The organism is Sulfitobacter undariae (assembly GCF_014196805.1).
Classification (GTDB): domain Bacteria; phylum Pseudomonadota; class Alphaproteobacteria; order Rhodobacterales; family Rhodobacteraceae; genus Sulfitobacter; species Sulfitobacter undariae.
This window is the reverse complement of record NZ_JACIEI010000015.1, coordinates 1-57,671: the sequence shown is the minus strand read 5'-3', so window position 1 is coordinate 57,671 and position 57,671 is coordinate 1. Positions and strand designations below refer to the sequence as shown.

Annotated in this window: 50 protein-coding genes, 1 tRNA gene and 2 pseudogenes (1 of these 53 running past the window's edge); 30 read left to right on the top strand and 23 right to left on the bottom strand. The window is 54.8% G+C overall.

Annotation, left to right across the window (positions count from 1 at the left end):
• The 5 genes from GGR95_RS15565 to GGR95_RS15545 form a co-directional block, all read right to left on the bottom strand.
• A protein-coding gene (locus GGR95_RS15565) for a TolC family protein (protein WP_184567501.1) crosses the window boundary here: on the bottom strand, positions 1 to 619 show its 5' portion. 845 nt of this gene lie to the left of the window's left edge; the window shows 619 of its 1,464 coding nt (coding positions 1-619); the start codon lies at positions 617 to 619; the stop codon falls past the left edge of the window.
• Entirely contained in the window at positions 619 to 861 is a 243-nt protein-coding gene (locus GGR95_RS15560) for a hypothetical protein (RefSeq protein ID WP_184567499.1), read from the bottom strand. Before GGR95_RS15560 ends, GGR95_RS15565 begins: the two co-directional genes overlap by 1 nt.
• Positions 862 to 940: 79 nt before the next feature.
• Positions 941 to 1,342, bottom strand: a complete 402-nt coding sequence (locus GGR95_RS15555) for a hypothetical protein (RefSeq protein ID WP_184567497.1) — start codon at positions 1,340 to 1,342, stop codon at positions 941 to 943.
• A 113-nt stretch (positions 1,343 to 1,455) separates the two neighbouring features.
• On the bottom strand, positions 1,456 to 2,214 hold the full coding sequence (locus tag GGR95_RS15550; RefSeq protein WP_246423415.1) for a glutaredoxin family protein: 759 nt from the start codon (positions 2,212 to 2,214) through the stop codon (positions 1,456 to 1,458).
• An 11-nt stretch (positions 2,215 to 2,225) separates the two neighbouring features.
• Complete coding sequence (locus GGR95_RS15545; protein WP_221384945.1) at positions 2,226 to 2,678, bottom strand: DUF305 domain-containing protein; 453 nt, start codon at positions 2,676 to 2,678, stop codon at positions 2,226 to 2,228.
• Positions 2,679 to 2,925: 247 nt separating this feature from the next.
• On the opposite strand from GGR95_RS15545, the gene GGR95_RS15540 reads away from it, so the two are divergent.
• Complete coding sequence (locus GGR95_RS15540; RefSeq protein WP_184567493.1) at positions 2,926 to 3,573, top strand: glutathione S-transferase family protein; 648 nt, start codon at positions 2,926 to 2,928, stop codon at positions 3,571 to 3,573.
• A 343-nt stretch (positions 3,574 to 3,916) separates the two neighbouring features.
• Here GGR95_RS15540 and GGR95_RS15535 read toward each other — a convergent pair whose 3' ends face one another.
• The 3 genes from GGR95_RS15535 to GGR95_RS15525 form a co-directional block, all read right to left on the bottom strand.
• Positions 3,917 to 5,341, bottom strand: a complete 1,425-nt coding sequence (locus GGR95_RS15535; protein WP_184567491.1) for a YbaY family lipoprotein — start codon at positions 5,339 to 5,341, stop codon at positions 3,917 to 3,919.
• Positions 5,342 to 5,418: 77 nt separating this feature from the next.
• A complete protein-coding gene (locus GGR95_RS15530) occupies positions 5,419 to 6,168 on the bottom strand; it encodes an ankyrin repeat domain-containing protein (protein ID WP_184567489.1) in 750 nt (249 codons plus the stop codon).
• Positions 6,168 to 6,770 (bottom strand): Pr6Pr family membrane protein, encoded by a 603-nt coding sequence (locus GGR95_RS15525; protein ID WP_184567487.1) that lies wholly within the window; start codon positions 6,768 to 6,770, stop codon positions 6,168 to 6,170. The genes GGR95_RS15530 and GGR95_RS15525 overlap by 1 nt, the downstream gene beginning before the upstream one ends.
• A gap of 330 nt (positions 6,771 to 7,100) precedes the next feature.
• On the opposite strand from GGR95_RS15525, the gene GGR95_RS15520 reads away from it, so the two are divergent.
• Entirely contained in the window at positions 7,101 to 7,754 is a 654-nt protein-coding gene (locus tag GGR95_RS15520) for a DUF2461 domain-containing protein (RefSeq protein WP_184567485.1), read from the top strand.
• 206 nt (positions 7,755 to 7,960) lie between these two features.
• Here the strand turns inward: GGR95_RS15520 and GGR95_RS15515 are convergent, their stop codons facing one another.
• Positions 7,961 to 8,332, bottom strand: a complete 372-nt coding sequence (locus tag GGR95_RS15515; protein ID WP_184567483.1) for an ion channel — start codon at positions 8,330 to 8,332, stop codon at positions 7,961 to 7,963.
• Between the two features lie 479 nt (positions 8,333 to 8,811).
• On the opposite strand from GGR95_RS15515, the gene GGR95_RS15510 reads away from it, so the two are divergent.
• The 4 genes and pseudogenes from GGR95_RS15510 to GGR95_RS15495 all read left to right on the top strand — a co-directional run bounded on the left by GGR95_RS15510 (position 8,812) and on the right by GGR95_RS15495 (position 13,187).
• Positions 8,812 to 10,497, top strand: coding sequence for a tetratricopeptide repeat protein (locus GGR95_RS15510; protein WP_184567481.1), 1,686 nt, complete (start codon positions 8,812 to 8,814; stop codon positions 10,495 to 10,497).
• Positions 10,498 to 10,513: 16 nt separating this feature from the next.
• A complete protein-coding gene (locus GGR95_RS15505) occupies positions 10,514 to 11,263 on the top strand; it encodes a phosphate/phosphite/phosphonate ABC transporter substrate-binding protein (RefSeq protein ID WP_184567480.1) in 750 nt (249 codons plus the stop codon).
• Between the two features lie 64 nt (positions 11,264 to 11,327).
• Positions 11,328 to 11,942: pseudogene (locus tag GGR95_RS15500) on the top strand (IS30 family transposase); the annotation flags it as partial.
• A 309-nt stretch (positions 11,943 to 12,251) separates the two neighbouring features.
• Positions 12,252 to 13,187, top strand: coding sequence for a YHYH protein (locus tag GGR95_RS15495; protein WP_184567478.1), 936 nt, complete (start codon positions 12,252 to 12,254; stop codon positions 13,185 to 13,187).
• A 220-nt stretch (positions 13,188 to 13,407) separates the two neighbouring features.
• On the opposite strand, the gene GGR95_RS19065 is transcribed toward GGR95_RS15495, so the two are convergent.
• The 3 genes from GGR95_RS19065 to GGR95_RS15485 all read right to left on the bottom strand — a co-directional run bounded on the left by GGR95_RS19065 (position 13,408) and on the right by GGR95_RS15485 (position 17,456).
• Entirely contained in the window at positions 13,408 to 13,539 is a 132-nt protein-coding gene (locus tag GGR95_RS19065; protein WP_281395962.1) for a hypothetical protein, read from the bottom strand.
• A gap of 413 nt (positions 13,540 to 13,952) precedes the next feature.
• Positions 13,953 to 14,831 (bottom strand): AAA family ATPase, encoded by an 879-nt coding sequence (locus GGR95_RS19125; RefSeq protein ID WP_184567476.1) that lies wholly within the window; start codon positions 14,829 to 14,831, stop codon positions 13,953 to 13,955.
• A gap of 336 nt (positions 14,832 to 15,167) precedes the next feature.
• The gene (locus tag GGR95_RS15485) at positions 15,168 to 17,456 is read right to left on the bottom strand and encodes an adenosylcobalamin-dependent ribonucleoside-diphosphate reductase (protein WP_184567474.1); all 2,289 of its coding nucleotides are present in this window, start codon (positions 17,454 to 17,456) and stop codon (positions 15,168 to 15,170) included.
• A gap of 186 nt (positions 17,457 to 17,642) precedes the next feature.
• On the opposite strand from GGR95_RS15485, the gene GGR95_RS15480 reads away from it, so the two are divergent.
• Complete coding sequence (locus tag GGR95_RS15480; protein WP_184567527.1) at positions 17,643 to 18,092, top strand: DUF1489 family protein; 450 nt, start codon at positions 17,643 to 17,645, stop codon at positions 18,090 to 18,092.
• Here the strand turns inward: GGR95_RS15480 and hisG are convergent, their stop codons facing one another.
• Genes hisG through hisS form a run of 3 tightly spaced genes read right to left on the bottom strand, consistent with a single transcriptional unit; the run spans position 18,093 to position 21,354 of the window.
• The gene (hisG, locus tag GGR95_RS15475) at positions 18,093 to 18,782 is read right to left on the bottom strand and encodes an ATP phosphoribosyltransferase (RefSeq protein WP_184567472.1); all 690 of its coding nucleotides are present in this window, start codon (positions 18,780 to 18,782) and stop codon (positions 18,093 to 18,095) included.
• Positions 18,779 to 19,858 carry an ATP phosphoribosyltransferase regulatory subunit gene (locus tag GGR95_RS15470; RefSeq protein ID WP_184567470.1) on the bottom strand — a complete coding sequence of 360 codons (1,080 nt, stop codon included), beginning with the start codon at positions 19,856 to 19,858 and terminating at the stop codon, positions 18,779 to 18,781. Before GGR95_RS15470 ends, hisG begins: the two co-directional genes overlap by 4 nt.
• Entirely contained in the window at positions 19,858 to 21,354 is a 1,497-nt protein-coding gene (gene hisS, locus GGR95_RS15465) for a histidine--tRNA ligase (protein ID WP_184567468.1), read from the bottom strand. The genes GGR95_RS15470 and hisS overlap by 1 nt, the downstream gene beginning before the upstream one ends.
• 118 nt (positions 21,355 to 21,472) lie before the next feature.
• Here hisS and GGR95_RS15460 point away from each other — a divergent pair, with 118 nt between their 5' ends.
• Positions 21,473 to 21,667, top strand: a complete 195-nt coding sequence (locus GGR95_RS15460; protein WP_184567466.1) for a SlyX family protein — start codon at positions 21,473 to 21,475, stop codon at positions 21,665 to 21,667.
• A gap of 2 nt (positions 21,668 to 21,669) precedes the next feature.
• Here the strand turns inward: GGR95_RS15460 and GGR95_RS15455 are convergent, their stop codons facing one another.
• From GGR95_RS15455 to GGR95_RS15445, 3 genes are all read right to left on the bottom strand, one after another.
• On the bottom strand, positions 21,670 to 22,617 hold the full coding sequence (locus GGR95_RS15455) for a hypothetical protein (protein WP_184567464.1): 948 nt from the start codon (positions 22,615 to 22,617) through the stop codon (positions 21,670 to 21,672).
• A 92-nt stretch (positions 22,618 to 22,709) separates the two neighbouring features.
• Positions 22,710 to 26,234 carry a DNA polymerase III subunit alpha gene (gene dnaE / locus GGR95_RS15450; RefSeq protein ID WP_184567462.1) on the bottom strand — a complete coding sequence of 1,175 codons (3,525 nt, stop codon included), beginning with the start codon at positions 26,232 to 26,234 and terminating at the stop codon, positions 22,710 to 22,712.
• 9 nt (positions 26,235 to 26,243) lie between these two features.
• A complete protein-coding gene (locus tag GGR95_RS15445) occupies positions 26,244 to 26,888 on the bottom strand; it encodes a hypothetical protein (RefSeq protein WP_184567460.1) in 645 nt (214 codons plus the stop codon).
• A 154-nt stretch (positions 26,889 to 27,042) separates the two neighbouring features.
• Between GGR95_RS15445 and xdhA the strand changes: the two genes are divergently transcribed.
• The 15 genes from xdhA (at position 27,043) to GGR95_RS15370 (ending at position 43,173) form a co-directional block, all read left to right on the top strand.
• On the top strand, positions 27,043 to 28,410 hold the full coding sequence (xdhA, locus tag GGR95_RS15440) for a xanthine dehydrogenase small subunit (RefSeq protein WP_184567458.1): 1,368 nt from the start codon (positions 27,043 to 27,045) through the stop codon (positions 28,408 to 28,410).
• Positions 28,407 to 30,734, top strand: coding sequence for a xanthine dehydrogenase molybdopterin binding subunit (gene xdhB / locus GGR95_RS15435; RefSeq protein WP_184567457.1), 2,328 nt, complete (start codon positions 28,407 to 28,409; stop codon positions 30,732 to 30,734). The genes xdhA and xdhB overlap by 4 nt, the downstream gene beginning before the upstream one ends.
• The gene (gene xdhC / locus GGR95_RS15430; RefSeq protein WP_184567454.1) at positions 30,731 to 31,498 is read left to right on the top strand and encodes a xanthine dehydrogenase accessory protein XdhC; all 768 of its coding nucleotides are present in this window, start codon (positions 30,731 to 30,733) and stop codon (positions 31,496 to 31,498) included. Before xdhB ends, xdhC begins: the two co-directional genes overlap by 4 nt.
• On the top strand, positions 31,495 to 33,012 hold the full coding sequence (locus tag GGR95_RS15425) for an ABC transporter ATP-binding protein (protein ID WP_184567452.1): 1,518 nt from the start codon (positions 31,495 to 31,497) through the stop codon (positions 33,010 to 33,012). The genes xdhC and GGR95_RS15425 overlap by 4 nt, the downstream gene beginning before the upstream one ends.
• Before the next feature lie 48 nt (positions 33,013 to 33,060).
• Positions 33,061 to 34,143 carry an ABC transporter permease gene (locus GGR95_RS15420; RefSeq protein ID WP_184567451.1) on the top strand — a complete coding sequence of 361 codons (1,083 nt, stop codon included), beginning with the start codon at positions 33,061 to 33,063 and terminating at the stop codon, positions 34,141 to 34,143.
• A complete protein-coding gene (locus tag GGR95_RS15415) occupies positions 34,143 to 35,063 on the top strand; it encodes an ABC transporter permease (RefSeq protein WP_184567449.1) in 921 nt (306 codons plus the stop codon). Before GGR95_RS15420 ends, GGR95_RS15415 begins: the two co-directional genes overlap by 1 nt.
• A gap of 53 nt (positions 35,064 to 35,116) precedes the next feature.
• The gene (locus GGR95_RS15410) at positions 35,117 to 36,190 is read left to right on the top strand and encodes a BMP family ABC transporter substrate-binding protein (RefSeq protein ID WP_184567447.1); all 1,074 of its coding nucleotides are present in this window, start codon (positions 35,117 to 35,119) and stop codon (positions 36,188 to 36,190) included.
• 435 nt (positions 36,191 to 36,625) lie between these two features.
• Positions 36,626 to 37,099, top strand: coding sequence for an ATP-dependent zinc protease family protein (locus GGR95_RS15405; RefSeq protein ID WP_184567445.1), 474 nt, complete (start codon positions 36,626 to 36,628; stop codon positions 37,097 to 37,099).
• Positions 37,099 to 38,004, top strand: coding sequence for a 30S ribosomal protein S6--L-glutamate ligase (gene rimK, locus GGR95_RS15400; protein ID WP_184567443.1), 906 nt, complete (start codon positions 37,099 to 37,101; stop codon positions 38,002 to 38,004). Before GGR95_RS15405 ends, rimK begins: the two co-directional genes overlap by 1 nt.
• Positions 38,001 to 39,044, top strand: a complete 1,044-nt coding sequence (locus GGR95_RS15395) for a succinylglutamate desuccinylase/aspartoacylase family protein (RefSeq protein ID WP_184567441.1) — start codon at positions 38,001 to 38,003, stop codon at positions 39,042 to 39,044. Before rimK ends, GGR95_RS15395 begins: the two co-directional genes overlap by 4 nt.
• A gap of 37 nt (positions 39,045 to 39,081) precedes the next feature.
• On the top strand, positions 39,082 to 39,690 hold the full coding sequence (locus tag GGR95_RS15390; RefSeq protein ID WP_184567439.1) for a glutathione S-transferase family protein: 609 nt from the start codon (positions 39,082 to 39,084) through the stop codon (positions 39,688 to 39,690).
• A 48-nt stretch (positions 39,691 to 39,738) separates the two neighbouring features.
• Positions 39,739 to 40,674, top strand: a complete 936-nt coding sequence (locus GGR95_RS15385) for an aldo/keto reductase (RefSeq protein WP_184567437.1) — start codon at positions 39,739 to 39,741, stop codon at positions 40,672 to 40,674.
• Positions 40,671 to 41,747 carry an NAD(P)/FAD-dependent oxidoreductase gene (locus tag GGR95_RS15380; protein ID WP_184567435.1) on the top strand — a complete coding sequence of 359 codons (1,077 nt, stop codon included), beginning with the start codon at positions 40,671 to 40,673 and terminating at the stop codon, positions 41,745 to 41,747. The genes GGR95_RS15385 and GGR95_RS15380 overlap by 4 nt, the downstream gene beginning before the upstream one ends.
• Positions 41,744 to 42,391: a DUF938 domain-containing protein gene (locus tag GGR95_RS15375; RefSeq protein ID WP_184567432.1), complete on the top strand. Its 648-nt coding sequence runs from the start codon at positions 41,744 to 41,746 to the stop codon at positions 42,389 to 42,391. Before GGR95_RS15380 ends, GGR95_RS15375 begins: the two co-directional genes overlap by 4 nt.
• Positions 42,388 to 43,173, top strand: coding sequence for a glycoside hydrolase family 25 protein (locus tag GGR95_RS15370; RefSeq protein ID WP_184567430.1), 786 nt, complete (start codon positions 42,388 to 42,390; stop codon positions 43,171 to 43,173). The genes GGR95_RS15375 and GGR95_RS15370 overlap by 4 nt, the downstream gene beginning before the upstream one ends.
• Positions 43,174 to 43,219: 46 nt before the next feature.
• On the opposite strand, the gene GGR95_RS15365 is transcribed toward GGR95_RS15370, so the two are convergent.
• From GGR95_RS15365 to GGR95_RS15350, 4 genes are all read right to left on the bottom strand, one after another.
• A complete protein-coding gene (locus tag GGR95_RS15365) occupies positions 43,220 to 45,712 on the bottom strand; it encodes a GcvT family protein (RefSeq protein ID WP_184567429.1) in 2,493 nt (830 codons plus the stop codon).
• A gap of 115 nt (positions 45,713 to 45,827) precedes the next feature.
• Complete coding sequence (locus GGR95_RS15360; protein WP_184567427.1) at positions 45,828 to 47,228, bottom strand: FAD-binding oxidoreductase; 1,401 nt, start codon at positions 47,226 to 47,228, stop codon at positions 45,828 to 45,830.
• 4 nt (positions 47,229 to 47,232) lie between these two features.
• Entirely contained in the window at positions 47,233 to 48,984 is a 1,752-nt protein-coding gene (gene ggt / locus GGR95_RS15355) for a gamma-glutamyltransferase (protein WP_184567425.1), read from the bottom strand.
• Positions 48,985 to 49,080: 96 nt separating this feature from the next.
• Complete coding sequence (locus GGR95_RS15350) at positions 49,081 to 50,067, bottom strand: 2-hydroxyacid dehydrogenase (protein ID WP_184567423.1); 987 nt, start codon at positions 50,065 to 50,067, stop codon at positions 49,081 to 49,083.
• Positions 50,068 to 50,197: 130 nt separating this feature from the next.
• On the opposite strand from GGR95_RS15350, the gene GGR95_RS15345 reads away from it, so the two are divergent.
• From GGR95_RS15345 to GGR95_RS15320, 6 genes are all read left to right on the top strand, one after another.
• Entirely contained in the window at positions 50,198 to 50,749 is a 552-nt protein-coding gene (locus GGR95_RS15345) for an SH3 domain-containing protein (RefSeq protein WP_184567421.1), read from the top strand.
• A gap of 64 nt (positions 50,750 to 50,813) precedes the next feature.
• Positions 50,814 to 51,803 carry an NADPH:quinone reductase gene (locus tag GGR95_RS15340; protein WP_184567419.1) on the top strand — a complete coding sequence of 330 codons (990 nt, stop codon included), beginning with the start codon at positions 50,814 to 50,816 and terminating at the stop codon, positions 51,801 to 51,803.
• A 97-nt stretch (positions 51,804 to 51,900) separates the two neighbouring features.
• Entirely contained in the window at positions 51,901 to 53,226 is a 1,326-nt protein-coding gene (locus GGR95_RS15335) for a mechanosensitive ion channel family protein (protein ID WP_184567417.1), read from the top strand.
• Positions 53,227 to 53,299: 73 nt separating this feature from the next.
• Positions 53,300 to 53,374, top strand: a tRNA-Gln gene (locus GGR95_RS15330).
• Positions 53,375 to 53,699: 325 nt separating this feature from the next.
• Positions 53,700 to 55,181 (top strand): site-specific integrase, encoded by a 1,482-nt coding sequence (locus tag GGR95_RS15325; protein WP_184567415.1) that lies wholly within the window; start codon positions 53,700 to 53,702, stop codon positions 55,179 to 55,181.
• 78 nt (positions 55,182 to 55,259) lie between these two features.
• Positions 55,260 to 55,583 carry a hypothetical protein gene (locus GGR95_RS15320; RefSeq protein ID WP_184567413.1) on the top strand — a complete coding sequence of 108 codons (324 nt, stop codon included), beginning with the start codon at positions 55,260 to 55,262 and terminating at the stop codon, positions 55,581 to 55,583.
• A gap of 134 nt (positions 55,584 to 55,717) precedes the next feature.
• Here GGR95_RS15320 and GGR95_RS15315 read toward each other — a convergent pair.
• Positions 55,718 to 56,672 (bottom strand): annotated as a pseudogene (locus GGR95_RS15315) (IS5 family transposase).
• Positions 56,673 to 57,078: 406 nt separating this feature from the next.
• On the opposite strand from GGR95_RS15315, the gene GGR95_RS15310 reads away from it, so the two are divergent.
• A complete protein-coding gene (locus GGR95_RS15310; RefSeq protein WP_184567411.1) occupies positions 57,079 to 57,609 on the top strand; it encodes a hypothetical protein in 531 nt (176 codons plus the stop codon).
• Positions 57,610 to 57,671 lie beyond the last annotated feature (62 nt).

The window sequence follows — 57,671 nt, the reverse complement described above, 5'->3', positions numbered from 1 at the left end:
CCAGTTCAGATCCCGCATCAGATGTGGCTTTGGCCCGCTTAAGATAGCTGACCGTTTCAAACGCCGCGACGGCGTTAATCCACGCCTGACGTGTCTGGTTTGCCAAGGTCAGTGTATCATTCACCGCCTCTAATTGCGCTGCACGAAAGTTCACATCCGCCAAGGCGCGGCGTTGTTTACGGGTTTGCGCGTCTAAAATATTAACCGCGATCATGCTCTCGATGGCACGATAAAGCCCCAGTTCAGCCGCCCCAATCCCGAGAACACCAACAGAGACAACGGGGTTCTCGGGAGTTGATTGCTGCCATGCCTCAGCTGCGGACAAACCTACATTTGCGTAGGAGGCCTGTAATCCCTTGTTATTGAGCAGGGCCACCTGAACGGCCGTGTCCGCCGATATTGTCTTGCCTTGAACCATGCCCTGAACTTCACGTTTCAACGCTTCGTTTTCAGCTTGGGTTTGTGCAAAGACTGTCCGCTTGCCAATGGCAGGCGTGACCTGACTGGCAACATTGGCAAAGCCAGCTTTTGGCTCAGTATAAGCGCTGGGGATTACAGTGGCGCAGGCCCCCAATGCCAATGGAAGCCCTACGATAAGGGACAATTTTGAGAGGCGCATCAATTTCCCTCCGACTGTTCTTGATTAACAGTGCGCCAGTCACGTGGACCGGTCGGGCTGCGATAGCTGTAGCCAGCCAGCGGGTCTTGGTGCTGAACTGGTGTGACAATCGTCTTATTTGCAATCTCTTGCTGCGCTGTGACGACAGGCAAAGGAGTTGGCGTATATTTCAAAGGTCTGAAATCTTGGGCACATGCGCCAAGAGTGAGAGCGGAAGCCCCCAAAAGAAGATAAATTTTCATGAGTAGTACCTGATTGAAGGTCTTCGGGTTTACACACGACAAGCGTACGCAAAACGAAGGCTCAGCTATGAGCCTTAGATCAAATCAGGAATTGGGGAGGGCGTAAAAATCCAGATGCAATAACCGACCGGGATTGAGCAGTGGGCATCAAATATTTCCCCGACAAAGCAGGCATAAAGCCGTCTACACTATTGTCAGTCAACACCACCGAGGTGCAAATCCCGTTGCAGCATTTTCCTGCAACCTGTTCATCGGTATCCGTGTCTGATGCGGCTGTATCACCGTGCTGTTGGGTCATATCCGAATGGGCGACATGCGGATTTACATCGGAAATCTTAACGTCAACCGAAGCACCGTGGGTGCTGCCATGCATACCAGACGCCGCATGAGTGGCTGACGGCGGCGCAAGCACCAAAGCAAAAGCAACCGCGAAGCACGCGATTGATTTCAGCCAAGAAGAGAGGGTTTTGCTCATGTTCATACCCGACACTTGATTGACAGCACAGCCGCTGTCAATCGGTCCAGCGCTGGAAGGTTGCCAAGTTTTTTTCAAAGAAATCCAAAGCGCCCCAAATGCATTCTGCATTTCATCAATCACAGCATGCCAAACAGCATCCAAAGCCCCATAACCAACATCATCAAGTTTTCAGTGAGCGAAATAAACCCCAAAGGTACGTTGCTATCGCCGCCAACGCAGGCACATTTCAGCTCGCGTTTATCGAAATACACTGCCTTGATCACAGAGATCGCCCCGACGCTACCAATGACAATGGCCACAGGGGCCGCGATCCAGATCAGCGCACCCGCTGTCATCAAAACGCCTGCCAAAGCCTCCCCGAACGGGTAAACTTTGCCATAAGGCACCCACCGCTTTGCCAGCAAATCGTAATTCAGGAACATTGTGGAGAAACTCTCGATGTCTTGAAGCTTTTGGACCGCCAGAATGCACATCGACAGGGATATGAACCATTCGAAAGCGCGCATCGTGAAGAAGTTGCCAAAACTATACCACGAAAGGCCAAGCGCCATAAAAAGCGCCATCGCAAAAATGGCAATAACAGGCTGGTAAGAGACGCCTGACTGCTCTGCCTCGGGTTTATCGAGACCGAAATAGATTCTCAGATCATCATATCCACCGACCCGCTCATCCCCAATAAAGGTCTGAGGCGTGGTTTCGACACCGTGGCTTTCCTTAAACGCATCCGTCTGCGCCCGTGTCGTGAGGGGGTTGTCGTCTACCTCAAACCCCTGACGTTTTAGGAGATCCAGAGTTTTCAGGCCATATGGGCAAGTGTGATCCGGCATCACCATCCGGTAGACTGTCGCTCTTTTGGCTTTGTGATCATGTTGCATATAAGTTTTCCTCATTTACCATCAAGTTCCGCGGTGGCGGCTGGTCCGCCCTCAAGATCAATGATCAGCGCTTTCATCTCATCAATCTCCAGACGCTGAGCCTTAATGATATCATCAGCCAGCTTGCGAACCCGTGGGTCAGTGATGTTGGCGCGTTCACTGGTCAAAATCGCAATCGAATGGTGCGGGATCATAGCCCGCATCCACGAAGTGTCATCAACCGTGGTCTGACTACGCACCAGAAAGAGCGAGCCTGCAAAAATGACGGCACTGCCTACAAAAATTGCGAAATTAGCCGTTCGGTTTGTGTACATGCCAAACATGAATGCCAACATGATAACAGCCATCACAGCCCCCATATAGATCGCCATATAGGTCCGTGTTTCGCTGAAAAAGATGTGATCAAGCGCATAGGTATTCAGATACATCAATCCCAGCATGACAACTGTGGACGTAATGATCATTGCAAAAAATCGCCAATAGGACACGGGGATACCTCCTGTATTTATGCTCTATAGGGGTAAAACAAGTATCCAGCGCTGGAGGGTTCCGAGATTTCACGAAGATTCTATATCGCTTAAGTCCCCATTTAACTTTCACGAGGGCTGTTGATCGCCAAACCTGCCATTCGTCCATCGTGCCGCATCTTCAATGGTCGGGAAGACGGTAATCCGGTACAAAGCGCCAATTCAATGCGGAGGGTAATGCCACATGAGCTACAAACTGTACTACGCGCCAGCAAGTGCATCATTGGGTGTCAGGGTCATTCTTGAAGAGATTGGAGCCGATTATGAGCTCCTTCCAACCAGCACAGAAACGGGCAAACCCCGGCCGCAAGCTCATCTGGCATTAAATCCGAACGGCTGGGTACCGGTTCTCATTTGGGATGAGAACGCGATGTACGAATGCGCAGCGATAGCGATTTTTCTTTGCGATCGTCATCCTGAAGCCAAACTTGCACCTACGGTTAATGAACCCGAGCGCGGATTATTTCTTCAAACGTTGGTTTATTTTTCCAATGCTGTGCAAAATGCGTTCCAGCTTGATTACTACCCAGATCGTTTTGCTGACACGCCTGCGACAGAACCGAGTGCGCAACGCCGTGGACTTCGACGATTACGCGAGACTTGGAAGGTCATTGACGATCAGATTGGGAACAATAAATGGGTGATTGGTGATCGTTTCAGCGCTGCGGACATCTATTTATTCATGTTGACTACTTGGCTCAAGCCATCGCGGGGGCAGCCATCGACACAGGAGTTTCCAAACGTAAAGCGTATCTCCGACGCTGTGGCGCAAAGACCTAGCGTACAGATTGTGTATGAAAAATGGATATCGGAGCAGCCAATTCCCAGTTGAGTTTAAAATGAGGACCGAACGGCCCAGACCAGACCTTGACCGGCCATCGCATGCCGCGCTGCAGCTTCCCGGAAGCAGACATTAATTGATCTTCAAATTTTTCCATCCACAGGCGGCTCTCTATGCGCAGTTGCACGACCCGCACACTGCATGTTAGTCGGGCCATAGCCATTCTTGGGTATGCTGCTCAGGTGTCGGTTAGGGCTGGCTCGGTGATTGCACACCTTGCCAGCCTGAATAGGTACGGCCCAAAGCTGCCGTTTACGTATTGCGTAACAAACGGCAGCTTTGAGACGGTAAAGTCAGATGCTGTAATCTACACGACCCAACGAGCTTCGGGCGGTTAATACAAATAGACGGCTGTCAAAAGTGCAACAATGTCATTGGCCTCATTGTAGAGCGCCAACGTTTCACCATTGATGCGGTAGCTTTGAGTGGCTTCAAGGGCCAGTGCGAGTCTTTGCTCCATTGCACCCAATGGTGGCGGGCATGCCATGAGTGTCGCGGCTGAGCGGCCAAAGCTCAATGTTCCGTCTTGCTGCGCGAAGTCGCCCATCATCCCATTGCACCCCACTGTTGCTGAAAAGCGACCCTCATTTTCGCGTAGGATCACGTGTGCTTCGTGGCCGCCTGATGGCAGGCCCACAACATCCTCACCTGCCAGAGTATCAATCTTCCAGTAGATATTTGTCAGTGAAGCATCTGCGCGCTGGCGTTCACAGATAACGTCGGGGCGGGTGCGAACAAACCGATCCACAACAAGACTACGCTGCTCTGGCCCCTCCATCGCGGGGCGCATCAGCAAGGAACCTTCGACATTCACGTAAAGCGGAGCGCCAGCGGCCGATTGATCGGCAAGATATGCCTGCTCCATCGCAAGGTAATCACCGTCCATGACCACGGGATAGCTGCGCCCTGTGCGACACTCCTGAAACACCGCAGCATCCGCCATATAGGTCATCATGCCGCCGAGAAAGACATCCTCGACATCGGATTCATCCAGCGTGCCGTTTCCGGTCAGTTCATAGGGAAGGTCGGACATGATTACATTCCCGTTCACGTCTAACTGCCTGATTTTGTTTGGTGCCTTAACTTCCCACTGGTTGGGTGTGTCGGTCAGACCGGGCAGGACAATCGTCTTGCTTTGTGCATCCGAATACCAAAATCCGATATCGTCTTGAATGTTGTCGCCAGTATCACTAGCGCGGCCCAACCATTCCCGGCGCAGATGATAGCCTTGGTCAGCCCACAGATCGAGGTGATACTTAATGCCCTCACAGTCCGCGCAAGGAAGCGTGCCTGTGAACGTTGCAGGCAGTTGTAGACCGTGCGCGCCGATTTGTGGTTGGTCGGTAATTGCATTGCTCCGCGCCTCTGAGGCAACCCGCACCATGATAAGATTAACCTCATCCGGTGCTCCGCGCGTGATAACGGGCGCAACCGTGTCGGTCGTAAACATCATACGATCACCGGTCCAGAGCGTCGCGCGAACCGCATAGCTGTGGTTTTGCTCAATCTCGCTCGCGTCATACTCGATCTCAAACGCGTAAGGTGGGCCACCTGCATTTTCGATTTCGATGCGCCCCAGCTCATCCGCTTGAGCGTCTGCACGAGAAACATCGGCGAGGGTCACAACAAGGCGTGCATCTGCTGGCGGCATGATCCGCTCACGGAAGGTCGCCGTGCCTGTAACTGTATCAGCCGACGCAACTCCTCCGAAGGAGAATACAATCGCCAGAACCATGGTCGTAAAGCGGGAGTAAAACATTGGAATTTCTTTCTATGTCGAAAAGTTCGTTCAAAAATATAGAGTTATAGCTTTGATATTAAAGCATTACAAAACTCTCACTCGGGGCGCAAAGGCTTCCTGTTCCAGTCGATATCACCACCTGCCAAGCTTGGATTACCTGCCGCCAAGTCCGAAGGCGTTTCTCCGCTATCATTCAGCACGGCCCCATCTGCGCCAACCTTGAGCAGCATCTCAACATTCTCTGGCGTCCCAAACTGAGCTGCGACGTGAAGTGGCGTCCCGCCGTTGTTGTCGCGCGCTTCAATTTCAGCGCCGACATCAACCAGTGCGGCAATGCCTTCAGGCCGTCCATATCGCGCGGAGGCATGCAAGGGCGTTCCGCCCTCTTCATCACGGGCGTCCAGTTCAGCACCCGCATTGGCCAGAACAACAATGTTTTCTGAAGGGCCAAATGAGGCCGCAATATGAAGCGCACCTCCAGCACCTTCCCTGATCGGGCCAAGATCCCCCCCGAGATTTACCAACGTGGCGACATTCTCGGGTGGTCCGAACATTGTTGCGATACTCAACGGCATGAAGCCGATATTATTCTGCGCATTGATGTCATACCCGGCTGCAACCAGCGCGGCGATAGCATCGGGAGTCCCAGCAATTGCCGCGATGTGTAGTGCCGTTGCCCCACTCTCATCGCGTGCGTCGATATCTGCAGCCTCAATCGCGTTCATAACACCAACAGTTGTTGCTGTTTCCCACCAGGCGCCGTCACAAAGCTCCTTACAATCTTCGGCAAAGGCGTTTGAGGCCATCAAAAAGCCAGCAGTTATTATAATTACAGGTATTTTCATCAGCTTTCCTTAAAGGTTCTCGCAATGGCAATGATGGCCAGCCCGCCGACCCAGAACGCAAAGAAAAACACGAGCGCATTTTTGAAGAGTTGGCCATAGCTCAGAGCGTTCAAGTCAATGAACGGATAAGGGTAGATGCCTGTGAAGGCTCCCCTGATGAGCGCATAAATGACATAGATTAGAGGCCATAACAGGCTCAGGACCGCATTGCGCCACGGCATGGGTCGTTTCGGGGCGTAGGCTATCCACCACAGTAAAGTGGCCAGTGGCGTCGCGGTGTGAAGTGCTTGATCCGCCCACCATGCAAGCCCGGCAGGGGTGCCGAATTGCGTGAGTATCACATGGTAAACAATACCTACGATCAAAATCCACAGCGTGAGCGACGCAAGCCAGAAAGCCGACTGCATGCGTCCGGTTGCAACCATGCGCGCAAAGGTGATGAAGACCATGAAATTGGTCAGGATGGTAAAAAATATGGCCATAAGCCAAATTGCCGGGCCCAGTGCGCCGGTCAGCTTGTAGGACACGACCAAGTGCGTTCCGAGTGCGGTGAGTGCAATCGCGGCGACAAGAGCGGCTGTAGGGCGAGAATAATTATTCATGACGGCATGTTTACCGCGTTTCCATGCGTGAACAAGGCCTTGCGGTGCATTTGAGTTTTTCTGAAAATGGCAACATAAGACACCAACAGCACGCAGTAGGAAACTTTGTACGACATAGCCTGAGGCTCTTTCCCAATCAAATAATACTGATTTGGTCTGGGAGAGCGGCCCTTGGCGCAGAGCGCAGCGAAAGTCCGCTCTCCGCCCTCGGTGTCGATCAACAATAGGCCCCAAAACTCCTACGACTAGCCAAAATCGTCAAACGACCTTACAATAATATTACGCATATGCAGACACGCTTCGTGACTGCTGTAATTCGGAGCGAAGGACATGGTTGAGCCAGAGACATTTACGTTCCTTGCAGATCTTACAATGAACAACCGCAAGGTTTGGATGGATGCACACCGCGAGGAACGTGACGACGCTCTGCGCAATTTTACGGGCATCGCGACGACACTCCATGATTATGCTGATCGTTTTGACCATAACGTGGCCGAGGCAAGGTTCAAACCAAAGCAAAGTTATTCGAAGTTCTTTCAGGAAGCGCGTGAACGTGTCGGGCCCGGCTTATACCGCACGGATGTTGACGTGTTCGCCAACGCGGGTAACCCAACTGAGAGCGTCGGATATTACCTTCATATCGAGCCCGGGAATTGCCACGCAGGGGCTGGGCTTTTCCATCCCTCGAAGGCAGCACTTGCAAGCCTGCGCAGATGCATGGTTGACGACCCGCAAGGAATTAAGGAGCTCGTGAACGAGCCGGAGTTCAAAGAGATGTTCGCAGATGGAATTGTCACACGCAAAGTGCTGAATACTGTTCCAGACGGTTTCGATAAGAACGATCCGGCCGCAAAATATTTGAAAATGGTCGGTTTAGGATGCCACAGGGATCTGCCAGATGCGCTTTTGCTGGAAGACGACGTGATTGAGCAATTGATTGACATCTTTCGCTTAGCCAGCCCGCTGGTCAGGTATTTCGAGTGATTGGACGGAAGCTCTGCGGACGAAGCTGCTATTGGATAAGCGTCTGAGACGCTTGTTTCAGATCGGTCCGAACGGCCACGAATTCTCTCAAACCACGATCGTTATTTTTTTGTCTGGTAAGGTCATCAGGATCAGACACAAGGCATTTTTCCTGGGGGCAGCCCTCGATCAAGGTCATTTTGAGCGTGGAGATTTTGGCGGCATTCCTAATCGCGCAAGTTGTGTTGCACTCTGCGAACATGGCGTAAAGTGTCGGTCAACATGGCGGTCATGACACCAAACATCAAGAAACCGTTGGCACCAGTCATTCCCCCCAATAGTCTTTGCTCCTTAGGAACGACAACATCGCCCAGCCCTAAAGTCGTGTATGCTACTAGAGAATAGTAAACCGCCTCCTCCAAGGTTTTGAAAATAGACATTTTCACAAATACGAGTGCCCATAACCAGACACCAAACGTTGTCATGGCCATCGTTACGATCGAGACCATCAAGATAACAACGAATGACTTCACATGATGCGGAGAACGGCGAAGCCACGGCTCCATCCGAAAAATAACTTCGTTGAGAATCCACCACATTGATGCTCCTACGAGCAGAGAAACCAAAGTGATTACAGATCCGAGCAACAATTGATAAAACACTGGGCGACCATACCTTTTATTGCGAATGCCTTGAAGGAAACAGATTAGTTGACAGCAGTCGACATGCAACATCTGCCTGCAAACAAGCTGACGATCGCAATTCTTCAGATTTCCGCTCTGAGCTCCGAACAAACTTGCTGCAGTGCGCCACTCGATTTTGGGTCATCAGAGTCCCTGAGTGGTTTCTCTGATGACCGCTGTCGGCCCATTGCCGCCGTTGCCCGAAGGGCCAAACGCTGCGTTGCAGCTTTCGTAAAGCTGCCGTTCGACACCTGACGCAGCAAAATTGACAGCCCAAGGTCGCCTGTGCGGGACAAGGTTACCCTACCCAGCTTTATTTCTAATGGCCGCTTTATCGATAGACCCGAAGCGGTGATGACCTATGATCTGGCGAGGCCAGAGACTTTGGAGATTGTATGAACCGGTTTGACCTTGGGAAGCACACCAGACCCATAAGCACGTCTTCGAGCGAAGCGCAGCGGTGGTTCAATATTGGGCTAAACTGGTGTTATGGCTTCAACCACGAAGAGGGCGTTAAGTGTTTCCACAAGGCGCTTGAACACGACCCCGAATGCGTGATGGCACATTGGGGCGTCGCCTATGGGTCGGGCCCTTTTTACAACAATGTTTGGCGACAGTTCAGCGAGGCTGAGGCGGGCGAAGCCACCAAGCTGGGCTATGACCATATTCAACGGGCCCGCAGCTTTGCACATACCGCAAGCAGCCTTGAGAATCGCTTGGTTGAAGCTCTTGCGCAAAGGTTTCAGAAACCAAATTGCGTTTCTGGCGAAGTTTTTGATCGCTGGGACGATGAGTATGCATACGCAATGCGTGAGGTGTACCAAGCCAACAAGAACGACCACGATGTTGCGGCCATCTTTGCAGAAGCCATGATGACCCGCACCGCATGGAAACTTTGGGATGTGAAAACAGGATTGCCCGCCGCAAAGTCAGACGTTCTTGAGGCGTTAAATGTGATAGAACGTTCAATTGCCATTCAAGACTCAGGGTCCGAACCGCAACATCCAGCCATACTGCACCTACATATTCACGCCACTGAGATGTCAAATGAACCTGAGCGGGCCATGCGCTCGGCCTATATTTTGGGCACGTTATGTCCTGACGCAGGACACATGAACCACATGCCGGGCCATACCTATGTGCTGTGTGGGGAGTACGAAAAAGCCAAACAGGCTAGCGAACGCGCAATCCGCGCTGACAACATGTATGTCGATTACGCGGGTGCGTTCAATTTCTATACAACTGCGCGATGCCATGATCTGCATTTGATGATGTATACCTGCATGTTTCTTGGCCAGTTCAAGCCAGCAATGGCCGCCGCAGACCAGATGTGCGCGACGCTTTCAAAAGAAGTTCTAAGCGTGCAAGATCGCCCGCAATTGGCGATCACGATGGAGGGGTATTACTCCATGAAGATGCATGTGCTCGTGCGCTTTGGCCGCTGGCAGGACATTGTTGATGCGCCAATGCCCGACGATCCCACCCTGTATTGCGTTTCAACGGCGATGCACCACTACGCGAAAGGCGTAGCACAGGCTGCCCTCAAGAACTTCGATGCCGCGGAAAAGGAAAGTGCGCAATTTCATCTGGCCGTTGCGCGCATCCCCGATAACCGGAAATTCTTTAACAACTCCGCACGTGCAACGCTGTCCGTCGGAGAAAAGATGCTCGATGGTGAGTTGGAATATCACAAGGGCAACCATGATGCTGCTTTCGCCCATTTGCGGGAAAGCGTCTATCGCGATGACAACCTTGAATACACAGAGCCTTGGGCATGGATGCATCCACCCCGACATGCCTTGGCTGCACTGCTTGCCGAGCAAGGACACTTTGATGAAGCCGAAGACGTTTATCGTACGGATCTGGGGCTGAACGGCAAACTGCAACGATGCGCGCAACATCCAGGCAACGTCTGGGCGTTACACGGGTTGGTTGAATGCCTGCGCAGACGCGGCGAAGTGGACGAACTTCCTGCGCTTGAAGCGAAACTTGCGACGGCCCTTGCCAAAACGGACGTGCCTATCACATCGTCTTGTCTGTGCAGAGCGCCTGTTGCATCAACTGCGTGTTGCGCACCCTGAAAGGACGACCCAAAGAATGATTGCGAATTTGATGATGTATCAGCGACCAGAGCTGGTCGACGCGCATAACCGGTATTGGCAGTTCATCCGCGAGGGCCTGCAAAACGCAAAGATTGAAAGCCCCGAAGCGCTGTCGCAGGATGCGGAAGAATTTTTTGTCTGGAAACATCCCGAACTGGTTTTGAGCCAAACCTGCGGTATGCCCTATCGCACTTGGCTGCATGACAAAGTCGAACTGGTGGGCACACCGGACTTTGGTATCAAAGGATGCCCGCCCGGCTATTATCGCAGCGCACTGATTGTTCGCGCAGATGATCCGCGCACAGATGTTGAAGCGTTTCAGGACGCCACGTTCGCCTATAATCAAACATTCTCGCAATCCGGATACGCAGCGCCCTATTGGCATGTGAAGCCGTTTGGGTTCTGGTTCGAAAACAGGTTGCACGCAGACCAACATTTGCAGTCGGCCAAAGCAGTGGCCGAGGGCCGCGCAGACATCGCATCGCTCGATGCCGTGTCATGGCGCAACATTGAAAAGTATGAACCATTTCCAAATAAACTGCGTGTTCTGGACTGGACTACACCGACACCCGGATTACCGCTCATCACCGCACAGGGGCAAAACCGCGCTGCCATATTTACCGCCGTTGAACAAGCAATTGCGAATTTGGAAGAGAGTGACCGCTCTTGCCTTGGCATCAAAGGCATCGTGCAAATCCCAAGAGATACCTATCTGGAAGTGCCGAACCCGCCAGCCGAATGCTAAAGGAAATTCCCTAAGTAGCTGCTAAGCAGCCATTCCTGCTGATTGCAGCATTGAACACTGTGGGCTCCAAGCGGACCTGCGGCAATGCAGCGCGTGGTTTTTGCGCAAAATACCCTGCGACCGGCCTGAGCGATCACAGAAGCGCAAGGGAAATGGCCAGATTAAGAATGCCGTATCTATCAGCGAAAGGCCTGCATCCGTCGACGATCGCGCCGTGCCAGGACACTGGGAAGGCGACCTGATTGGTGGCTCTAAAAACAGCTATGTCGCAACCCTCGTGGAACGGCATTCCAGATATGTCATGCTGGTAAAAGTCGCCAACAAGGACACCGAGAGTGTCATAACTGCGCTGATCAAATCGGCTCAGAAACTGCCGCGCGAGCTCTACAAATCTCTGACATGGGATCGTGGAAAAGAGCTCGCAGATCATCCACGGTTCACACTGGCGACCGACGTTGTTGTCTACTTCTGCGACCCGCAGTCACCGTGGCAGCGTGGGTCAAACGAGAACACCAACCGGCTTTTGAGGCTGTACTTGCCGCGCGGAACGGATATATCAGTCCATTCCCAAGCAAAAATCAGCATAATTGCAAGGCAACTCAACGAACGGCTTCGCAAGACCTTGCAGTATCAGACGCCAGCAGAGAAGTTCGCACAGTGTGTTGCGTCGACCAGTTGAGATCGCCGCCCAAAGCGGACATGGCTGTCTGACTCATCGGGCGGAGAGCTGCCGTTCGCTGCTCTTTGCATAGAAGTCTGCTGTTCGGACAAAACCGCCGTGCGTCTCAGGTGCGCGAATGTCGGCTTTCGAGAAATCGTTCAACAAACGGCCGTTTTAGGAAGGAAATGGAGAACTGTCCTCCAGTTTCAGCAGAATTTAATTCTCTGATATCGACGGAACTTTTACTTTAAACGTATAGCTGATACAAACAACTTACGTGCTGGCAGAACTTCTGCGGCACAGCTAACACCAAAGAGGAATTACTCGATGTTCGACCCAGCGCGTATAAGCCCTAAGAAGGTGCCAGTTCTCATTGGGTTCATGGCATTGGCCGTTTCCGCCAGCGGCGCTTCGGCGCACGATATAACCGATGCGATATTGACGGATCGCGCGGCGACATGCGCCGATTATGTTGGGAAAAACACCGCGACCGGGACGGACGTGCAAGAAAGACTGCGCTACACCGCCACTATAATCATCACCAAGAATGGAAATACCTGTTCGATTGCATCCAATGCCGTTCCCAATCATGATTTCAATGCAACGGGCAGATTTGCAAACCCGTTTTCCCAACAAAAACAAAATTATACGATCTCAGCAAAACCGCGTGCAAACAGTGTGCCAACGGCTCTGAGTCTGCGGACGGACAACGCCATTTTTTTGAACGGCGTGAAACTGGATCTGATGGCAGCTGGGTGTTTTGGCGTCCGCGACGGCCGCATCGGTTGCGGCGATATGGATACACCATACCGATACGATCCAATGGGGCCGGGCGGCAATTTCGGCACGGACGAGCATAACGCCCACACCCAGCCTGATGGCACCTACCATTACCATGGTAACCCTTTGGCCTTATTCGAGCAGACGAAACCGCAGACGCCCTCGCCTGTGATTGGCTTTGCGGCGGACGGTTTTCCGATCTTTGGAAGCTACATCGACGACAATGGCGCGATCCGTCCTGCAACCACGAGCTATCAATTGAAAACGGGCACGCGTTCTGGTGGGCCCGGTGGCCGATACGACGGCACCTTTATCGATGACTGGGAATTTGTCGCAGGCTCGGGTGATTTGGATCAGTGCAACGGCATGATGCAGAACGGCGTCTATGGATATGTCGTAACCGCGACCTACCCACACGTGCTTGGTTGTTTCACGGGGACGCCTGATGCGTCATTCAATAAGCGCCCTCCCAACAGAGGCTGAGGGTTGCACGTGAAGGAAGAGTCCTTGTCTGACTTACAGGTGTTATTTATAGCACCTGTGCCAAGAACGCTCCTTTTTGAAACACTCCAAAGCAGCCTCGTTTTACGCCGCCAAAAACTCAGTTCAAAACCCAAATGGTTGTTGAAGGTTTTGGGAGAGCCGACGGTAACGGACATTCGTGCAACGCGCAGCATTGGTCAAAGTGGGCTCATTCCTGCCGCTAGCTGCTCAGGCCACCAAGGTCCAGTCTGGGCCGTTCGCGTGACTTTGCAAAGGTCGCTATCTGCGCATAGCCGACCTTGGCGTGCAGCGCAGCATGGCGGCTTTGGCCTGCTACGGCTTGAATGGCCACCTTTGCAGTTCTGGCACAGAACCTTCGCAGATGCAGCTAAGGTCCAGTTTCCGCCCTACATGTCATAATTACCACCTCAATATTTGAGCCGTGTTGATACTACCGTTAACGGCCATACATCGGCCGAAAGCAGTAGAGTTTTACACATCATCATTTGTTGAAATCACATCAGCAAAGGGGCGTCCTTTTGCTGATGTGAAGCACAGGTCTCCCGACAGTAATTTCGGCACGGTCAATCATCCTTTTAACTGTGCGCAAACTGGGTCCACCAATATCCCCTCGAGACATCCAGATAATCTCTTCAATGGCATCCACCGCCTCATCAGGTAGCTCACGCGATTGGCACTGACGGCGCGCAAAAGCGACCAACTGTGCCCTCGAAATCGGCGGTAGATCAAGTGGAGGACAGCGGCTCAAGAGCGCATCGGACAACCCTTCCAGGTATTGGCTGTCAAAACCCAGCCAACCCAAGACATATCACACTTGATCCGATAGTAAGGGCACTGCCACGTGCTTGCCGTCATCCTTTCAAGAAGGGGCAACAGCGCATCAGTTAAGCTGAACCGAGATCCATTATTGGACAAGACTTCACCTGCCTTCTCAACTTCATCGACTACGATGATGGGATTGGCACATTTGGCCGCTACGATTGATTCAATGATCTTTCCAGGTCCAGCGTTGCTCCAGCCTCTTTGAGACCCTACGAGAGCAAAAGAGGCTGGCTCGCCTGTCGCATCGACTACTGTAGTCGGCACCTCCAAAAGCTCCCCCAGCCGTCGCGCCCAATGACTTTTTCCGATGCCAGGAGAGCCAAGTAACAACAAAGGCGCAAATTGAAATCCGGGTTGATCACCCCGGACTGATTTCCGAAGTGCGTGCCAGATGTGTTCTGTGGCAGGGGCCATCCAAGGCATTTCATCATGCAGTACGGAGGCCAGTACATCAGCATCATGTTCAGTTGGGACCCGCGACACCACGACCCCACCACTGAGCGAACTCAGTCTCTTCCTATCGTCATCCTTGAGGTGCTGCATCCCCGTCGCCCCCTCCACACGATTCAGATAAACAGCCGCACGTTTGGAGATTTTGAGCCTATCTTTGCGAGACAGCGCACATGGAAGGCCTTCAAAGCCATCCTCCGTGTCAATGCGGCTTCCACTTTGAGGATCCATAGAATCTTTGGCATGGCGCAGTTGATTCAAAAACTTGCTGAATCGCTGTTCCAGTTCGACCCTTCTGGGAGTCTCATCAAAGAAGCGAACTTCGGCAAAAGGGATAGTTGTTTTAAGCACAGTATATTCCTTTCAGATCTCGACGCGGGCTTTGAGCTTGCGCCGACCACCGGACCCTTGGTCTGGCAGAGTAATTGATATGAAAGGCTCCGGAGCCTTGGAACGTATAGAGAACGAACTTTGAATCGTGTCAACGTCACACACTGGCCCCTACTTGCTGGGGACAGTTTTATACCAGCACAACCAAAATCTTCATTAAGTCATTGATATAAAAAGAAACCACTGACAACTTTCGTTGTCAGTGGCTATTTGGTCTGTGTCGAGAGGACAAAAAACCCTACGTAGTGGACATGTTATGGTGTGTCCCACACAAAATGACATGAACCTAGTATTCTATCACCCACACTTGCTATGCCCGCAGCTACCGCAGGTCATGCAGCCTTCAACCATTCGCAAATCAAACTGACCACAGCTCGAGCAAGCTTTACCACGTGGCTTATCTATCCCCACAACCTTGGCTTGCGGGTCGGATTTCAATCCCATACCTACACCCTCGATAAAGCCGGTAGTGATCAAATGTTGCTCGATCACGCCACCAATGGCCGCAAGGATTGAGGGGATATATTTACCGCCCATCCATGCGCCACCGCGGGGGTCGAAGACGGCTTTCAATTCCTCTACGACAAATGACACATCACCACCGCGCCGGAATACCGCCGAGATCATCCGTGTGAGGGCAACTGTCCATGCAAAATGCTCCATGTTTTTGGAGTTGATGAACACCTCGAACGGACGACGGTGACCGCCGACAACCAGATCGTTGATCGTGATATAAAGCGCGTGCTCGCTATCGGGCCATTTGATCTTGTAGGTTGCGCCCTCCAACTCCTCTGGGCGGTCCAGCGGCTCGGTCATATAGATCACGTCACCATGTGGCGATTGCGGCTCTTCGCCGTGATGGCTCACAACTTCCGGTGCTTCTTTCTTGTCCTCAGAAACAGATAGAACAGAGCCTGTCACATCGTTCGGACGGTAAGTTGTGCAGCCCTTACAGCCAGTGTCCCATGCTTCCATATAAACTTCTTTGAACGTGTCAAAAGAGATGTCTTCTGGGCAGTTGATGGTTTTGGAGATACTGCTGTCGACCCATTTTTGGGCGGCTGCCTGCATTTTCACATGTTCCAGCGGTGCCAAAGTCTGGGCATTCACAAAGTAATCGGGCAGTGGTGTATCACCTTTCAGATCACGCCACATTTGCACAGCGTAATCAACCACTTCCTCTTCTGTCCGGCTGCCGTCCTTTTGCAAAACCTTGCGGGTATAAGCATAGGCGAACACAGGCTCGATGCCTGACGACACGTTTCCGGCATAGAGGCTGATTGTGCCAGTCGGCGCGATAGAGGTCAGCAGCGCATTACGGATGCCATGCGTGCGGATGGCTTCGCGTACGTCCTCGTCCATTGCGCGCATTGTGCCAGAAGCCAGATACTCTTCCACATCAAACAGCGGGAATGCACCCTTTTCCTTCGCCAAGTCCACCGATGCCAGATAGGCGGCGCGGGCAATCGCGTGCAACCAATCCTCGGTCTGACGCGCTGCCTCGTCCGAGCCATAACGCAAGCCTAACATCAAGAGGGCATCGGCCAAACCAGTCACACCCAAACCAATACGGCGTTTATTTTTCGCTTCCAACTGCTGCGCTTCCAGCGGAAATTGGGATACGTCAACGACGTTATCCATCATCCGTACAGAAGTGGCCACCAACTCGTTCAGCGCTTCGATGTTCAGTGCGGCTGCCTCTTCAAACGGGGTACTGACCAGACGGGCAAGGTTGATAGAGCCGAGAAGGCAGGCGCCATAGGGCGGCAATGGCTGTTCACCGCAGGGGTTCGTGGCGGCGATGGTCTCGCAATAGTTCAGGTTGTTCGCTTCGTTAATGCGGTCGATAAAAATCACACCGGGTTCGGCAAAGGCATATGTCGCCTGCATGATTGCGTTCCACAGGTCCTGCGCTTGAACGGTTTTATAGGTCTTGCCGTCAAACTTCAGATCCCAAGACCCATTCGCCTTGACTGCATCCATGAAAGGGTCAGTGATCAGCACCGACATGTTGAACATCCGCAGACGGGCGGCATCGGATTTTGCCGTGATAAAATCTTCTACATCTGGGTGATCGCAGCGCATCGTTGCCATCATCGCGCCGCGGCGTGATCCCGCAGACATGATTGTGCGGCACATCGCGTCCCAGACATCCATAAACGACAACGGGCCAGAGGCATCCGCCGAAACGCCCAGCACATCCGCGCCTTTGGGACGAATGGTTGAGAAATCATAGCCAATCCCGCCACCCTGCTGCATGGTCAGGGCTGCTTCTCTCAGCATGTCGAAAATGCCGCTCATGCTGTCAGGCACGGTGCCCATAACAAAGCAGTTAAACAGCGTCACGCGGCGGGCAGTGCCCGCCCCAGCGGTGATGCGACCTGCGGGTAGGTATTTGAAATCTTCCAACGCCTCAAAGAAAGTCTCTTCCCAGCCATCTTTATCGTCTTCTACCTGCGCCAGATCACGCGCAATACGGCGCCATGTGTCTTCAACTGTTACGTCATGTGGCGTGCCATCAGCTGCTTTAAAACGGTATTTCATATCCCAGATCTGTTCGGCGATTGGGGCTGCAAAGCGGGTCATGGCGATTCCTTGGTTCAGGTTAGTGCGAAGCCGGAACATAACGCGAGGCGTCAAAAACACCACCATTGAATCTGGTATTTTTTTCGACCTCCCCTACTATAAATTGACCTCCAGCCCCATTGACCTACTCTATGATGTGGTTCAGGCGGTAGGTCTTCTATCATCGGCACTGAGTCTGTGGATAAAATGGTGGGTAACCCTGTGAACAAAAAAACCGTGCATCTGATCAAGCTGTCTGTTGGCACAGAAAGCGTAGAGCAATTGACCGAATGGCAATCGCAGCGCGCCAAACTGGTGCCTGATGGGCAGTATTACCACCAGACCCGCATGTGGCCAAAACGGGTTGACGAGCTTTTGAATGGCGGTTCGATCTATTGGGTCATCAAAGGCGAAATTTGCGCGCGCCAGCGTATTTTGCGACTGGATGAGAAATTCGGCGAAGATGGTGTGCGCCGCTGCGGGATTGTGCTCGCCCCCGAAGTTGTGCCCACTGTCTGCGCGCTGAAACGCCCCTTCCAAGGCTGGCGCTATCTCACACCCGAAGACGCCCCTGCCGACCTTCCCAAGGGCCGCGCCCAAGAAGACGCCCTGCCCGTTGAGCTAAGCCGCGCCTTGGCCGACATCGGCGTTTTGTAATCAGCCCAACCGCGCCAGCAAAGCATCCAGCGTTTGCCGCTCGGCGGCATCCACAGCAGCGGTACGCGATTTCCACAGGGTCGCCTGACTGCGCAGGATCATACCATCACCCAGAATTTTCAGGTGGTTGGCGCGCAATGTCTCGCCTGTTGAGGTGATATCAGCGATCATCTCGGCAGTTTCATTGGCCACGGTGCCCTCGGTAGCACCTTGGCTGTCTACCAGCGCGTAATCCGCCACCCCTGCCCCGCGCAGAAATTCGCGCACAAGACGGTGATATTTTGTCGCGATCCGCAAACGGCGGCCATGGACCTTGCGGAATGCAGCCGCAACAGCATCCAGATCATGTAACGTATCGACATCCGTCCAGACATGCGGCACCGCCAAGATGAGGTCAGCGTGGCCAAAGCCCAGCTCAGCGACCGAAATCACCGATTGCTCCCAAAGGGGCAGCTTTTCATGCACCAGATCAGTACCGGTTACGCCAAAATGAATGCGCCCTGCCGCCAGTTCTCGGGGAATTTCACCCGCTGACAACAGCACCAATGACACACCGTCAATTCCCTCAACGACGCCTGCATATTCACGCTCAGACCCCGCGCGCGCCAGCTGGATGCCACGGGCAGAAAACCATTCAAACGTCTTTTCCATCAGCCGCCCTTTGGACGGCACCCCAAGCTTGATCGTCATTGATCTTCCTCCAGTTCCAACATGAGGCCCGGACGCATCACGCCGCCCACTGCCGGAATTTCGTGCCCGCCGCCCAAACGGCGCGTCAACGCATCATACCGCCCGCCTGTCGCCAATGGCGGCAGGTCTGGCCGCGTTGTTGCGCGAAAACCAAACACAAACCCGTCGTAATACTCCATCGAGGTCCGGCCATAGTTGGCGTCAAACATCAAACTGTTCACATCGATACCGCGTTTTTTTAGCGCTTCCTTGCGTTCGGCAACGCGTGCCACAGCGGGGACAATGGCAGGCAAATCAACTGAAAGGTCATGCAATTGTGCCAAGGCATCCGGCATCGGTGCCGAGACTTTCAACAATGCCCCAACCAGATCAAGTTCCTTTTCAGAAACAGGAGGCGCCGCCGCATCCACCCTTAGCGCTTCGATCCTCGCGTCAATCTCATGCTGGCGGCGCGCCCCCACAAAAGGCGCATCACTGGTGTATTCCCCTGCCAGCAAAGCTTTGCGTACCGCTGACACAGGCTTGCGGCCTGCGTATTGCTCCAACAAGGCGCGGAAACGGCGGGGCCGCCAAATGTGGCGCATCAAAGCATCTTTGCGAATTTGCGTGGTGTTCAACCCGTGCACAACGGCCATCAGCACGCCGATGTCCCCAGTCACAGCCCGCACTGGCAAATCCCCCAGAGAGGCTGCAATCAAGGCGAAAACTTCGGCGTCACTATCGGCGGGATTGTCGCGTTCAAACACCTCATACCCCACCTGCACATATTCGCTGGCGCGGCTGGGGTCGCGTTCCTGACGGCGAAACACCTCACCTGCATAGGTATAACGCGCAGGGTCAGCGCCATGTGCCATATGCATCTGCACCACAGGCACTGTGAAGTCAGGGCGCAGCATCTGTTCGCCCAGCAACGAATCCGAGGTCACATAGGCGCGTGCGCGAATGTCCTCGCCGTAGAGGTCCAGCAACGTTTCTGCGGGTTGCAAGATGGGCGGCTCAACAGACTGTGCCCCTTGGCGTTCAAATTCAGCCCGCAGAACGGACGCCTTGGCGTTTGTTTGGGCGCGTGTGGGCATCAGCGGTACAGCTCCAGTATTTCGCGGACACGTGTCACCAGATCGGCACGCGGCACTTCGTATTGGCTGGGCCTGTCGCGCCATTCTTCCAGTGTCGCATTTTCTGCGATTTTCGCACCCAGCACCAAATCCTTGATTTGTATCATGCCATTTTGATGCTCTTCATCGCCTTCAATGATGGCCACAGGGCTGCCGCGTTTATCGGCGTATTTCAATTGGTTGCCAAAGTTCTTGGGATTTCCCAAGTATACTTCCGCACGAATACCCGCCTGACGCAGTTCAGCCACCATCGCCTGATAATCGGCCATGCGCGCCTTATCCATCACTGTGACAACAACAGGGCCTTCGGCTTGCGTGTCCATCCGCCCCTTGGCGTGTAGGGCAGCCAGCAGACGGTCGACACCGATTGAAACGCCCGTTGCAGGGACTTCTTGTCCGGTAAAGCGTTTGACCAGATCGTCATATCGCCCACCGCCCGCAACCGAACCAAAGTTGCGTGGGCGGCCTTTTTCGTCTTTGATTTCAAAAGTGAGTTCGGCTTCGTAGACAGGGCCAGTATAGTAGCCAAGGCCACGCACAACGGAGGGATCAATTTCGATCCGATCCGGTCCGTAGCCGCCAGCGCTTAACAATTCGGCAATGGTTTCCAACTCGGCCACACCTTCAAGGCCAACAACACTATCGCCGACCAATTCACGCAACCGCGCACAGGTCGCCGCGCCATCGTCGCGCTTGGCATCCATAAAGCCCATGACAACATCAGCCGCCGCATCATCCAGCCCCGCACCGTCGGTGAAATCGCCGCTATCGTCTTTGCGCCCTGCCCCTAGCAGCGCCCGCACACCGTCCACGCCAAGGCGGTCCAGTTTATCAATAGCACGCAGCACGATCCCGCGCGCGTTCTCTTTGTCATCTCCCGACAGGCCAGCAACCTCCAGCACACCGTTCAACACTTTGCGGTTGTTCACGCGCACGATGTAATCACCGCGCTCGATCCCGACTTCCTCAAGGCAATCCGACAACATCGCACAAATCTCGGCGTCGGCAACAACGGAACCCGCACCAACCGTATCAGCATCACATTGATAAAACTGGCGAAAGCGACCAGGGCCGGGCTTTTCATTGCGCCAAACAGGCCCCATCGCATAGCGGCGGTACGGCGTCGGCAATTCATTGCGGTGCTGCGCATACACACGGGCCAACGGCGCCGTCAGATCATAGCGCAGTGCCAGCCAGTCACCGGGCTTCTCTGCCTCAGCGTCCTCTTGCCATGCAAACACGCCTTCATTGGGGCGGTCCACGTCAGGCAGGAACTTACCCAGCGCTTCAACCTTCTCAACGCCAGCGCTTTCGAGCGCGTCAAAACCATAACGATGATAAACCCCTGCAATCTTTGCCAGCATCTCGGCGCGCTGGGTCACCTCGGTGCCGAAATAATCGCGAAAACCACGGGGCGTTTCCGCCTTTGGGCGCGGGGTCTTTTTAGGCTTGGCCATGACATACCTCTGCAGGATTTGAATCTCGCTTCGGCTCTATCGGATGCAGGCAGGCGGGGCAAGCTTCAGGGCGCATAGAGCCATTGCGTAACGCCTCTCATCCGCCTAGAGGGAGAGCATGGAACACATCGAAGAAAAAATGGCCCATTTGCTGCGCAGCGTCGACGACCTCTCGGATGTCGTTGTACGCCAGCAAAATGAGATTGACCGCCTGACCCGCCGCGTTGAGCTATTGATGCGCCGTGAGGGCGAACGTGAAGCCGCTGGCGGCGGCGGAGTCGTCGTGGGTGACGAACGCCCGCCGCACTACTAAAATCAGTTCACTGATTTAACGGCAGCGGCCAGCACAGTACCGTTATGGACAAGAAACTCTTTCCATGTGCCGTTCACTGCGATGTTCTCATACGCAGTCAAGAATACTGTGTTGCTGTCCAACTGTTCAATCTTGCTCCCGCAGGGTTTGCCCTTTCCCGTGCCGCAGATCGATTTTTTGACCTTTTCATAAGCAACATCTGTTGTGGCAACAGGCAGGTTTTCACCCGCTGGGCCAAAACGAATTTGCTCATAAAATGAGGGTTTTCCGAGCAACGCATTTGCTGCCGTGAACTGGCGCGGACAATTATCGCTAAAGCCAGTGAGGTAATAGGTACGTTTCCCCAAACCGCCAGCGTTGCTGTCATACAGGCTAAAGCCGCGCTTGCCGTTGCCATCAACCTTTTGACCCATTGGCTTGCCACGCGCTTCGCACACGCGCGCAATCTCGCCGAAGGGTAAAAGCGTACCAAACGGTACATCAAGCGCATCTGGACCGACACGCGGCGCATCTTTCTTTGCTGCGCGGCCACCGCCGAACAGACCAAATTTGCGTTTCGGTGCCTCTGGCTCTGCAGGCAATCCGGCAAGCACCGTGTGCTCTGGCTCAACGGCAGGTTGCTTGGTGCTTGGCTCAGCTTGGCCTTGCGCCACATCTGCCGCGACCGCGGCGGCAGGGTCAGCAGCAGCCGCACGTTTAACTAAACCCCGAAAAAATCCGCCCATCGCAGAAGTGTCCGATGACTGTGCCGCCGCCACTTGGGTAGGTACAGTACCTTCTGCGGCAGTTGTCCCAATGAAACCTTCACGCGCCAGTTCTTCCCTATCAGGCAAGACTGCGGCAGGGTTGGTATCCACAACATCAACATCAGCCAGACGTGCAACACCAGCCAGCGGGTCACCGCATGCTGCTAGTGAAAGAAGAATTCCGGCAACTGGTATAAGGCGCATTGGGCGGCCTCCCTAAAACTTAAGAACCTCTTAACGAAGTGAATCCGCCGCGTCCAGCAAGTGGCACAATATTGGCTAATGCCTGCCGAGGCCTAAATCTCTTCCACTTCCATCACTCCGCCCAAAGACCGAATGGCCCCTTTTATCTTGGGTGAAACAGGGAAATCGCCCCCCAGATCAACCTCAACTTCGCCGGGCAGTGCAGGGTCCATCAGGCACAATTGGATTGGCCCTTTGCCCTTAGATTTTGCAGCTTTGCGCGCCCCTTCCAGCACTTCCGAGACCGCCGCAATCGCAGATGGCGTCTCAATAAAGATTCGCAGCCCCATGTTTCCCGCGTCTTCAACTGCAGTCTCAACAGGCGTTACACCACGGCCCAACAACTTGAGCTGGTCACTTTCCATTGTGGCTTCTACCGTCATCACAACCTTTGATCCTGTTTCCAGATGATCGCGGCACAACTCCAGCGTATCCGAAAACAGCGTGACTTCGTAAGCGCCGGACGGATCAGACAGTTGCGCAAAGGCAAAGCGGTTACCGCGTGCCGATTTACGCTCCTGACGGCCCGCAACCACACCCGCAAGACGGGCATTCATTGCGCCGCGCTCTGAGACTTTAACCGTCAGTTCATCCAGCGTCATGAACGGCACGCCACGGTCGCTACCCCATTTGCGCTTCAGCGGGCCCATGTAGTCATCCAACGGATGGCCTGACAGGTAAAACCCGATCGCCTTGAACTCTTCCGTCAGGCGTTCGGGCGCTTCCCAATCATCACCCGCCATGATCCGCGGCTCTGGCAGATCATCGCCCGCCTCGCCAAACAGCGACACTTGGTTAGAGGCCTTTTGTTCATGTATCGCGGCGGAATAGGCCACCAAACCATCCAGCGCGCCGAACACACGGCGGCGATTAGAATCGAGCACATCAAAAGCGCCAGAACGCGCCAACATCTCTAACGGGCGTTTGCCCACGCGTTTCAGATCGACACGCCGCGCCACATCAAACAGGGTCGTAAACGGCTTGTCGCCGCGCCCCTCTGTGATCAGTTTCATCGCCTCAACGCCAACGTTTTTCAACGCGCCCAACGCATAGACAAGCGCCCCGTCCACCACCTTGAACGTCGCATCTGAACGGTTCACGCAGGGCGGCACCCACGGCAGCTCCAACCGCTTGCGGACCTCTTCGAAATACACCGCCAGTTTGTCCGTCAGATGGATATCGCAGTTCATCACACCCGCCATAAACTCGACCGGATGGTTCGCCTTCAGCCATGCAGTTTGATAGCTAACCACCGCATAGGCCGCCGCGTGGGATTTGTTGAAACCGTAGTTGGCGAATTTCTCAAGAAGGTCAAAAACCTCCTTGGCCTTTTTCTTGTCGACGCCATTTGTCATGGCGCCTTTTTCGAATTTTGGCCGTTCTTTAGCCATTTCTTCAGCGATCTTCTTACCCATCGCACGGCGCAGCAAATCCGCGCCGCCAAGGGAATAGCCACCCATGACCTGCGCAATCTGCATAACCTGTTCTTGGTAAACAATGATCCCCTGCGTTTCTTCCAGAATATGGTCAATCGACGGGTGAACAGACTCACGTTCCTTAAGGCCGTTTTTCACCTCACAATATGTGGGGATGTTTTCCATCGGGCCCGGACGATACAGCGCCACCAAGGCCACGATATCTTCGATACAGTTCGGCTTCATGCGCTTGAGCGCATCCATCATGCCACTGGATTCCACCTGAAACACAGCCACGGTTTTCGCAGCGGCATAAAGCTTGTATGAGGCTTCATCATCCAGCGGGATCGTCGAAATATCATCCAGCAGCCCTTCAGGCGGCACAAACAATTCGGTCCCATCAGCCGCCACATGCAAATGCCGCCCAGATGATTTGATCTGATCCACCGCGTTCTGGATGACGGTCAGGGTTTTCAGACCCAAAAAGTCGAACTTTACCAGACCCGCTTGCTCAACCCACTTCATATTGAACTGGGTGGCAGGCATGTCGGATCGCGGATCTTGGTACAGCGGGACCAACTCGTCCAGCGAGCGATCACCAATCACCACACCCGCCGCGTGGGTAGATGCATTACGCAACAGACCTTCGACCTGTTGACCGTAATCCAGCAGACGCGCCACAACTTCTTCGTTGCGCGCCTCGTCCCGCAAGCGCGGTTCATCGGCCAGCGCTTTTTCGATGCTGACAGGCTTCACCCCTTCAACAGGGATCATCTTGCTCAGGCGGTCCACCTGCCCGTATGGCATTTGAAGAACTCGGCCAATGTCGCGCACGGCAGCTTTGGACAAAAGCGCACCAAAAGTAATGATCTGCCCCACCCGGTCGCGCCCGTATTTGCCCTGCACATAGCGGATGACCTCTTCGCGGCGATCCATGCAAAAATCGATGTCGAAATCGGGCATGGATACACGTTCAGGGTTCAAGAACCGTTCAAACAGCAAGGAATAACGCAGCGGGTCAAGATCGGTGATCAACAGCGCATAGGCCACCAGACTGCCCGCACCAGACCCACGGCCCGGCCCGACGGGGATGCCCATATCTTTGGACCATTTGATAAAATCGGCAACGATCAAAAAGTAACCGGGGAAACCCATGCCCTCAATGATGCCCAGTTCAAACTCCAGCCGTTCCTCATAGACCGATACTTCGGCAGCGTGCGGAATAATCGCCAGACGCGCTTTTAGTCCTTCTTGCGCTTGGCGGCGCAATTCGGCGACTTCGTCATCGGCAAATTTGGGCAGGATCGGATCGCGACGATATGTTTTGAACGCGCAGCGTTTGGCAATCTCGACAGTGTTCTGGATCGCTTCGGGCAGGTCAGCAAACAGGGTCACCATTTCGGCTTGGGTTTTAAAGTAATGCTGCGGTGTCAGGCGGCGGCGGCCTTCTTGCTGATCTACATATGCACCCTCGGAAATACAGATCAGCGCATCATGGGCCTCATACATCTTGGAGGCAGGGAAATACACGTCATTGGTCGCGACCAGCGGAATATCCATTGCATAGGCCATTTCAACAAAGCCGCGCTCGGTCTGCTGTTCGGCCTCGGTTGCGCCGTTTTCACCCGGATGGCGTTGCAATTCGATATAGAGGCGGTCACCAAAGGCTGCATGCAGCGCCCCCATCAGCGCCTCTGCGGCGGGGCGTTGATTGTTTTGAAGTAACATCCCTACCGGCCCCAACGAACCACCCGTCAGGCAAATGACATCTTCGCTATGGGCTGCCAGTTCGGCCATCGTTACCTGCGGCAACGCACCGCCTTTATCCAGATAGAGACAGGAGTTGAGCTTCATCAGATGCTCATATCCGCGCTCACTTTGGGCCAATAGAACCACAGGCGCAGGCGCACGCGGTTTTTCGCCCGGTTGCGCGGTGACATATTCCAGATCAACCTGACAACCGACAATGGGCTGAACACCCGCGTCGGACATCGCCACTGAAAACTCAAGCGCGGCAAACATGTTGTTTGTATCGGTCAACGCCAGCGCGGGCATCTCTGCCTTTGCGCACATGCCGGGCAGTTTTTTAAGGCGTAGTGCCCCTTCCAAAAGAGAGTATTCGGAATGGGTGCGCAGGTGAATGAATCGGGGGGAATTGCTCATGACCCCAACTTAGTCGTTATCGGAAAAAGCCTCTACAGGGAAAACAACATATTGCGCCTCTTGCGCGATATAGCGCCCCTCATATGCCCCCGTTTTTGAGACACACGCAGGGTCAATCGTTGTGAATTTGGCGTATTCGGCCATCACTGCACTCATGTCGCCTTCACCTGTCGGGTCGTTCAAATAAAGGGATGCCGCACCGCTGCCATTTTCATCTTCGGCAAAAGCAAACAGAATCGTATTGATCGCCATCGGGTTCGTCTTGGGCCGATATTCATCCAGAATCGGCGAAAGATAACCTGCCAACCCTTCACCAGAAACGGTCGAGAACGGCGTTTCAACGAGGGTGAGAGTTGCAAAGTAGTTTTGGAACTGCTGCGCCATTGGGTGTCTTTCATCGCGCTCGGCCCAAGCCTTCCAAATCGCGTGGAAACCTGTAGCGGTTTCCCAATTGGCGGGGCTGATTTGCAATGTAATCCCGTTCAGGCCAACCGATAGGTAATCCGTGTCTTCCTTTCCTGCCACATAGCGGTTCAAATCCAGTTTTTGCGGTGGGCGGGTGAAGCTGCTGTAATCGAATAACACTGTACTGCACGCATTTCCCGCCCCAGCCGAGAGGAGAACTCCGCTAACAAACGCCAAAAATCTACACATAATTTGCCCCTCAAATTCCAACTCTATACGTCAACATCACCAAAACGCTTGCCAAATCCTATATTGTCACCGTAGCCTCAGTTAGCCTGATGTTCTACGCCGCATCGAACATTGGCACGAAAATGGTAGCTGGTACCGCGGCGGGGTTATCCCCTTGGACGTTTCATTTATGCTGAATGGCAGCCCCGTCACCCTGACGGACACTGCCCCTACAACCACGCTTTTGGATTGGTTGCGCGACGCGCGCGGCCTCAATGGCACCAAAGAAGGCTGTAACGAAGGCGATTGCGGTGCCTGCACCGTGATGGTCACGGATGATAACGGCGCTTTACCACTGAACGCTTGCATCCTGTTTCTGCCCCAACTTGCGGGCAAACACGTCACCACCGTTGAAGGGCTTGCCGCGCCTGATGGGACGCTGCACCCTGTTCAAGACGCGATGGTAACCCACCATGGCAGCCAATGCGGCTTTTGCACCCCCGGATTTGTGATGAGCATGGCCACCGCCCACCAACGCGGCGAAAAGGATCATGACACGGCCCTTGCTGGGAACCTTTGCCGCTGCACAGGCTACGCCCCGATCATCCGCGCCGCCGAGGCGGCCGCCGCCCAACCCGCCCCACCACATCTAGGGTCTCTGGCCTTGCCAGCGCCTGCAATGATGCAAGCGAAACAACAACCCACCACAACCAGTGAGCTTGCGACGCTTTATGCCGCCAATCCTGATGCCACGCTTATTGCTGGGGCCACAGATGTGGGCCTCTGGGTGACCAAGAAAATGCGCGATCTAGGGGAGGTCATATTCCTCAACCAATGCACAGACCTGCGCGGCATCACTGAGACGCCAGACCATTGGCGCATTGGTGCGATGACAACAATCGCCGACGTTGAAAAGACATTGCACCCGCATTTTCCCAGCTTGGGCACAATGCTGCGGCGTTACGGATCGGCGCAAGTCCGCGCAGCAGCCACATTGGGTGGCAATATCGCAAACGGCTCGCCTATCGGGGATGGCAGCCCCGCGATGATCGCGCTTGGCGCGAACATACACTTGCGTATGGAGGATGAGCGCCGCGACATGCCGCTGGAGGATTTCTTTATCGCTTACGGCAAACAAGACCGCAAACGCGGTGAATTTGTCGAGGCAATCACCGTGCCAAAGCAAGCGGACACCCTCTATTGCAACAAACTCTCCAAACGCTTTGATCAGGATATTTCCGCAGTCTGCGGGTGCTTGAACCTGCCAATAGAGAATAACCATTTCGGTGCTGTCCGTCTGGCCTTTGGCGGCATGGCGGGCACTCCCTCACGTGCCCCTCTGGCCGAGGCCGCGCTTTCGGGTCAACCTGTTACGCTCTCTACGGTACAAACCGCGATGGAAACGCTGGCAGAGGATTTCACGCCGCTGTCCGACATGCGCGCCTCAGCGCAATACCGTATGACTGCGGCGCAAAATATGCTGCTGCGCGCCTATCATACCATCACGGGAACCCAGACCGATCTACAGGAGGTCCGCGCATGAGCGTCGCCAAGCCCCTGCCCCATGACACCGCCCACCTGCACGTCACTGGCGCTGCGCGTTATGTGGATGATATCCCTTCTCCCACTGGCACATTGCATCTGGCCTTTGGCACCAGCCCCGTTGCGCGGGGCGAAATCACGTCCATCGATCTGGAAAAAGCACGCAATGCATCTGGTGTCATCGCGGTTTTCACAGCCGCTGATCTGCCCTTTGAGAATGATGTTTCGCCTTCCAACCACGATGAACCTTTGCTGGCGGAAGGCACGGTTCATTACATCGGTCAGCCTGTATTTCTGGTGGTGGCCACCAGCCACATCGCGGCGCGTGCCGCTGCGCGTTTGGGCGATATCCAGATTACCGCCCAAACCCCAATCCTGACGATTGACCAAGCCCCAATCCTGACGATTGACCAAGCCCTTGCCGCGAACAGCCGCTTTGAGGAAGGCCCGCGTATCTACGCCAAAGGTGACGTGCAAACCGCACTAACCCACGCCACACTTCGCCTAGACGGGCAGCTTGAAATCGGCGGTCAGGAGCATTTCTATCTGGAAGGACAAGCCGCCCTTGCCTTGCCCGGCGAGGATGGCGACATGCTGATCCACAGCTCAACCCAACACCCCACCGAAATCCAGCATAAAGTGGCCGAAGCCATTGGCCTGCCGATGCATGCCGTGCGGGTGGAAACACGGCGTATGGGCGGCGGGTTTGGTGGCAAGGAAAGCCAAGGCAATGCCTTGGCCGTGGCCTGCGCCATTTCAGCACGCGCCACAGGACGCCCGTGCAAAATGCGCTATGACCGCGACGACGATATGATCATCACGGGCAAACGCCATGACTTCCGCATAGAATACGCCGTCGGGTTCGAAGCAGATGGCAGGCTCACAGCGCTCGATTTCACACATTATGCGCGCTGCGGTTGGGCGATGGACCTCAGCCTACCTGTCGCCGACCGCGCCATGTTGCACGCGGATAATGCCTATCACCTAACGGACGTGCGCATCACCTCGCATCGCCTAAAAACCAACACCCAAAGCGCCACAGCCTATCGCGGCTTTGGTGGCCCGCAGGGTATTGTCGGGATTGAACGTGTGATGGATCATGTGGCCAAACATCTGGGGCTGGATCCTTTGGATGTGCGCCGCGCCAATTTCTATCGCGACAGTTTGAACGCCGATGCACCCGACATGCAGACCACCCCCTATCAGCAGCCCGTCAAAGACTGTATTATCAATGCATTGACTGAGCGCCTGATTGAATCCGCCAACTATAAAAGCCGCCGCGCTGAAATCGCAGAATGGAACACACAGCAGCCGATCTTGAAACGCGGCATTGCGCTGACGCCCGTCAAATTCGGGATTTCATTCACCCTCACCCACCTGAACCAAGCAGGCGCTTTGGTACATGTGTATCAAGACGGCTCGATCCACCTGAACCACGGTGGCACAGAGATGGGTCAGGGCCTGTTCCAGAAGATCGCCCAAGTTGCCGCCTCCGAATTTGGCGTACCTATGGCACAGATCAAGATCACCGCAACCGATACCGCCAAAGTGCCTAACACCTCGGCCACCGCTGCCAGCTCTGGTACAGATTTGAACGGTATGGCGGTGTTAAACGCCTGCGAAACCATACGCTCACGTATGTCAGATCACCTTGCCGAGGCATTTTGCTGCCCGCCAGAGGCAGTGACATTTAGCGATGGGCAGGTCACCGCAGGCGATAAAACACTTACCTTCGCTGAGGCCGCACAGTTGAGCTATCAGGCGCGGGTTAGCCTTTCGGCCACAGGTTTCTACAAAACCCCCGACATCAAATGGGATAGGATCAAAGGCGTCGGGCAACCGTTTTTCTATTTTGCTTATGGCGCTGCGATCACCGAAGTTGTCATCGATACACTCACCGGTGAAAACCGCATTTTGCGCGCCGATATCCTGCATGACGCAGGGCAGTCGCTGAATCCCGCGCTGGACGTAGGCCAGATTGAGGGCGGATATGTGCAGGGCGCGGGCTGGCTCACGACCGAAGAACTTGTATGGGACGATAAAGGTGCACTGAAAACCCATGCCCCCGCGACCTATAAAATCCCCGCCTGCTCTGACCGCCCTGACGTCTTCAACGTCACACTTTGGGACCAACCCAATCCAGCACATACCATCTACCGCTCCAAAGCTGTGGGTGAACCACCGTTTATGCTGGGCATATCTGCATGGTCAGCACTGGCTGATGCTGTGGCATCCTGCGGCTCGGGTTATGCGGATTTGCAAACGCCAGCTACGGCAGAGGCCGTATTGGCCGCCATCACCCGTACGTGTGGCCCGCAGGGATGAATGACGCAATTTACATTGAGATCACGCACACCCGTGGCTCTGCGCCACGTGATGCGGGTACGGCGATGAAAGTGACGGCAGATGGCATCGAAGGCACCATTGGCGGCGGCGCGCTAGAGTATCTGGCAATTGACCGTGCGCGCCATTTGCTGGCCACCGAAGGAAATGAGGAAAGCCGGACCATCCCGCTTGGCCCGTCACTGGGGCAATGTTGTGGCGGCGCTGTCACCCTGCGTTACACCCGTGTGCCGAAAGCAACGGACACAGCGCAGACCACCACGCACCCTATCGGTCAGATTGGCGAGCGTCCTGAAAACCTGTGGATTTGGGGCGCAGGGCATGTAGGGCGCGCTGTTGTCGCGGCATGTCCATCGCAGGCGTTTAACATCACTTGGATTGACAGCAGCGCTGATAGATTTCCGCAAGTCAGCGATAAACACATCACCAAAATCCCTACTTCCGATATGCCCTTACTGGCCACGCGTGCCCCTGCCAATGCACATCACCTCATCTTCACCTATTCGCATGACATTGATCTGGCGCTTTGCGCGGCCCTAGTGCAACGCGGCGCGGCCAGTATTGGGTTGATCGGATCAGACACAAAATGGGCGCGGTTTTCCAAACGGCTGCGTGCTTCAGGGTTGGACCCTAATCGTATTATTTGCCCGATCGGGGATAAAACGCTTGGCAAAGCCCCCCATCAAATAGCACATGGCACCGTGCAAGCCCTGCTCGCCGTTTCCAACAAGAAGGTTCCTGCATGACACAACCGTTGCTTTCCCTTACCTCGCTCACCAAGGCCTATCCGGGTGTGATCGCCAACAGCGATGTTTCGCTAAAGATCGCACCAGGTGAAGTACATGCCCTTTTGGGCGAAAACGGCGCGGGAAAATCAACGCTGGTCAAGATGATTTACGGGTTGGTCAAACCCGACAGCGGCCAAATGCAAATGAACGGCCAACCCTTTGCGCCCGCCGAGCCGAGCGCAGCCCGTACCGCAGGTGTGGGTATGGTATTCCAACATTTCTCATTGTTTGACGCGATGAGCGTGGCCGAAAATATCGCATTGGGAATGGAAAACGCACCCAAGCTTGGCGCATTGTCCGCGCAGATCAGCGCCGTCTCAGAAGAATACGGCCTGCCCCTGTCCCCCGACAGGATCGTAGGGGATTTATCTGCTGGGGAACGTCAGCGCGTCGAAATCATCCGCTGCCTTTTGCAAAATCCAAAACTGCTGATCATGGATGAGCCGACATCGGTTCTGACCCCGCAAGAAGTAGAAATTCTGTTCAAAACCCTGCGCAAGCTGAGCGCCGAGGGAACAGCGATTTTGTATATCTCGCATAAACTCGAAGAAATCCGCACCCTGTGTGACACCGCAACTGTTTTGCGTCTGGGTAAGGTCGTGGGCCATTGCACCCCGCGTGAAACGACAACACGCGAGATGGCGGAACTGATGGTCGGCAAGCTTCTGCAAACGCCGACGCGAGCGGGGCAACAGGCAGGCGACGTTGTGCTCAGCCTGACAGGCCTGCGTGCGCCTGCCCCCAATGCCTTTGGTATGGCACTGAAAGATATATCGCTTGAACTGCGTGCGGGCGAAGTGTTGGGCATTGGCGGTGTGGCGGGCAATGGGCAGGATGAACTACTGGCGGCCTTGTCAGGCGAACGGCCTGTGCCACGCGGCATGGTCCACTTTAAAGGCGAGGACATCGGCCCCCTTGGCCCCACTGCGCGGCGTGAACGTGGCCTGTTGACTGCCCCAGAAGAACGCATGGGCCATGCGGCAGCTCCTGATATGTCACTGACCGAAAATGCCATGCTCACTGGCGCGGTGCGCGAAGGGTTGGACAAAGGCGGTTTTCTGGACTGGCCCGCCGCGACGCGGTTTGCCCAGAGCATTATCGACAAATTTGACGTCCGCACCCCCGGCACACATGTGGCGGCGCGGTCTTTGTCAGGGGGGAACCTGCAAAAATTTGTGATTGGCCGCGAAGTGATGCAACGCCCAGAAGTCTTTGTGGTGAACCAACCGACGTGGGGCGTTGATGCCTCTGCCGCGGCGGCGATCCGGCAGGCATTACTGGATCTGGCCAAAAACGGTGCCGCGTTGATTGTGATCAGTCAGGATCTGGACGAATTGATGGAAATATCCGATCGCTTTGCAGCCCTGAACGAAGGCCGCCTATCTGAGCCGCGCCCTGCGCAGGGCATCACTGTTGAAGAGATTGGCCTGCTGATGGGCGGTGCCCATGGCATGGAGGTGGCGCATGTTTAAACCCATAGGAATTGAGCTGACACGAAAAGTGGAAATGGAGCGCAACACATGATTGCCTTGGAAAAACGCCCCGAGCCAAGCCGCGCGTTTTCACTGGCGGCACCGCTGCTGGCTGTGGCAGCCACGATGTTCTTTGGCGGCGTGTTGTTTGCCCTTTTGGGCAAAGACCCCTTTGAGGCAATTCAGACGATTTTTTGGGAACCGCTGTTTGGCCAACACTGGCGCTATTACAGCCCCCAACTGTTGATCAAAGGTGCCCCTCTGGTGCTGATTGCCATCGGTCTGAGCCTTGGGTTTAAGGCAGGCATCTGGAACATCGGCGCAGAAGGCCAGTACATTATGGGCGCGCTGTTTGGCGCGGGTGTGGGGCTGGCGTTTTATCCGACCGAAAGTGTATTTATCTTCCCCCTCATGGTCTTGGCTGGCGCATTGGGAGGCTGGCTGTGGGCGATGATCCCTGCGGTCCTCAAGGTGAAATTCGGCACAAACGAAATTCTGGTATCTTTGATGTTGGTCTATGTGGCCGAGCAGTTTTTGGCCTCCATGGCGCTGGGGCTGATGCGTAACCCGCAAGGCATGGGCTTTCCCGGGTCGCGCAATTTGCAACAATATGCCAGTGCGCATAACGCCGAACTCCTCTCGGGGACGGGCATGCACTGGGGGGTGGTTGCGGCATTTATTGCGGTGATCTTTGGTTATGTATTGCTGGCACGACACCGTCTGGGTTTTGCCATTCGGGTCACAGGAGACGCCCCGCGTGCGGCAGCATTTTCTGGCGTCAACCCTGCGCGACTGGTGCTGTTCTGCTTGGGCATGTCTGGCCTTTTGGCGGGGCTTGCCGGTGTGTTTGAGGTTGCAGGCCCTGCGGGGCAGGTGACGATTGATTTCAATGTAGGCTATGGGTTTACCGCAATTATCGTTGCGTTTTTAGGGCGCTTGCATCCAGTTGGCATTCTGCTGGCGGCGGCGCTGATGGCGCTAACCTATATTGGCGGCGATATTGCACAATCCAAACTGCAACTGCCCGCCGCCGCAATTCAAGTGTTTCAGGGAATGCTTCTTTTCTTCCTTTTGGCCCTTGACCTGTTCACAAACTATCGGCTGCGTTTGGGCCGCAAGGAGGTCGTTTAATGGATCTGTCGTCAATCAACCCGATCTTTTTTTTCGCAGGCTTCTTTGTGGCCGCAACGCCGCTGATTTTTGCCGCTGTGGGCGAATTGGTGGTCGAGAAAACCGGCGTCCTGAACCTTGGCGTTGAAGGCATGATGATCATGGGCGCGATCTGTGGTTTTGCCGTGGCCGTTGAGAGCGGCTCACCCCTGTTGGGGTTTTTAGCTGCTGCTGTCGGTGGCGCTGCCTTGAGCCTGCTGTTTGCGTTTTTAACCCAAGTGATGCTGGCCAATCAGGTAGCATCAGGGCTGGCGCTTACCTTGTTTGGTTTGGGTTTTTCTGCGCTCTTAGGACAAAGCTATGTCGGAGTAAAACCGCCACGGTTGCCCGATGTAAATTTCGGTATTTTGGGCGATATTCCCGTGTTTGGCCCAATTGTATTAAGCCACGACATCATCCTTTATCTGGGTCTGGTACTGGTCGTCGCTGTCTGGGCGCTTTTGAAATATTCGCGCGTCGGATTGGTCTTGCGGGCAGTGGGTGAAAACCATGATGCGGCCCACGCACTGGGGTTCAAGGTAAAGCGCATCCGCACACTCGCCATCATGTTTGGCGGCGCCTGTGCAGGTGTCGGCGGCGCATACATCAGCCTGATCCGCGTGCCGCAATGGACCGAAGGCATGACCGCCGGCATCGGCTGGATCGCCCTTGCACTGGTTGTATTCGCCTCATGGAAGCCACTCCGCTTGCTCTTGGGTGCCTATCTTTTTGGCGGGCTTGTGCAGTTGCAACTTAATCTCCAAGCTGCAGGCGTTGCTATTCCTGTCGAATATCTGGCAATGTCGCCGTATGTTATGACCATTGTTGTCCTTGTGCTTTTGTCGCGTGACAAGGGTGCTGCACCCGGATCACTTGGACGCATTTTCCACGCCTCATCCTGAGGCAACTCTATCCGCCAAAGAGCGGACAACGATCTAACGGGGAGAAACCTGAAATGAAATTCACCAAACTATTGGCCAGCGCTGCGCTGGTTATGGGGCTGGTTACAGCCGCCCACGCCCAAGATAAAACCAAGCTGGGTTTTGTTTACGTTGGCCCAATCGGCGATGGCGGCTGGACCCATGAACATGAAAAAGGCCGTTTGGCTGTTCAAGAACGCTTTGGCGACAAAGTTGAATCCGTCTACGTCGAAAGCGTAGCCGAAGGCCCTGACGCCGAGCGTGTGATGACGCAGATGGCGCTGGATGGTGCGGATATGATTTTTGCCACATCCTTTGGCTTTATGGACCCAACAATCAATGTTGCGGCCAAATTTCCAGACGTGAAATTCGAACACGCCACTGGTTACAAACGCGCCGATAACGTCAGCACCTATTCTGCACGGTTTTATGAAGGTCGCGCGATTCAGGGCCTCATCGCGGGCAAGATGACCAAATCCAACGTCGTGGGTTACATCGGCTCCTATCCTATCCCCGAAGTGATCCGTGGCATCAACTCGGCGTTCATCCACGCACGCAAAGCCAACCCTGACGTACAGTTCAAAATTGTCTGGGCCTACACATGGTTTGACCCTGCAAAAGAAGCAGACGCTGCCAAGGTTCTGATTGAACAAGGCGCGGACGTGATCCTGCAACACACAGACTCCACAGCACCCCAAGCAGCGGCCCAAGAAGCGGGCAATGTTGTGACCTTTGGTCAGGCATCCGACATGAGCCAATATGCGCCCTACCCGCGTGTTTCTTCCATCATTGATGACTGGGCGCCATACTACATTGCACGCACACAGGCGTTGATGGATGGCACATGGGAATCCAAAGACACATGGGACGGCATCGGCGCTGGCATGGTCGGCATCGGTGAAATCTCTGATGCGGTTCCTGCGGACATCAAAGCAGAAGCACTGGCGCTGAAAGCATCGCTGGCTGATGGCTCCTATCACGCCTTCACTGGCCCGCTGAACAAGCAAGATGGCACAGAGTTTCTGGCCGATGGCGCGACAGCAGATGACGCCACGCTTGCTGGCATGAACTTCTATGTTGAAGGCATCGAAGGCACGATCCCGCAATAAGCTGGATGATTGCCTAAGTTAAGAAGGCCCTGCCGTTTGGCGGGGCCTTTTTTGTTAGATATCCATATTTACTTTAGGAATTGCGACACAAACAAATGTTCGCCTCGCCGAGAGTTGCGCCGAGTGTGAACATCAAGAGACCACCAGCAGAGTTGGGCAAAGATGCTACACATCTGGCGTTGATCTCATTCGTTGGCTTGCTTTTGATACAGGCCAATCACTGCATCAGGCAGCGTGTTACCCATAATGCTTCCCTCCATTTTCAACCTTCAGTTGGCCCACCACAAACCCACGGTAGATTGTCAAAAATAGCCCCTTTCATCGCACCCATAAATCGTATTTAGCAATCTCAACACTGCCAATTTCTACCACTGGCGTCTCTCTTAAAACGCGCGCATCCTGTCTTTGTCTGGTCTACTCACGGAATATAGCCAAATGAAAAATGCCACCACTGAACTTTCGCAATCCTATACGGTCATCGGCTGGCACGAGTGTATCAGCCTGCCCGAGATGGGCCTGATGGATTTCGCGATTAAGGTCGACACCGGAGCAAAGACCACGGCTCTGCATGCAGAAAACATCGAGACGTTTATGCAAGACGGCCAAAAGTGGGTCCGTTTTACGGCTCCCGACATTGAGGGCAACCAAGGGCAGGTTTGCGAATTCCCTGTTTATGCCAACCGTGACATTACAAATACCAGCGGCACGCCGGAGACGCGTATCGTTATCCGCACACCCATGGTATTAGCAGGACGACAGTGGAAAATTGACATCTCCCTCACAGACCGTGGGAACATGCGGTTTCCACTCATTTTAGGCCGTCGCGCCTTGCGCAGCCGTAACATTCTTGTTCATCCCGACCAGTCATATCTGGTCAGTGACAAGCCAGACTTTGAAGGATCGAACTGATGAAAATTGCAATGCTTGCCCGCAACCCGAACCTCTATTCGCACAAGCGCCTGAAAGAGGCAGCAGAAGCGCGGGGTCATCAGTTGGATATCATCAACACGCTGCGCTGCTACATGAACATCGCAACGCGCCGTCCCGAGGTATATTACAACGGCGAGAAGCTGGAGGGCTATGACGCAGTCATTCCGCGCATCGGCGCTTCGGTAACGTTTTATGGCACGGCTGTTTTGCGGCAGTTTGAAATGCAGGGCGTCTACCCCCTGAATGAAAGCGTAGGCATTGGCCGTTCGCGGGATAAACTGCGCTCAATGCAATTGTTGGCGCGGGACGGCATTGGCCTGCCTGTCACAACATTTGCCCATGACCCCAAACAAACCGACGAAGTGTTGGCGCTGGCAGGCGGTGCGCCTGTGGTGATCAAGCTGCTGGAAGGGACGCAGGGCATCGGCGTGGTTCTGGCAGATACGAAACGTTCAGCCGTGTCTGTGGTTGAGGCGTTTCGCGGTGCGGGCGTGAACATCCTGCTGCAAGAATTCATCAAAGAAGCGGGCGGCACTGACATCCGCGCGATTGTTATCGGCAACAAAGTAGTTGCCGCGATGAAACGCACAGGCGCGGAAGGCGATTTCCGTTCCAACCTTCACCGTGGCGGCTCTGCCCAAGTGATCAAGCTTTCACCTGAAGAACGCTCAACAGCGATCCGTTCAGCCAAGGCAATGGGGCTGAATGTGTGCGGTGTTGATATGCTGCGTTCCAATCACGGGCCCGTGGTGATGGAGGTGAATTCATCCCCTGGTCTTGAAGGCGTTGAAAACGCGACCGGTCTGGATATTGCCGGCATGATCATCGAATACCTTGAAAAGAACGCCAAACCCAATGCAACCAAGACCAAAGGCAAGGGATGAAAAAACGCGCACCTTTTGAGATTGCGGGTAGCATTGTTGAGGCAGGCACCCGCAAGACCATCGAAATCCCTGTCAGCACGCTGTCGGATCACACACCGGTCACCTTGTCTGCGCATATTATCCATGGCCGCAGCGATGGCCCGACCACCTTTGTTAGCGCGGGCATCCATGGCGACGAGGTAATCGGCGTGGAAATCGTGCGCCGTATGTTGCGTTCCAAAAACCTCAAATCCCTGCGCGGTACTCTTATTGTGGTGCCGATTGTGAACACTTTCGGTTTTTTAAATCACTCGCGCTATCTACCTGATCGGCGCGATTTAAACCGCTGTTTCCCCGGCTCACCGCATGGTTCACTTGGGTCGCGGCTGGCGTATATTTTCCTGAACGAAATTGTGGCCCGTTGCACGCTCGGCATTGATCTGCATTCCGCTGCGGTGAACCGGATAAACCTGCCGCAGGTACGCGTGTCAGCCAACAACAGCGTAACCATGAAGCTGGCCAAAGCCTTTGGCGCGCCTGTAATCCTGACCAGTGCGTTGCGCGATGGTAGCCTGCGCCAAGAGAGCAAAAAGATCGGCGTCGATGTTGTGCTCTATGAAGCTGGCGAAGGCATGCGGTTTGACGAAATGTCGGTACGCGCTGGTGTTGCGGGTATCTTGCGGGTGCTTAAAGAAACCGGAATGTTGCCCAAAGCTGGCATCGCAGCGCCCAAAGCAGCACCCTTGCTGTGTTCCAACAGCCATTGGTTGCGTGCGCCTGCGGGGGGCTTGCTGCGCATGTACAAGGCCGAAGGGGATGTTGTGTCCGAAGGCGATATCGTTGCCGCGATTTCCGATCCGTTTGGCGAGGAAGAGATCGAAGTCACAACCCGCTATAGCGGCATCATCGTAGGACGTGCCGTTGTGCCGATTGTGCATGAAGGCGATGCCTTGCTGCACATCGCGGCTGTGAAATTTGGCGATATGGCCGAAGCTGCGGTGGACGAACTGGCCACGCAACTGGAAGAAGCACCGCTGTTTGACGAAGATGAAATCATCTGACGCTTGCGCAGCAGGGCAAAGCCACTAAGCTGGGGTGATGATCACACTTCATCACCTCAACAGGTCCCGCTCGCTGCGCATTCTCTGGCTTTTGGAAGAGATTGGCGCGCCCTATGATTTTGTGCTGCACGAACGCGATGCCCAGACCAATCTGGCCCCCGATGCGCTGCGTGCGCTGCATCCTTTGGGCAAATCCCCACTGATCCAGATGGACGGGGTGATGATCGCCGAAAGCGCCGCAATCACCGAATTGCTCTGCGCCAAATTCGCGCCCCAGATGATCCCTGACGCCAGCACTCCCGCCTATGCCCGCCATCTGGAGTTGATACATTTCGCCGAAGGCTCTGCCATGACGCCGGTTTTGCTAAACCTCTATGTTGGTCGTCTGGGCGACGCCGGTGCACCGCTGCATCCGCGTATTAAATCCGAATTAGAAAACCACTTTTCCTACATGGAAAGCGTGTTGCGCCCCTCTGGCCATTTTGTGCTGGACCACTTGTCAGCTGCGGACATCATGCTCAGCTTTCCTGCACAAATTGCCATGCGCATGGGCTACCGTGAAGCCTATCCCAAGTTGGCGGCATTTGTTGAGGCTCTTGAGGCGCGCCCCGCTTACATTCGCGCCGTGGAAAAAGGCGGCGTCTGATCCACACGCCCCATTGCAAAGCGCCTTCAGGGCTGGCACCAAAAGGGTATGAAAAATTCCCTGACCAGCCTTGATGGCACCCCCGCTAGCCGCCTTGCTTTTGGTACCATGCAATTCGGGGGCCGCGCCGATGCTACCGCCTCACGCGCGATGTTTGAGGCGGCACTGGATGCAGGTATTACCCATTTTGACACGGCCCATGTCTATACTGATGGCGCATCAGAAGAGCTGCTGGGCGCACTGGCCAAACCCCACCGCGACCGCCTGATCATCGCCACCAAAGCCGCCTATACAGGCGGCGCCACCCCCGAAAACATCCGCAACTCAGCAGAAACATCGCGCAAGCGGATGAAGATTGACGTGATTGATGCGCTTTACCTGCACCGTTTCGATCCTGACACCGACATGCATGACAGCTTTGAGGCGCTTGCCGATCTGAAGACCAAAGGTATCATTCGCCATGTGGGTATCTCGAACTTTGCCGCGTGGCAGGCTGTCAAAGCCGCCCAAATTGCCGCTAAATTCGATCTGGAAATCGCGTTGATCCAACCGATGTATAGTCTGGTCAAACGTCAAGCCGAGGTGGAGATTCTACCGATGGCGCAAGATATGGGAATGCTCTGTGCGCCTTATTCACCGCTTGGCGGCGGATTGCTGACAGGCAAATACGCCAGCGGCGGCACAGGGCGCCTGAGTGAAGATGCACGATATGCTGCGCGGTACCGATTTGACCATATGCACAGTGCCGCAGAGGGCCTCAGCACCATTGCCGCCCGTGAAAGCGTGGCCTCCGCCACCCTTGCCGTGGCGTGGGCGGCGGCACATCCTACCGCCCCCACACCGATCATTTCAGCCCGTTCGGCTGAGCAATTGGCACCCTCTCTCGCTGCGCTGGATTACACAATGCACAGTGATCTTTACACCGAATTGGCAGCCCTTGTGCCTGCCCCACCTCCCGCAACAGATAGGGCCGAAGAGCAATGAATAGTGATATCATCGTCATTGGAGGCGGTATCGCCGGCCTCTCCGCCGCAGCGCGTTTGTCTGTGGACGCAAACGTCACCGTTTTGGAGATGGAAAGCGCCACAGGCTACCATGCCTCGGGCCGTTCAGCCGCCTTGATTGAAGAAAATTACGGCGCACCTTCTGTGCAGGCCTTGAACCATGCCAGCATGGATTACTTCAATGAGGGGGGATATCTAAGCCAACGCGGCTTGTTGATTATCGCACAAGCCGATGATGAAGATGCTTTTCAGGCAGATGTCAAAACCATGGGCGTTCAGCCCATCGCGCCCAGCGAGGCGATGAAGCTTGTACCCGTTCTGGATGCCGCAAAATTGGGTTATGCGGGTTACCATGCCGAGGCTTTTGACATCGATACCGATCTATTGATGCAGGACTTCATCCGCACATTACGGGCCAATGGCGGCCAAGTCATTACCCAAGCTACTGTCACCGAAATCCGCCAAGACGCCAGCGGCTGGCACGTCAAAGCAGCTGGGGATGATTACACCGCGCCTACATTGGTCAATGCGGCAGGTGCTTGGGCTGATCTGGTGGCGGGCATTGCAGGGGTCACACCGCTGGGCATTATGCCGCACCGCCGCTCCATGGCGCGGATCGCCGCACCGGGGGGGCATGATCCGTCCAAATGGCCGATGTTCTTTGGCACGGGCGAAACATGGTACGCCAAGCCCGACGCAGGCGCGCTGCTTGTATCCCCTGCCGAAGAGGTTGCCACGCATCCCCATGACGCCTTTGCCGATGATATGACATTGGCCGAAGGTCTGGACCGTTACCAACAAATGGTGACAGAGGAAGTCACAAGGCCACTGGCTACATGGGCGGGCTTGCGCAGCTTTGCCCCTGATCGCACGCTGGTATTGGGCCGTGACTCCGAAGTTCCCGAATTCATCTGGTGTGCGGGTCAAGGCGGATATGGATTCCAAACCTCCCCTGCCGCTTCGGCCTTGCTGGCTGATCTGGTGACAGGCCGCACGCCCATATTGGACGCGGCAAGCGTAGCACAACTTAGCCCTAACAGGTTCCGCCCTTGAGCGCCCTTCCCCCCAGCGCCAGCATTGCCACACCGATAGAGGGCGGCAAATTACTTGCCCCTTCAGCGCTGCGCAATGTCACGCCGATTGTCGAAATGCTGCAAGAAATTGCACCAAAGCAGGGCCGCGCATTGGAAATCGCTTCGGGCACAGGCCAGCATGTTCTGGCGATGGCCGCTGCCCTGCCTGCGATCACATGGCAACCGACTGAAATCAGCGCCGAACGCCGTATCAGCATCGACGCCTACGCTGCTGACCAAGCAAATATCTTGCCCGCGCAACACCTTGATGCCGCACAAGCAGGCTGGGCCGCGACCCATGAAGCCTATGATCTGATCTATCTTGGCAACCTCCTGCATTTGATCCCGCAGGCCGCGGCGCTTACGGTGTTAAGCGAAGCGGCAGCCGCCCTCGCCGCCCATGGCACATTGGTGGTCTATGGCCCCTTCATGCGCGCGGGCCAGTTCACTTCTGAGGGCGATGCAAAATTTCACAGCGAATTATCTGCCGCCAACCCCGAAATCGGGTATAAGGATGACACTCGGATCAAACAGGTTCTTGCTGCCTCTGGCCTGCGCTTGAACGAGGTCCGCGATATGCCTGCCAATAACCTCAGCTTTATTGCCAAACGGGAACTGCCATGAAAATCCGCGCGACACTTGCAATCCTCCTTCTATCGGCGCTCGCCTCTTGCGGGGGCAACGATAAACCTGCCCCGATCGGGGCCGCTGTTGCGCCTAACTTCCAAGACGCGAAACCCGTGAATTTCAACAGCCCAACGCCCGCCCGCTACCGTGTGCACGGCATTGATGCCGCACGGTTCCAGACCAGTATCAACTGGTCCAGCGCACGGCGTAACGGTGTTAATTTTGCATTTCTAAAAGCCACCGAAGGTGGCGATCTGCTGGACCCTATGTTCCAAGACCATTGGCGCGGGGCGGGGCAAGCAGGGGTCGCACGCGGTGCATATCACTTTTACTATTTCTGCACCTCACCAGAGGTTCAGGCGAAGTGGTTCATCAAAAATGTACCCCGCAGCAAGGGTATGCTACCACCTGTTTTGGACATGGAGTGGAACCCGTTTTCCCCTACCTGCGCCCACCGCCGCCCAGACGCATCTGTGGTTCAAGACGAGATGCGCCGCTGGCTAAAGATCGTCGAGGCACATTACGGCCAGCGCACGATCATCTACACCACGCCACGGTTCTATGAGGAAAACAAACTGGCGAGTTTTAAGGGCTATGAATACTGGCTGCGAACAACCGCCAAAACCCCGCGCGAGGCATTCCCCGGTCAAAGCTGGCGTTTCTGGCAGTATTCGGCCACCGGCCTGATCGACGGCATCAAAGGCGAGGTAGACCTAAACGCCTTTTCCGGCACACCCGCCGACTGGTCCGCATGGCTGGCGACCCGAACGCTGAAATAGCATTAAAAATCCCCCATCGCGACAGGTAGCACGATGGGGAAATCCCTCAACCATCCAAACGAATGGTTGTGTTCTTAGGGTCATACGGGCTGTCCTCAACCACCTCGGCATCCCATAGCTGATCAAACATTTTGACCTTCAACTTAGTGCCAACCACCGCTGTCTCAGGCTTTACATAGCCCATGCCAATGGATTTTCCAAAAGCAACGGAATAGCCACCAGAGGTCAGGCGCCCTACACGAGTGTCGCCATGATACAGGACTTCACGGCCCCATGGGTCGGCGTCTGCTGGCCCGTCAATCAGCAGCGTCACACATTTGGCTTTGATCCCGTGGTCTATCATGGCCTGCTTGCCGTGGAAGTCTTTGTCCATGTTCACAAACCGCGGCAGATCGGCCTCTAGTGGGGTCGCGTCGCGGCCCAACTCTGTGCCGAAGGCACGGTATGATTTTTCCTGACGTAGCCAGTTTTGCGCGCGCGCGCCCACCAACTTCATGCCGTGTTTCTCGCCTGCCTTTTCCAACAGATCAAACAGGTGGTTTTGCATCTCAATCGGGTGGTGCAATTCCCAGCCCAATTCGCCTGTATAGGCTACACGGATCGCACGCACAGGGACCATGCCCAATTCGATGTTACGCATGGTCAGCCAAGGAAACCGTTTGTTGCTTAGCACCGTTTCGGGGTTTGCGTCTTTGACCACCTCGTTCAGCACATCGCGCGATTTCGGCCCTGCAATGGCAAAAACACCCCATTGCGTTGTTACGTCATGGCATTCGATATAGCCGAATTCAGGCGCTTTATCCTCAATCGCCTTGCGCAAATAGTCACTGTCATAAGCCGTCCAAGCACCTGCACTGACCAGATAGTATTCATCCTGCGCCAGACGCACGATGGTGTATTCGGTGCGTGTAGTCCCTGCCCCTGTCAGCGCATATGTCAGATTGATGCGCCCCACCGAGGGCAGTTTATTGCAGGTGAACCAATCCAGAAACGCAGTCGCCCCTGGTCCTTTGATAACATGTTTGGTGAATGCAGTGGCATCGATAAGGCCAACACCTTCACGCACGGCTTTTGCTTCTTCCATCGCGTATTTCCACCAACCTCCCCGGCGGAAGCTGCGGCTGTCGTGGTCGTTGAACCCTACTGGCGCGTAGTAGTTGGGGCGTTCCCATCCATTCACCCAACCAAATTGCGCGCCTCGCGCCGCTTGGCGGTCATAGGCCGGTGAGGTGCGCAGCGGACGGCAGGCAGGGCGTTCCTCATCAGGGTGGTGCAAGATATAGACATGCTCATAGGCTTCTTCGTTTTTGCGGGCTGCAAATTCAGTTGTCATCCACTCGCCATAACGCTTGGGGTCAAGCGATGCCATGTCGATCTCGGCCTCGCCATGGACCATCAATTGGGCAAGGTAATATCCCGTACCGCCAGCCGCCGTAATCCCAAAAGAGAACCCTTCAGCCAGCCACATGTTGCGCAGGCCCGGTGCCGGGCCGACCAGCGGGTTTCCGTCTGGCGTATAGCAAATCGGCCCGTTGAAATCATCCTTTAGCCCGCAATCCTCAGCCGTAGGGATACGGTGGTTCATCGCCATATACTGGCCCTCGATGCGGTCCAGATCCAGTTGGAACAAATCCGCACGGAAGCTGTCAGGCACTCCGTATTCAAATACTGCTGGCGCGTCTTTTTCATAAACACCCAAAATCCAGCCGCCGCGTTCTTCGCGCACATATGATTGCGCATCGGCGTCACGGATCACCGGATGCTCGACATTGCCTTCTGCGCGGAATTTCACCAACGCGGGGTCTTGGTCCATCACAATGAATTGGTGTTCTACAGGGATCGCAGGCATTTTGATGCCCAGCATCTGCGCCGTGCGCTGCGCGTGGTTGCCCGAGGCTGTCACGACATGTTCAGCAGTGATGACCAATTGTTCATCCGAAGGAACAAGGTTACCGCCCTTCTCGATCATCTTGGTCACGGTCACTTCCCATGCCTCACCGTTCCAATGGAACGCATCAGCCTGCCATTTCCGCTCAATCACCACGCCCCGTTGACGTGCGCCTTTGGCCATCGCCATGGTCACATCGGCGGGATTAATATAACCGTCGGTCTGGTGGTACAGTGCGCCTTTCAGGTCTTCGGTACGGATCAAGGGCCACTTCGCCTTAACCTCATCCGGTGTCATCCATTGATAAGGCACGCCGCAAGTCTCGGCGGTGGAGGCGTAGAGCATGTACTCGTCCATCCGCGCATCTGTTTGTGCCATGCGCAGGTTGCCCACAACGGCAAAGCCCGCGTTCAGTCCGGTTTCTTCCTCAAGTGTTTTGTAGAACTTGATGGAATAATCGTGAATATGGGTCGTGGCAAAAGACATGTTGAAATAGGGCAATAGCCCCGCCGCATGCCAAGTAGAACCTGATGTAAGCTCATCACGCTCCAGCAGCATCACGTCAGCCCAGCCCGCACGCGCCAGATGATAGGCAATCGAAGTCCCTACGGCGCCGCCGCCCACAACCAATGCTTTGACTTGAGTTTTCATGACACGATTCCCTTTTGCGCATTTTCCACCGTTGTAACCCGCACAATCAAATTGCGCGGGCAACTCACGACAAGACAGAGCAGAAAACCGACCAAACGGGAAAACGCAGCGGCAGCTAGGGCAGAATTTTACCGGGGTTCATGATGCCATCGGGATCAAGTGCGGCTTTGATGGTTTCCATCACGCCCACAGCGCCGCCCAGTTCTTTCACCAGATAGGGCCGTTTCCCCTGCCCGATCCCGTGTTCCCCCGTGCAGGTTCCGCCCAGAGAAATTGCATTTTGATTAAGCCAACTCACATAGGTTTCCGCCCGTGAGACATCTTCAGCATCGTCCATATCCACCAAAACAGAGGCATGGAAATTGCCATCCCCCGCGTGGCCGACAATCGGCGCAAGCAGACCCAGCTCGGCCGCTTTGTCATTCGCACCCCCCACCGCTTCGGCAAGTTTTGAGATCGGGACACAGACGTCCGTGGCAACAGCTTTGCAGCCCGGACGCAGCGTGAACATTGCCCAATAAGCATCATGGCGTGCCTGCCATAGTTTGGTCCGCTCCTCGACCGTGGTCGTCGCAGCATAGCCGGTTCCGCCGAACTCTTCTGCCAATGTGCCGAACGTCTCGGCCTGCTCGGACACGCCTGCATCCGAGCCGTGGAATTCCAATAACAACAACGGAGTTTCGGGCAATGTCAGTTTGGAATAGCCGTTCACTGCTTTGACGACCAAAGCATCCAGCAATTCAATCCGCGCGACAGGCAAACCATATTGGATCACCGCCATCACAGTCTGGCAGGCTGCCTCAACGGTGGGAAAGGAACAGCTTGCAGCGGAAATCGCTTCGGGGATGCCTTGCAAACGCAGCGTTACCTCGGTGATGATCCCCAATGTCCCTTCCGAGCCAACCATCAACCGCGTCAGATCATACCCCGCCGAGGATTTGCGCGCTCGGCTGGCGGTGCGGATAACTTCTCCATTCGGCATCACGACTTCAAGGCTCAGCACATTGTCTTTCATCGTACCGTAGCGCACCGCATTGGTACCAGAGGCCCGCGTGGCTGACATGCCGCCAATGCTGGCATCCGCACCCGGATCAATCGGGAAAAACAGACCTTGATCGCGCAAATGCGTATTCAGCGCCATCCGCGTCACACCCGGCTGCACCCGGCAATCCAGATCACCTGCGTTGACCTCTAGCACTTTGTTCATCTGGCTCATGTCGATGCTGATCCCGCCCGCAGGTGCGTTAACATGCCCCTCCAATGACGTGCCTGCACCGAAAGGAATGATCGGCACGCGGTGTGCTGCACAAACCTTGACCACATCGGATACATCTTGGGTTGAGCGCGCAAAAATCACCGCGTCTGGCGGCTGATTTACGATCCATGTGGTTGTATGCGCGTGCTGCTCACGGATTGACGCCCCCGTTTGGAGCTGTTCACCGAACTGCTGCTTGAGAATACCCAGAGCCGCAGCAATCCCGTCTTCGTTGCGTGCAAGTCCTGTTGCCTGAACCATCGGCCTATTCTCCTATTGCGATGCCTTCACGACGGGGATCTGCCCCGCCGGAAAGCGTGTCGCCTATTGATATTAAGTGCAGGCCAGATGTCATCGCGCCTGTTTTTGTCTCATACCCAACCGCTGCCAGCCCTTCCGCTAGGTTTTCAGCAGCGGTGCCTTCCTCAAGGTCATAGGTCCCAAAGCGATTGACCGCATGTGGCAGCGCCGTTGCGGCTTGGGGGTCCAACCCCCAATCTATCATGGCAACCAGTGCCTGCGCGGTATAGCCAATGATCCGGCTGCCGCCTGGCGACCCTGCAACGATCACAGGCGCGCCGTCTTTCATTACAATCGTCGGGGCCATAGACGACCGTGGCCGTTTCCCAGGTTCGACACGGTTGGCAATCGGGACCCCGCTTGTATGGCTGCGAAAAGAGAAATCTGTCAGTTCGTTATTGAGCATAAACCCACCAACCATCAGCCTGCTACCAAATCCGTTTTCGATGGACGCCGTCATCGAGGCGACATTACCCGCCGCGTCCACAATTGAGATATGCGAGGTCGAGGGCAGTTCGAGTGATGTATCCGCAGCCCAATTCAGCGCGTGATCAAATTCGGGCTGGCCCGCTGTCACCTCGGCCAAAGCTGTCTCTCCTGTCAGCAAGGTCGCGCGTTCAGCCAGATATGCAGGGTCTAACAACCCGCTGACAGGTACGGGCACATAGTCACTATCCGCCACGTAACGCCCACGGTCCGCAAATGCCAAGCGCGACGCATCTCCGATCAGGCGGCGCACGGTGATATCGTTCGGTCCCGCGCTCAGGTCATACCCCTCCAGCATCCCAAGGGTCTGGCCCACGGCAATGGCCCCTGACGAGGGCGGGCCCATGCCACACACGTCATATGAGCGGTATGGGGCGCAAACTGCGGGGCGTTCTTTGACGCGGTAGATCGCCATATCCACTTCGGAGAGCACGCCCGGATTTCCCTTTGCGCCTTGTACCGCTGCCACAATATCCCCAGCGAGATCGCCGGAATAGAATGCATCTACGCCCTGCGTACTCAACGTTCTGAGAGTTTGCGCATAGGCGGCATTTACCAAGGTCGAACCCGCAGCAATCCCAACACCCGAAGGCAGGAAGTAATTAGCAGTGGTGGCGGAGCTTGCCAGTTTTGACGCATCTTCGGCAACCAATTGCGCCAAACGCGGCGACACAGGGAAACCACTCTCGGCAAGGCCGATTGCAGGGGCCAGCAGGCTTGCCCAATCACGGTTCCCATAGCGCGCGTGTACCTCTGCCAGCAAGGCAGGTGTGCCCGGCACACCAACGGACCGCCCGCCTACAACGGCGTCAAAAAACTTCAGCGGGGCACCCTCGGCATCCTGAAACAGTTGCGGCGTTACAGCCAGCGGCGCGGTTTCGCGTCCGTCAAAAGTAGTGAGTTCGCCGCTCTTTGCATCATACCAAACCAGAAATGCGCCGCCGCCAAGGCCCGAGCTTTGCGGCTCGACCAATCCCAACATGACCTGCACGGCCACCAGCGCATCAGCAGCCGTTCCGCCTGCGGCCAGAACATCTGAACCCGCCTTTACCGCATAGGGATTGGCGGCAACCACCATCCAGTTTTTGGCCTCGACTGGTTTGCCTGCGGCCTTTGTTTGCAGCGCTTGCGTGATCTGTGGTGACAAGCTCTCAAATGCGCCCGCACTGGCGACCTCGGGTGCCACAGCATCCGCCGCTTGTTGCGCCCCAGCGGCACTTGCCGCCGCCATACACAGTCCTATCAGAATTCCACGCACCGCATTTCCTATCTTGGTTTATAGTTTCCTCAAAAATGAACCACTTTCACCGCATAACAAACTGTCGTGTCAAAGCATCGATGGAACAACCTGATCCGGTGGGCGGTGGCCATCATCAAAGGTCTTGATGTTGATGATCACTTTCTCACCCATCTCGATACGGCCCTCCAGCGTCGCAGACCCCATATGCGGCAGCAACACAACGTTATCCAGTTCGCGCAAACGTGGATTGATCTCTACGCCGTGTTCATAGACATCCAGCCCTGCGCCTTTCAGCTCTCCTGCACGGAGCATCCGCGTGAGTGCGTTTTCGTCAATCACTTCGCCCCGCGAGGTGTTCACAATCACCGCGTCAGGTTTCATCAACTTCAGACGTCGCGCATTCATCAGATGGAAGGTCGAAGGCGTATGGGGACAATTGACCGAGATCACATCCATCCGCGCCACCATCTGGTCGAGGCTCTCCCAATAGGTCGCTTGCAACTGCTGTTCGGTCTCGGGGCGCAGGCGGCGGCGGTTGTGGTAATGGATCTGCATCCCAAAGGCCGCCGCACGGCGCGCCACAGCCTGCCCGATGCGACCCATGCCAAGGATACCCAAACGGCGGCCCGAGATTCGTCCGCCCAATAGCGCATTAGGCGCCCAGCCGTCCCACTCGCCTTTTTGCATCTTTGCCATGCCTTCCGGCATCCGCCGCGTCACTGCCATCAGCAATGCCATCGTCATATCCGCGGTGTCTTCCGTCAGCACGCCCGGCGTATTAGAAACCAGAATCCCCTGCTGCCGCGCTGTGGCGACATCAATGTGATCCACCCCTGCACCATAATTTGCTATCAGCTTGAGCCGCCCGCCCGCTTGGGAAATCAGCGCGTTGTCTATCTGATCCGTGATGGTAGGCACCAAAACATCACAAGTTTTAATTGCCTCAGCAAGCTCGCTACGGGTCATGGGGCTTTCGGTGTCGCGCAGGCGCACATCGAATAATTCGGCCAGTCGCGTCTCGACGACCTCTGGCAACCGTCGCGTGACTACAACACTCAGTTGTTGTTTTGACATAATTCAATCTCCGGTCTTGGCGTTTGGCATTTTCTAGGCACATGGTGTACCAGTACGCGACGAGGCACAAGAACCCCGCGCGTTCCAAGAGCAAGACCACAAAAATAAAATTCAGTGCAGGCAGCACATCATGAACAGATCAAAATTGCGCAACACATGCGTGGGCCTCTTCGGCACGCTTGCCGTTATCCTCTCTGTCGGCTTTGGAACACCTGTTCTAGCTGATAGCGAGGTTGTCATCACAGCGAGCGTTGAGACAGGTCAGGTCACAAACAGACCCATTCCCCGATTCGTCTCTCTGAAGGCGTCGGAAGGTAACGTGCGGCGCGGGCCATCTCTGACGCATCGCATTGATTGGGTCTTTAAACGCCGCGACATGCCGCTACGTATCACCGCTGAATATGGCAACTGGCGCCGCGTAGAAGACCGCGACGGTATGGGCGGCTGGATTCACTACTCGCTTTTGTCAGGGACCCGTACCGTGCTGGTCGAAAAAGACATGCTTACACTTCATGCGCGTCCCGACCCTTCCTCGCTGGTCACAGCCGCGCTGGAGATGGGCGTGGTTGCACGGGTCAGTGAATGTAACCCTGAATGGTGTTATCTTCGCTCTGGTGGGTTCAAAGGCTGGGCACCCAAAGCCCGTCTATGGGGTGTCCGCCCACAGGAAGTTTTTGACTGATTGAACCTCGGCACCTTACGGATCATTGTGCAAATTCAATGCTTGATCCAAAGGACAACCGCCAATGCAATCCATTTCCTATAGTCGTTTCGGCACCGCCGCCGATGTACTTGAACTCAAAACTATCGACACACCCGCGCCAGCCGCTGGCGAAGTCACGGTTCGGATGGTGTTCTCTGGCGTAAACCCGTCGGATATCAAGGCGCGGGCAGGCAGCAGACCCGGTGTTCTCAAACCCGCATTTCCGCAAGTTGTCCCGCACAGCGATGGGGCCGGCGTTATCGAAGCTGTTGGCCAAGGTGTAGACGCCTCGCGCATTGGCACCCGCGTCTGGATTTGGAACGGCCAATGGCAACGTGCATTTGGCACCGCCTCCACCCATATCACCCTACCTGCCGAGCAAGCCGTCGCATTGCCCGACGCAGTCCGCTTTGAGACAGGCGCAATCCTGGGCATTCCAGGCCTGACAGCTGCCGAAGCAGTCTTTGGCGGTGGTGACGTGACGGGCCAAACTTTGCTCATCTCCGGTGCAGGCGGCACCGTAGGCTATCTGGCCGTGCAGCTGGCCGTTTGGGGCGGCGCGAAGGTCATCGCGACATGCAGCGCCCGTGACGTAGACCGCGTGAAAGCCGCTGGCGCTGAAACAATCCTCGACTACCGTTCAGAGACCCTGTCAGAGGACATTCTGGCAGCCAACGCTGGCGCACCCGTTGACCGTATCCTTGAGGTCGAGTTCGGTGCGAATGTTGTGATGAACGCAGAAACAATCGCACCTAATGGCACAATAGCAGCCTATGGATCGCAGATCGAAATGTCCCCGACCTTGCCTTTTGGCCCCTTGCTGTTCAAAGCCGCCACAATCGACATCATTCTGATTTATCTCCTACCGCTGGAAAAGCGCCTTGAACGGATCACACGCCTGCACGACGCCCTCGCCGCAGGCGCATTGACGTGCCCCGTTGAAAAAGTGTTTCCCTTGCACGATTGCGCAGCGGCCCATGATGCCGTGTTAAAAGGTGCGCGTGCGGGCGCAATCCTTGTTGATTGCAGCTAGTCACACCTACAGGGTTTGCATAAAATGCGGGGTGGTCCTACACTTTGGTGCCATTGACCACCCCGTTATTTTATAGCTTTTCCCATTGTGAGATTTCATGCGCATTGCTGTCCTATTGATCTGCCTGCTGCTGCCGCTTAGCGCCCAGTCGCAGACCGTCAGCCAACCCACTGGCACCATCACCATCGACGACAGCGCAACGCAAGACGCAGCGATGGCCAACCGAATCCGTGGGATTCTGGGTGAGTTGGAAGGGTTTGACGATATCACCGTGACCGTCAGTTCCGGCATTGTGACCTTGCGCGGTAACACATTGGACATGCCTACAGCCCAACGGCTTGCCGAATTGGTCGGCCGCGTGGAAGGTGTGGTGGCCATCGAAAATGAAGTCACCGAGACAACCGATGTTGTTCAACGCCTCAACCCAGCGGTTGAACGTTTCTTGATCCGCGCCCGTCAGATGATCGCGTTTTTACCGCTGGCGATGATTGCCCTATCCCTATTTTTACTGATTATTTTACTGGGCTTTGCCCTCGCGCGGCGTAAACAACCTTGGGAGCGGCTGGCTCCGAATGCATTCATCGCCGACATTTACCGCCAGATTGTGCGGCTGGTGTTTGTGATTGGCGGCCTCGTCGCGGCATTGGACATCCTGAATGCAACGGCTCTTTTGTCGGGCATCCTTGGCGCGGCGGGTATTGTCGGCCTCGCCATTGGCTTTGCGGTAAAAGATACGGTTGAAAACTTTATCGCCTCTATCATGCTGTCCATCCGCCAACCCTTTCGCCCCAATGACACGGTTGAGATTGAAGGCGACACTGGCAAGGTTATTCGCCTGACATCTCGCGCAACAATCCTGCTCAGCTTTGACGGCAATCAAATCCGAATTCCAAATTCAACCGTGTTCAAAAGCCGGATCGTGAACTTCTCTCGCAACGCGGAACGTCGCTTCACGTTTTCGCTGGGAGTCGCGCCCGAGGCCGATCTGGCCCATGCACAAGCACTGGCTCTGTCCACATTAGAGGCCCTGCCCTTTGTTCTGGATGACCCCCATGCTTCCGCATGGATAGAATCAGTTGATGACAGCTCGGTCACGATGGGCATGGCCGCGTGGATAAACCAAAACGAAACCAGCATCGTGCTTGCCCGCTCCGAGGCGATACGATTGGTGCAGGCTGCATATGACACCGCAGCCATTGGCGCCCAAGCACCGGCCTACCGCCTGCTGCACGAGGGCGGCCTGGACCCTTCTCAGCTCCAACCCACAAAATCAGCCATATCAGATCCTGAAGGCCCTGATATGCAAGCCCCGCCTGCCCGCGAGGTCGATGCCGTGGAGGATGAACAACTCAGCCGAATTGTTGATCAGGAACGTGCAGGAGAACAAATAGATTTGCTGCGCACAAACGCAGAGCAAGAATAACTGCCGGATATGCAAAATTTTGACAAAAAACGTCTTGCACCCCGCGCAATCCCCGCCTATGAAGCCCCCAAGTTGGGGTGTAGCCAAGCGGTAAGGCAACGCTTTTTGGTAGCGTGTACCGTAGGTTCGAATCCTACCACCCCAGCCATTCTTCCTCTAAATCAGCAATAAATAAGAGCTTTTCGGCACTTCACGCCAAAGCGGTATCCCACCTGCCTCAAGGTGAGATACACAGTGGGATACACCCCACAGTCACAAACAGATACCTCAAGCATTGGTCGAAGCACTCTGCCGCCCCCTTCCTCATACGGCGGGGCCAAATTTTTTATTTCCTGAAGAGACTACCAAGAAAAATCTCAAAAAAGGGATCCAACCATTTTTTGCGTCTCTCATTACGCACCGACCTCCCTTTCGACGCCGTAAAACGCGCAGCTGCGCTGCTTACGGTCTACGAGAGAGAGGAACTAAAAATCGTGGATGCCATAACAAACAACACCCTGTCCCCAAGCGAAGCAAGAATTCTGCTGACGGAAATGTTGAGAGACGAATTGGGTCAATTGCTTTCCAAGCAGCAAGACTTCTCAAATTGGGAAGACTGTGAACTGGATGCGCGAATTGAAGCTCTGGAAGCAGAGAACGCGGCCCTACGACGCGAGGCAAGACGCGGAAAGTGGGATAACGTGCAGACCCCCCTTACAAAGGCCAGTGCGCTCACCTCAATCGTCCTACCAAAGCCCACGACAAGTGATCTTGGACGTCAGGCCATTTCCCTCAAACGCCGACTTAATGAAGTCGAGATGGCTGTGTTGGACGGCGACGATATCAACCAGGCGACAAAAGGCATGCTCGAAGAGCACGGGTCCACACCCCTTGAAGAATTCGTAAAAGCACCTGTCCTGATATCGCACGCCTGGGAACAAACACTGAAGAACTACCCAACAGTTTCAATGAGGCCGAACATCAATGGCATTGGCAGGCTCGCGACAGAATTCTTCGGAGATGTCCCAGTCGCTTCAATCCACAAAGAAAGACAGATAGAGTTCTTTGTATGGCTCTCGCGGCTGCCTCGAAAGCACGGAAAGTCACACGGCAAGAACCGCTATAACTCTCACGCCAAGGTAATCACCAAGAACTTTGAGATTTCCGAAGCCGACGCACATGATTTTGCAGTCACAGAAAGGATTAGGGGCCGCAATGACATTTCCACCCCTGAAAAAAGATCCTTGTTAGCCGAAGAGCTCACACCTCGGGTGACAATAGCCAACATCAGAAAGCTCAGAGATAGCCTGAACCGCATTTTCAAAGGTGCGGGTGATCTGGGCATCGAGCCGCCAGTCGCGCTCCCCTATAAAATTATAGAAAATGTGATTAAAGCCAACATTCCAAATGATGCGCTTTATGTCCGAGTAACCAAGCCCAAAATCCGGGTGACATGGTCGGAAGAACGGCTTGCTAAATTTTTAACCTCCCCAATTTACACAGGATGCGCATCCAAACACCGCCGCTGGAAACCCGGGAGTGTCATCATCCGCGACGCGACCTACTGGATTCCCCTCATCGTTTTATCACTGGGCACGCGTATCGAAGAAATCACACTACTTAGACGCAAAGATGTGAGATATCGCAACGGAACCTATTGTTTAGCCATAGGAACAGCGCCCGAGCAATCGATCAAAACAGAGGACAGCCAGAGGGTGATCCCCCTGCCGCAAATATTGCTAGATCTCGGCTTTATGCAATGGTTTCAAAGCCTCACGGACGAGCACGGACCGCTGCTATTTCCAGAGGCCGCGTGTCGGTCAGAGGTGAATGCTGCATCAAGTGCCTTTGGAAAGCATTTTGTTCGCATTCTCGAAAAACTCGATCTCAGAGCTTTTAATGAAGATTTCTACGCGCTTCGAAAAACATTCTCGAGCATGCTACGCGAGGCTGATGTCCAAGATGGTCAACGGTAGGCAATAGCTGGTCACAGTCACGGAAGTATCCTTAACATCCACTACACGGCGCACAAAACCAAAGACCTCAAAAAAGCAGTGGATCTTGCTGATTTTAAGTTGGAAATCGGAAATAGGATTGGATACGGGTTCCCAACTGTCCTGGGCTGCAATCTTGCCCAAATGAGTTCGTTACAAGTCAATATCACTCTGACCGATACCTCAGAAGCCGCCACAATCATAATTCAAGATCCAGATCACGAAAAACCGGTCTTCAGTTTTGAAAGGCAAGTCGGTTGTTCAACTGATGCTCTCCGCGAGGCAGCAAAAGGCTTGCACACCATTGTGGCAGAACATTCTCTAGTCCTGCCGAGCAACGTAAGGAAACGAGCTGCATTTGAGCATTTTCAAGCTTTAGCTTAACCCCTCCACCTCTACTAAAACAATCTAACTACAAGACCCCGAAGGCATTGCTCTCGGGGTTTTATAGTATGCTAACGATGGGCTTTGTTGCACAAATCAGGCTGGGGTTGGACTTCCCCTGACCCCGGACGGATTTAGCCTGCGGTTTCGGTCTTCGGAATGCCAAGTGCAGTGAAGCCGTTGAGGATCGCGGCCCGGATTTGGATCTCTGCGACCTGACGATCGAAGTCGCGGGCCATGAGCGATTGCCCCAGTAGTTTCAGACAATGCATCCACTGACTGGCAGGGTTATGCGCAGCATGATCCCGAGAGGTTTGGTTTCGACGCGGCTTCGGCGGTGGTATCCGGTGACTTGCCGCCACAGTGAGCGGCCAAGGTACTTTGAGGATCGAACTGCTTCGTTTCGTGCCCTGGCTCCGGGTGTGTCAGATTTCCATAACTTCGCATTCTTGCGCGGTGGAATGACAGCATAGGCATTGCGGGCTGCAATCGCATCGTGGCATTTGCGGGTGTCGTAGGCCCCATCTCCAGTGACACTGCCAATCTCTTCGTCCGGTGGGATCTGATCGAGTAAGTCAGGTAACATAGGGGCATCACCGATGCTGCTACTCGTGACCTCGACGGCACGTACCTCTAGTGTTTCCTCATCGATCCCGATGTGGATTTTGCGCCAAAGGCGACGTTTAGGGCCGCCATGTTTACGGGCGTTCCATTCACCTTCGCCCTCCGCCTTGATGCCTGTGCTATCTATCAGAAGGTGCAAGGGCCCCGATGAGCCCCGGAATGGGATCGCGACCGATAACGTTCTCTGCCGTCGACACAAAGTGCTGAAGTTTGGCACTGTCCAGTTCAGCCCGGCCAATTCCAGCAGACTTCCGACAAACCCCGTAGTCTGCCTCAAGGGCAATCCAAACAGAACCTTGAGCCCCTCTCGGGACATTGCTTTGCAATGCCCTGCCGGGCAGTGGTCAGGCAGGCTTGTATCACCGCATCACTGTAGGCCTGCTGACGTCCCCTCTGGCCAGATGGTGTCGCATCCCACACCATTTCCGCGTCAAACCAGATCGATAGCGAACCGCGCTGCTTCAGGGCTTAGTTGTAGTCTGACCAGTTCTTGGTCTTGTAAGTCGTCGGTGTCCAGCTGCTCATTCTCTCCAGCTACCACACCGGATTCATACAGTGAATCCCATCAACTGATTTGTGCAACAAAGCCCTAACGATGCCATCTATGAGGCTTTTTCCCGAACAGGAAATGCTTATAGAGTTACACAATTGAACAATATTTTTGGATGGGCAATCTTATGGCCTTCATAAGTATTTATTTTGTCGGCGCTTTGTCGGCTCTCAAATCTCAATATTTTCGTTTTAAGTCAATGTATTGACTAAAGTGTCGGCTGTCGGCCAAGGCTATCAAAAAAGCAATCAAACCAATTATTCGTCAAAATAAATCGTACCCAAGTCGCCTGCACAACAAAACCAACGAGAAGTGCAGAATATGACAAACACCAAGAAGAAGACGAACCAATACCACGATCAACTTTTCTCCGAAATGAAAGTTTACGAAAACGGTAGAAAACGTCCTCTAAATCAAAAAGAATGCGATGAACTCATTGCCATGTTGAAGTTCAAAGAGCGCCCAGAAGCGCTTTCGATCGCCCCGCTGATACCAAAAGGATCGTATTTAGAGCGATTGCTCCGCTTCTTTGACGATACTGATACCAGTTACACATTGCCCCTTTGGCAATTAATCATGATTGCTTCGTCGCACCTAACCCAAGGCAGGGCATATTTGCCGATCCCTGGGCTGCCGGACCACAGCCCGATACTTTGGACAATCGCTTTGGCCCCCTCCGCCAGCTCTAAGACACTTGCAACCAAAACCGTTGCCCAAATATTAACAAATAACGACGGCTCAAGTAGCCTTCGAATGTTCCCCTCCGGCGGAACGGATGCGCAATGGATCGTCGATCTTGCCGACAACAACGGATCCTATTGGACCTGTCGCGGTTTGATGCCGCTCCTTTGATAGCATTTACTGTAACAAAGGAGATAAACTATGGGACTGAAACGGACGGACGAATTTCGCCA

What these genes read in the sequence shown, in the direction of transcription:
- GGR95_RS15560 (WP_184567499.1), bottom strand. Translation starts at nt 861, where the DNA reads ATGAAAATTTATCTTCTTTTGGGGGCTTCCGCTCTCACTCTTGGCGCA.
- GGR95_RS15555 (WP_184567497.1), bottom strand. Translation starts at nt 1,342, where the DNA reads ATGAACATGAGCAAAACCCTCTCTTCTTGGCTGAAATCAATCGCGTGC.
- GGR95_RS15550 (WP_246423415.1), bottom strand. Translation starts at nt 2,214, where the DNA reads ATGCAACATGATCACAAAGCCAAAAGAGCGACAGTCTACCGGATGGTG.
- GGR95_RS15545 (WP_221384945.1), bottom strand. Translation starts at nt 2,678, where the DNA reads ATGATCATTACGTCCACAGTTGTCATGCTGGGATTGATGTATCTGAAT.
- GGR95_RS15540 (WP_184567493.1), top strand. Translation starts at nt 2,926, where the DNA reads ATGAGCTACAAACTGTACTACGCGCCAGCAAGTGCATCATTGGGTGTC.
- GGR95_RS15535 (WP_184567491.1), bottom strand. Translation starts at nt 5,341, where the DNA reads ATGTTTTACTCCCGCTTTACGACCATGGTTCTGGCGATTGTATTCTCC.
- GGR95_RS15530 (WP_184567489.1), bottom strand. Translation starts at nt 6,168, where the DNA reads ATGAAAATACCTGTAATTATAATAACTGCTGGCTTTTTGATGGCCTCA.
- GGR95_RS15525 (WP_184567487.1), bottom strand. Translation starts at nt 6,770, where the DNA reads ATGAATAATTATTCTCGCCCTACAGCCGCTCTTGTCGCCGCGATTGCA.
- GGR95_RS15520 (WP_184567485.1), top strand. Translation starts at nt 7,101, where the DNA reads ATGGTTGAGCCAGAGACATTTACGTTCCTTGCAGATCTTACAATGAAC.
- GGR95_RS15515 (WP_184567483.1), bottom strand. Translation starts at nt 8,332, where the DNA reads ATGTGGTGGATTCTCAACGAAGTTATTTTTCGGATGGAGCCGTGGCTT.
- GGR95_RS15510 (WP_184567481.1), top strand. Translation starts at nt 8,812, where the DNA reads ATGAACCGGTTTGACCTTGGGAAGCACACCAGACCCATAAGCACGTCT.
- GGR95_RS15505 (WP_184567480.1), top strand. Translation starts at nt 10,514, where the DNA reads ATGATTGCGAATTTGATGATGTATCAGCGACCAGAGCTGGTCGACGCG.
- GGR95_RS15495 (WP_184567478.1), top strand. Translation starts at nt 12,252, where the DNA reads ATGTTCGACCCAGCGCGTATAAGCCCTAAGAAGGTGCCAGTTCTCATT.
- GGR95_RS15485 (WP_184567474.1), bottom strand. Translation starts at nt 17,456, where the DNA reads ATGACCCGCTTTGCAGCCCCAATCGCCGAACAGATCTGGGATATGAAA.
- GGR95_RS15480 (WP_184567527.1), top strand. Translation starts at nt 17,643, where the DNA reads ATGGTGGGTAACCCTGTGAACAAAAAAACCGTGCATCTGATCAAGCTG.
- hisG (WP_184567472.1), bottom strand. Translation starts at nt 18,782, where the DNA reads ATGACGATCAAGCTTGGGGTGCCGTCCAAAGGGCGGCTGATGGAAAAG.
- GGR95_RS15470 (WP_184567470.1), bottom strand. Translation starts at nt 19,858, where the DNA reads ATGCCCACACGCGCCCAAACAAACGCCAAGGCGTCCGTTCTGCGGGCT.
- hisS (WP_184567468.1), bottom strand. Translation starts at nt 21,354, where the DNA reads ATGGCCAAGCCTAAAAAGACCCCGCGCCCAAAGGCGGAAACGCCCCGT.
- GGR95_RS15460 (WP_184567466.1), top strand. Translation starts at nt 21,473, where the DNA reads ATGGAACACATCGAAGAAAAAATGGCCCATTTGCTGCGCAGCGTCGAC.
- GGR95_RS15455 (WP_184567464.1), bottom strand. Translation starts at nt 22,617, where the DNA reads ATGCGCCTTATACCAGTTGCCGGAATTCTTCTTTCACTAGCAGCATGC.
- dnaE (WP_184567462.1), bottom strand. Translation starts at nt 26,234, where the DNA reads ATGAGCAATTCCCCCCGATTCATTCACCTGCGCACCCATTCCGAATAC.
- GGR95_RS15445 (WP_184567460.1), bottom strand. Translation starts at nt 26,888, where the DNA reads ATGTGTAGATTTTTGGCGTTTGTTAGCGGAGTTCTCCTCTCGGCTGGG.
- xdhB (WP_184567457.1), top strand. Translation starts at nt 28,407, where the DNA reads ATGAGCGTCGCCAAGCCCCTGCCCCATGACACCGCCCACCTGCACGTC.
- xdhC (WP_184567454.1), top strand. Translation starts at nt 30,731, where the DNA reads ATGAATGACGCAATTTACATTGAGATCACGCACACCCGTGGCTCTGCG.
- GGR95_RS15425 (WP_184567452.1), top strand. Translation starts at nt 31,495, where the DNA reads ATGACACAACCGTTGCTTTCCCTTACCTCGCTCACCAAGGCCTATCCG.
- GGR95_RS15420 (WP_184567451.1), top strand. Translation starts at nt 33,061, where the DNA reads ATGATTGCCTTGGAAAAACGCCCCGAGCCAAGCCGCGCGTTTTCACTG.
- GGR95_RS15415 (WP_184567449.1), top strand. Translation starts at nt 34,143, where the DNA reads ATGGATCTGTCGTCAATCAACCCGATCTTTTTTTTCGCAGGCTTCTTT.
- GGR95_RS15410 (WP_184567447.1), top strand. Translation starts at nt 35,117, where the DNA reads ATGAAATTCACCAAACTATTGGCCAGCGCTGCGCTGGTTATGGGGCTG.
- GGR95_RS15405 (WP_184567445.1), top strand. Translation starts at nt 36,626, where the DNA reads ATGAAAAATGCCACCACTGAACTTTCGCAATCCTATACGGTCATCGGC.
- rimK (WP_184567443.1), top strand. Translation starts at nt 37,099, where the DNA reads ATGAAAATTGCAATGCTTGCCCGCAACCCGAACCTCTATTCGCACAAG.
- GGR95_RS15395 (WP_184567441.1), top strand. Translation starts at nt 38,001, where the DNA reads ATGAAAAAACGCGCACCTTTTGAGATTGCGGGTAGCATTGTTGAGGCA.
- GGR95_RS15390 (WP_184567439.1), top strand. Translation starts at nt 39,082, where the DNA reads ATGATCACACTTCATCACCTCAACAGGTCCCGCTCGCTGCGCATTCTC.
- GGR95_RS15385 (WP_184567437.1), top strand. Translation starts at nt 39,739, where the DNA reads ATGAAAAATTCCCTGACCAGCCTTGATGGCACCCCCGCTAGCCGCCTT.
- GGR95_RS15380 (WP_184567435.1), top strand. Translation starts at nt 40,671, where the DNA reads ATGAATAGTGATATCATCGTCATTGGAGGCGGTATCGCCGGCCTCTCC.
- GGR95_RS15370 (WP_184567430.1), top strand. Translation starts at nt 42,388, where the DNA reads ATGAAAATCCGCGCGACACTTGCAATCCTCCTTCTATCGGCGCTCGCC.
- GGR95_RS15365 (WP_184567429.1), bottom strand. Translation starts at nt 45,712, where the DNA reads ATGAAAACTCAAGTCAAAGCATTGGTTGTGGGCGGCGGCGCCGTAGGG.
- GGR95_RS15360 (WP_184567427.1), bottom strand. Translation starts at nt 47,228, where the DNA reads ATGGTTCAGGCAACAGGACTTGCACGCAACGAAGACGGGATTGCTGCG.
- ggt (WP_184567425.1), bottom strand. Translation starts at nt 48,984, where the DNA reads ATGGCGGCGGCAAGTGCCGCTGGGGCGCAACAAGCGGCGGATGCTGTG.
- GGR95_RS15350 (WP_184567423.1), bottom strand. Translation starts at nt 50,067, where the DNA reads ATGTCAAAACAACAACTGAGTGTTGTAGTCACGCGACGGTTGCCAGAG.
- GGR95_RS15345 (WP_184567421.1), top strand. Translation starts at nt 50,198, where the DNA reads ATGAACAGATCAAAATTGCGCAACACATGCGTGGGCCTCTTCGGCACG.
- GGR95_RS15340 (WP_184567419.1), top strand. Translation starts at nt 50,814, where the DNA reads ATGCAATCCATTTCCTATAGTCGTTTCGGCACCGCCGCCGATGTACTT.
- GGR95_RS15335 (WP_184567417.1), top strand. Translation starts at nt 51,901, where the DNA reads ATGCGCATTGCTGTCCTATTGATCTGCCTGCTGCTGCCGCTTAGCGCC.
- GGR95_RS15310 (WP_184567411.1), top strand. Translation starts at nt 57,079, where the DNA reads ATGACAAACACCAAGAAGAAGACGAACCAATACCACGATCAACTTTTC.